This window comes from Holdemania massiliensis AP2 (genome assembly GCF_000327285.1).
Lineage (GTDB): Bacteria > Bacillota_I > Bacilli_A > Erysipelotrichales > Erysipelotrichaceae > Holdemania > Holdemania massiliensis.
On record NZ_HE998567.1, the window covers coordinates 451,662 to 503,756 of the forward strand.

A 52,095-nucleotide genomic window follows, 5' to 3' on the forward strand; every position below is an offset into this window, starting at 1 on the left:
GAGGTAAGCAGGGGAACTTCACTGGTGCTGCGCAGAGCCGCCAGCACGCTGAGGTTGAGGATCACGATGCCGCACAGCTGCCAGAACCCTTGGACGGCGTATTGACAGGCTACGGTGACCGTGATGGCTCCGCTGATCAGCAGGCGCAGATAAACAAAGGCTTCCACAGCAAAGAACAAAATGTAAATCAAACACAGCACGCTGAGGACTAAGGCTGTTGTGAAGGCAGGCAAAACCTGGATTCGAGCCATGCTTGTTTTCCATTGAGACTGAGAAAACAAGGGTTTCGTTGAGGCTAAACATCCTCCGGCTAAGCCGAATAACCATGCGCCAACCGGCAGGGAGAGGATCAGCGTAAGCATGATCTGAGGTGAAACTCCGCTGAACAGAATAGTACCTGCCGCTGCTGCAACTTCCGCGAAAAACGGATCGGCGCCGCTTAACAAGCTCCAAGCCAGCATTCCAATTCCGCCGGCTAGAAACAGTGAGAGTCCAATCAATCCAGGACTCAGCTTCTGACCGCTGCGATGAGCCAGATAATCCCGTACAGCTGTACTTAAGACATGAATTCGAAGCAACATCCGCCGCATCGGTCCAACCAGACCACCCCAGACGAATTCCAGAAGAAAGCTGCCGCTGGTCTGATTGTGGATCAAACACTGCGTTCGGCAAAGCGTCCAGTAGACAGCTTCCAGATGCAGCGCAAGGATTTGCCACAGCGCTAAGAAGCTGACGGGCTGATAGAAGCATAAAGGAAGCAGCGGTGAGCAGCAGGCAGCCTGCCCAGACCCGGCTTTCCGGACTAGCTTTGCGCTCTGACCGCTCAGCTCCCTGACTGACGAGCAGGATATAAAGCAAGGTGAAAAGGATTACGGCTGGATTGCGATAAGTCATCAATCGAAAATCCGCAAACCCCATCACATAGCCGACATACAGGAAAGCCATGGGGAAGCTGAGAAGGGCGGCCATTGTCCATGAAAACTGAACCGTGGGTTTACCGCTTTGTACTGTCTTTGCATTTGCCTCGCTCATGCTCAGTCCTCACGCTTAAATTCCAGCAGATCGCCGGGCTGACAGTCCAGAACATCGCAGATCTTGCATAAAGTATCAAACTTAATGCCTTTGGCTTTGCCATTTTTCAAGATGGATACATTAGCCATGGTGATGCCGATGCGCTGCGACAATTCAGTGACGCTCATTTTGCGTTTGGCAAGCATGACATCTAAAGTAACATTGATTTCCATAACACTACACCATCAATTCATTCTCGGTCTGAATCTGTTCGGCAATCGTGACCAGATAGGCCAGGGTATAGGCGGCTACAGCGATCAGCCCGCCCATCGTCATTAATCCCAATCCGCCTAACATCAGTGCCGGATGCAGGATATTGATCGCCAGAGCATACAGACATCCGAGCAGACACAGCGCGGTGTCAAACAGAGCCAGGCGGCAGATCCAACGTAAGCCATCCGCGTTTTCCGTACAGAAGGAACGATTTCTTCCAATTCGCGTACAGATTTGCCAAAACAGGAACAGCGCGATATAGAGAATGAGCGCGGCTGAAGCGGAGAGCAGCTGCAGCGGCAGTTCTTCATTGAAGGTTCGGCCGTAAAACTCAATTAAGCTGTGCAGCAGTTCTGGAATGGCAAGTGCAAAAACGACAAGTCCCATTGCAGCTAAAATGAAAACAAACAGTTTCAGCAGAAAAGCCAATTTACGATTATTCATCTTATCAACCTCATTTCTGCTTTGATTATAACAGAAGAAACATAAAAATCAATAAATATTTATTGTTTTACGATAAATATTTTCTGTGATTCGCTTTTTTTGTAAAAAACAGCGGATAAAAAAATCCGAAGCGATCCTTCGGATTTCAAGATTTTCTATAATCACTTTAACAGCTGCGCAAAAGCTCAGCTACCGCATGTTTATCTTCGTTGGTTAAAATTTCAATCATTGTTTCATAAGAAATATCCTGATTATCAGGGCAGCTCAGATAACCAAGATAGCCTTGGGAATAACAGACCAATACATCTTTCTTTAAATCGAGATTCTGCATGTACCCTGAGAACAGCTCAAACGGATTAAAGATCAGCCGGAAAGGGCCGAAATTAACGCGGGTAAAGCGAACCTCATCAGGCAGCATACTCAGCATGCCGCGGTATTGTTCAACCATTTTCGCACCGGTATGCAGCTCGCGGATTTCTTTGTCGCTTAATCCTGAGGTATCCATCTGATCCAGATCAATTTTTTTCAGGGTCTTATGAATCGGCAGTCTCTGTTCCTTCCACTCTAGCTTCAGCGGCTGCATCCGCGGTGTCAGCTTCATCATCTTTTCCCAAGCGGAAGCGATTTCGTTCGCCAGCCGGATCACCTCGTCATAATTCTTAGCCTGACGGGTGAAGCGTGTTGAAACATCACCGCAGGGACCCTGTAAGAAGAGGAAGAACTCCTTCGGATACCGCTGTTTCAGAATGTCCAGAGCTGCGCCTGGATAATCGGATGACAGATAATCAGCATCCTCGGCTGAAATCGTTGGATGACAGTTATAAATTAAGAAGTTGCCGATCCGCAGTCCTTCTTTAAAGAAGCTTAAGACGCCGGCGGTAACATATTGATCACTGCCGCCGGATAACCGGCAGCGGCCGACACCAGTAAAGTTGCGTACCTGGTAGGACACGGTCAGGGGAGCATCTTCACTCATCCGACAGTTTCTCACAAGATTAAGCAGCTTGATATCCAGACTTTCAAGATAAGGGGTATTTTCTTCAATAAAACCCAGCGCATTGCATAAGGAAGGGGCATAATGCGTATGCGAACAGCTGAAGATGATCAGCGCGTCTTCGCCGATCGACTGCCGCAGCGATTCCTCCATCCGTTCCTGAACATCCTGCGAAATTCCCAGTGAATCAAATGTAATCAAAATCACTTCCCGATTTTCGTCTTCCATGCGCAGACATCGGGCGTATAAGTCGCCGCGTACTTTGTTCAGCGGTTCGGTCTGCGTCAGAAATCCGACCGGCAGACAACTGAAGGTAGGATTGATGCAGACTTGATTGTAACCAATTTTCACGTGATATCCCTCATTTCAAAATTAATTATAAAACGACTGGTTTGAAAGCGCAATCTTTTGTCCTGTTTTCCGGGCATTTGCGTGAAATCTGATGTTGGATTTCATGCATGCCGTATTCGGAATGAACCTTTTCCTGGAATCTGTCTTCTGGAATGGAAGGAAGCAGAAAGAAAAGTTGAATCTTCTTGAAATAGAAATTAAATGCTGCAGAGCGATGGAGACGTTAGTTTTTTGAACAGAAAAACGGCGCATTGAGTTTAGCGCCGTTGGCTGAAAATATCGTTACAATTCAATCGACTGAATCGCGATGCACCGCGGTCCACCCTGAGTGATGAACGCGCAGGATAAGTCATACAGAACACATTCAGCTTCAGGAAAACGATCTTTGACCTTCGCCAGAATTTTCTCTGCCTGTTCTTTGTTGAAAGCATGAGATACGCTGATCTGAACACGGGCTTTTTGAACATGTTCTTCCAGATGACCCAGAACGGATTTGATTGCAGCATCAAAGCTGCGGCCAACACCGAACTTTTCTAACCGTCTTCCTTCCTCCGCCTGAATCATGATCGGCTGCAGTTTTAACAGTCCGCCCATCGCGGCTGCCATCGGCGTGCACCGACCGCCGCGCTTGAGATAACTGAAATCCTGCGGCAATAAAAACGAAAGGCTCGTTGCGATCTTCGTTTGCAGCGTATCCAGAATTTCTTCGATCTGCGTGCCTTCGTGAATCAGCCGTGCGGCTAAATCGACAAGATAACGATGCGGTCCGCACAGGGTCTGAGAGTTCACGACATGAATCCGTTCAGGATGTTCGGTATGCAGCCGTGCAGCCTCAGCTGTCTGGTAGGTGCCGGATAAACCATCGGCCATAGAAATGACAAGAATTTCATCCTCCGGATATTTTTCAAACAGCTCGACCAGTTCGCCCATCGAAGGCTGCGAAGAGGAAGGAATGTAGCCAGCTTTGATCAGATTCAGAAAAGCTTCGGCATCGATGTCTTCATATTCACGGTAAGTTTTGCCGTTGATGGTGACGCACAGCGGGGTGATGTCGCAGGGCAGCGCCTTGCCTTCTTCAATGGAATACAATGTGGAAGAATCAGAAATTAAACGAATCATAGTTGAACTCTCTTTCTTTACTTTTTTAGATTGTACAAGGATTTCAAACGCTAAAGGAGAATAAAGACCAGGACAGCGATGAAGTGGAAGAAGGAACCCAGCAGAATGAACAGATGAAACAGTTCATGAAACCCCCAGGCCTTCGACAGATCCGGCTTTTTGATCATGTAGATGACGGCACCGATGGTATAGGCGACCCCGCCCAGTGCGATCAGCATCAGACATCCTGAAGGCATTTTGGAGAATCCGCTCCAGTCAAACAGCACTGCCCAGCCCATTGCCAGATACAGCAGCGTATACAAGATCCGCGGGGCATTCAGCCAGCAGATCTTGGCAATGATGCCGGCAAGGGCAATCGCCCAGATCACAACGGCAAACGTAATTCCTTCCTGACCTGGCAGATACGTCAGACACAGCGGCGTATAAGTGCCGGCAATCAGCACATAGATCATCGAGTGATCCAGCTTGCGGAACAACGTATGATGCGGATGATCCCAACTTAATGTGTGATAATAGCTGGAAGCGCTGTACAGGGCAATCATCGAAGCACTGAATACGCAGCAGGCCAGAATGGTTTTCAGCGATCGTTGGTTCGCGATCCCGGCTCCAATAAACACCGCGGTAGCGATGACGCCGAAGCAGGCGCCGAGAAAGTGGGTGTAGCTGCTGATCGGATCCTGAACATCCTTAAACCAACGAAACATAAGATCAACTCCTTCAATAATCTAGTTTTGAAAACTAGATCATATAAATATCATATCATATTGATGAGGAAGTTCAACTACAAATCTTGGTTTTTGTCTAAGCGTGTGCTTATTTCCTTGTTCATTTTCTTATTGTAGCGGTTTTGGTATCAATTGAAAAGCCTTTCGGGAATATTTTTACCTCGAATAAATAAGAAAAAAAGCTGTCTGAAGAAAACCTTTCACAGAAAAGAAAAAATGAATGAAAACCCTTTGATTTCGGCAAGATTTAATTGACTTAAAATGCGAATTTTGCTATCCTTAAATAAGCGATGAAAAGGAATAGTAATTCTTGAATCTGACCTTGAGAGAGCCGGTGGCAGGTGAAAACTGGCGGCAGATCAGAATGAACTGGCCTTGGAGCTGAATCTGAAAAGAAGGATTCCGTGATTCCTGCGTTAAAGGAAAAAGAGGGCATAGGAAGATTCTTTCTGTGAACTAAGGTGGTACCGCGCGCTGACGTCCTTAGATTGAGGGCGTTTTTTGTTGCTTGAGAAAGGATGAAATCAATGAGTTACGATCACAAAAGTATTGAATCAAAATGGCAAAAGACCTGGGAAGACCGCAAGACCTTTGCGACGGATGCCTGGGATTTTTCCAAGCCGAAGTTTTACGCGTTGGATATGTTTCCTTATCCATCCGGAGTCGGCCTGCATGCCGGACATCCGGAAGGGTATACCGCAACCGATATCGTCAGCCGAATGAAGCGAATGCAGGGCTACAACGTCCTTCATCCGATGGGCTTTGACAGTTTTGGCTTGCCGGCGGAACAATACGCCATTCAAACCGGCAATAACCCGAATGGATTTACATTAAAGAATATAGAAACCTTTAAGCAGCAGCTGAAAATGCTCGGTTTCAGCTATGATTGGGATCGGGAAGTCTCGACCTGCGATCCGTCGTTCTACAAGTGGACGCAGTGGATTTTCAAGCAGCTGTTTGAAAGCGGTCTGGCCAAATGTGTTGAAATGCCGGTGAACTGGTGCGAGGAATTAGGGACGGTGCTGGCTAACGATGAGGTCATTGACGGCAAGAGTGAACGCGGCGGTTATCCGGTTGTGCGCAAGAACATGCGCCAATGGGTCATCGACATCGTGCAGTACGCTGAACGTTTGTTAGAAGGCTTAGAGGAAATTGACTGGCCGGAATCAACCAAGGAAATGCAGCGCAACTGGATCGGCAAGTCGATTGGGGCACTGGTCGATTTTAAGGTGCAGGGACATGATGAACAGTTCACAGTCTTCACCACTCGCTGCGACACGTTGTTTGGCGCTACGTACTGTGTTTTGGCGCCGGAGCATACGCTGGTCGATCAGATTACAACGCCGCAGCAGAAGGCCGCGGTGGATGAATACAAACGTCAGTGCGCGACAAAATCCGATCTTGAACGGACGGAGCTGAATAAGGAGAAGACCGGGGTGTTCACCGGCGCTTACGCCATCAATCCAGTCAATGGCAAGCCTGTTCCAATCTGGATCTCTGACTATGTTTTAGCCACCTATGGCACCGGTGCAATTATGGCAGTCCCAGCCCATGATGACCGCGACTATGCGTTTGCCAAGAAATTTGGTCTGGAAATTATTCCGGTGTTGGAAGGCGGCAACGTCGCTGAAGAAGCCTGGACACAGGATGGTGTGCATATCAATTCAGGCTTCTTGGATGGATTAAACAAGCATGATGCGATTGAGACAATGATCAGCTGGCTGAGTGAACATCACTGCGGTGAGCGAAAAGTCAATTACCGGCTGCGGGAATGGATTTTTGCCCGGCAGCGTTATTGGGGCGAACCGATTCCGATCGTTCATCTGGACAACGGTGATACCGTAGCTTTAAGCGACGATCAGCTGCCGCTGATCCTGCCGGATCTGACGGATTACAGTCCGTCGAAAAGCGGAGCTTCACCGTTGGAAAAAGCTCAGGATTGGGTTCAGGTTGAAATCGATGGTGTAAAGGGCCATCGTGAAACAAGCACGATGCCCGGCAGCGCTGGCAGCAGCTGGTATTTCTTACGCTACATTGATCCGCACAACGAAAAGGAACTGGCCGATCCTGAACTGCTGAAGCACTGGCTGCCGGTGGATCTGTATATCGGCGGACCGGAGCATGCGGTCGGACATCTGCTTTACAGCCGGATGTGGAACAATTTCCTGTATGACAAAGGGGTTGTCCCTGTGAAGGAACCATTCCAGAAGCTCGTTCATCAGGGAATGATCTTGGGATCCAACGGCATTAAAATGGGCAAGCGCTTTCCGGAATACGTCGTTGATCCGAATGTGATTGTTGAAAAGTACGGCGCGGATACGCTGCGTCTTTATGAAATGTTCATGGGGCCGTTAGAGGCCAGCAAGCCATGGAGTGAAAAGGGTGTCGACGCTGCGCGTAAGTGGCTGGAGCGCGTCTGGCGTTTAGTCATGGAACAGCCGGAGAAAATTACGGATGAGCTGACGCCGCAGCTGGATTACATTTACAACTTCACGGTAAAGAAAGTCACGGAAGATATTGAAACGCTGAATTTCAATACGGCGATTTCCCAAATGATGATTTTTGTCAACGACTGCTACCGCGTGGAAAAGATCAACCGCGATATGCTTTTAGGCTTTGTCAAACTGCTGAGTCCATTTGCCCCGCATATTGGAGAGGAAATGTATCAGCAGCTGACCGGCGCCGAATCCATCGCTTACGAAAGCTGGCCAACTTATGATGAAAGCAAGCTGGTCAAAAACGAAACGGAAGTCGTCGTTCAGGTCAATGGCAAACTGCGCGGAAAGTTCATGGCTTCCGTGGATGCCAGCGAAGAACAGCTGAAAGAAAAAGCATTGGCGGTCGAGAATGTCCGTCCGTTTATCGAAGGAAAGACGATCCGCAAGATCATTGTCATTAAAGGCAAGGTTGTCAATATCGTCGCCAATTAATCTTGATTAAGCAGCCAGGCTTGCCTTTCCAGCCTGGCTTTCTTCTTAATTCATAGATCAGCGCAGCATAAGAAAAGAACGAAAGTAAAGGAAGTGAATAATGAAAATCACAATGATTGCCGCATTGGATGAGCATTGCGGAATCGGAAAAGCCGGTCAGATGCCATGGCTCTGTCCGGCGGATCTGCATCAGTTTCAGGCTTATACGATGGGGAAAGTGTTGTTGATGGGGCGTAAGACAGCACAGCCGCTGTGGCATCGGCTGCCGGGCCGTCAGCTGTTAATTCAAAGCCGGACCCTGCAAACTGCGGATTTTCCAGTTGTCCGATCCATCGCTGAAGCTTTAACCTGGATGCAGAATCATCCCCGATATCCGGAACTGGTCATCGGCGGAGGCGGAGAAATTTATGCGCAATGGCTGCCCTATGCCGACTCTCTCAGGCTCAGTCTGATCCCTGGATGTTATGACTGCGATACATTCTTTCCTGCTTGGAATCAGAGTGAATGGACTTGTCAGAAGCAGACAAAGGAAAAGGGATTTATTTTACAGGAATGGGAACGAAAGATAAATTCAATACTCATTTAAAAGTTTTTAGGATTTAAAGCGAATCAAGACATCACAGGTCAGCTTTTTTAAATAGCTGGCTTTTTCTTTTTTCAAAATTTCCATGTCGCAGTGGGTCAATAACTGCATCAGATAAATTTCTGAGACCCTCAGCTTCAATAAAGATGAAAAATCCAAAGCACAGAAAATGACGGTTGAAATCTTATTGCCTTTATGCGTGAATTTGCCGTTAGACAGAAAGACATCAATGCCTTCTTTCCCATAATCTTTTTTATTTCCTATCAACAAAAGCGTTTCGTTAATAATCTTGAAATCAATGGTTTTTTCAATCTTTTGAAATTCATCAATTAATTTCTGAAACTTTGTGGAAGTCCGGCAGTTTTTATAGACTACAAATTGATAGATCTGCAATAGACTTGAAAATTCAATGTTTTCATAAAAACAGATATTATCATCTTTGATAAAATATTCATCAATCAGAAAGACGTCAGAAAAAGCTTGAGTTAAATGCAGCTTGGTTTCAATATTTCGCTCTTCAAAGCTGACTGTAAAATAAGGCAGATCATAGGAGTAAAATTGGGGAAGCGTACTGAAATCGTAATTGGTAATGATCATATCAAATTCAGAATAGTTTAAATGACGGATCTCATACAACTCACAGAGTCGAACTTTTTCAATATAAGCGTCAAATTCACGGGCTATTTGACGAGCGATAAAAGCCGAATAGGCTAATCCGGCGCCGGAGGTCACCAAAATCCGTTTTTTCCGGATTGGGATAGGAATTTGCAGCAGAAACGTCATAAAAAAATTGATGAAACGAAAATAATCATCACTGGACAGAGAAAAATGCCACTTGTTTTCCAAATGTTCAGCCATTTCAAAACCCAGATAACTGGCTAACGGGGAAACATGTGAAAACTTATTGATAATAACCCCGCCAAAGGTGATCTTCGCTTCAAAATGAAAATAGTGTTTGATCATTATTTGGGCCAAGTGTGTGGTAAACCCATCCATGAAAGAAGGATAATCACAAAATTGAAGATTGTAACGCTGATTTAAAAAATTAAAACATTCTTTGCGGATGCGCTGACAAGAATCCGCAATCGGTGAACATTCTATAGATTGATTAAATTCACATGCATTTTCGACGTCCGCGCCGCCCATCATTAATGCCGCAAATTGATAAACTTCATTTTGATCAGAATGAAAATAATCCGGAAAGCATTGATGAAGATGACTAAAAAGCGCGGCGCTGGGCTTGAGAAAAGGTGTTTTATCCAAGAAGGAAAAAGTCGGACTTTCAGTTATCCAATATCCATATCTGCGCCGATTCATCATGATCATCAGATAGAAAGACAGCCAGATAAACATCGCGTCAGTAAAATGGAGCCCGCTGCCGGAAATAAAGATTTTAAATTCCCTGCGGATTGCCAGAAATAAATCCCGATCACAGTAAATATAAAGGTTATACGTTGTATCATCCTGCTTGATAATTGTCTGATGATGAAGCGGTCCAATGAGCTGAATGATGGCCATCCGGAAATTGATTTCCAATCCGGCCAGCTTAATGCCTTTGCCTTTTTTATGCAGAATCGTCAGCTGATGATTTTTAAAATAAGTTGTGATATCTGAAATAACGGGGCTTAATGCACTGCGGGAAAAGTTGAGCTCTTCGGCTAAATCATCTATTTTTACCCAGTCATCAATCGAGACCAGTTTGCGGGCAATGTAAAGGAAGCTTTCATTTTCATTGTACTTGATCTGATTGAGAACGGTGCAGGTCACATTGATCTGATCCGCAAAAGCCTGATAGAGAGCTTCATCTTCCACCTGAATCTCAAATCCGTAGTTTCTTCGCGAAAAGATTGAAAATCCATTTTCCATACAGGCTGGCTGCATTTCCTTGATTGTATCGCGGATCGTTCGCGAACTTAATTTCAGCTGCTTTGCGATATCGCCGGATTTGCAGGGAGCGGGGTTGCTGAAAAAATAATAAAGAATTCTTAACTGACGATTATTCATAATCCTGCTCCTTTAATTCGATTGACTGGGGTTGTTGGAAATCGGGTATTGAGTTCCATTTCATTATAACGAACATAACGGAGCCTTTTCCGTGTAAATATTTTCCAGTATTGATAACGGAAAAAATGAAATTTCCATTAACTATGTGAAAAAAAACGGATGGAATCTTGAGTAATGGAAAAGTAAAATGAATTTAAGAAATGTTAAGCGCTTACATTTTGAAGGAGAGGAGTCGATAGATTGCGATTATTATTAGGTTCACACGGTCATCTGGCTAGCGGTATGGCAACCGCAATTGAAATTTTAGCTGGTCCTCAGCCGCATCTGACGATTTTGGATGCCTATGTAGATCAGAGGAACATCGACGAAGAATTAAAAGCTTATTTTGCTTCTGTTCCATCCGAAGAAACCGTTGTCATGCTTTCCGATCTCTATGGCGGAAGCGTGAATCAGAAAATGTATTTGTATTTGGAACGGCCTCATACGTATTTAATTGCGGGCGTCAATCTGGCCTTAGTTTTGGAACTTTGCATGCAGTCGGAGGTGTCGCTGACAACTTTGCATCAGCTGACGGAACAATCCCGTCAATTACAGCGGATTGTACTCTATGATGAAGCTCCGGAATTGGAAGATGGGGAATTTTTTTAAAGAAAAGAGGAAAAACAATGATTAAGTTATGCCGTCTTGATGATCGCATGATCCATGGACAGATCGTTACAAAATGGTCGCGGGTGATTTCTGTTGACCGGATTATCGTTGCCAACGATCAGGCTGGAAGCAATCCGATCATTGCCAAGTCACTGTTAATGGCTGCCCCCGGCAACATGAAAGTTGCAGTAAAAACGGTGAAGGAAGCGATTGAACTGCTCCATAATCCCAAAGCAGCTGCGCATGATATTCTGCTGATTGTTGCCAATCCGCAAGACTTACTGACGGTTGTGGAACAGGTTGAGGGAATTCATCGGGTGAATATTGGAAACTGGGGACTGCTGGAAGCCAGCGATGGGAAAGTGCGGGAAACGGTCTCCCAGTTTGTAGCCTTATCTGATGATGAAAAAGCGATTCTCGCCAAGGTCAATGAAAAGGTCGATGACTTTGTTTTACAGGTTACACCGGATGTTTCAGCCATCAAGGTATCATCCATCTTAAAGAAATAGAAAAGGGGAATTACGATGTTAATCGCTGCATTGAAACTCAGTGTTCTTTACTGGCTCTTAGGAATTTTGGATACGGCTGCCCTGGGCTGGCAGGCGCTGACCCGTCCAATCGTTATCTGTCCTTTGGTAGGCATTCTGTTAGGGGATGTAACGACGGGCTGCATTCTGGGCGCTTCATTGGAATCTTTGTTTATGGGGATTTCAGCGATCGGCGGCTCGATTCCGGCCGATGCCACAACGACCAGCTATGTTGCAACAGCCTTTGTTATTCTGACCGGGGCTGACATTGAATCGGCGGTGGCCATTGCGATGCCAATCGGCACGGTTCTGGCTTCAGTCACGATGCTTCCGTATGGCTTATTCTCACCAGTTCAGGGCTTTTTTACAAAACTATTGCAGGAAGATAAAGTGAGGCAGTATGAAATTGCCGTCTGGATCTTTACGTTTATTTCGCCGCTGCTCAACACCGTCATTCTGTTTGGCTGCATTTACTTCGGCGTTGACGCACTGCAGCTGGCGATCGCATCCTTGCCAGCCTGGGTTATGACCGGTCTGGGTGCGGTCAGTTCCATGGCGCTGGCTGTTGGCTTTGCAATTCTGACATCGCAGATTATGAACAAGGAAACTGTAATTTGGTTCTTTGTAGGGTTTGTTTTAGTAAAATATGTCAGTCTGGATACTGTCGCGGTTGCGGTCATCGGCGCTGCTGTTGCGATTACGATCTTCTTGCTGGAAAAGAAAATCATTGAAAACAAAGGCAAACCAGAAAGCAAAGAGGAGGAATTTTTCTGATGAAAAATACATTGATCAGTGAAAATGATAAAAAGCTGCTTCGCAAAGTTGAAATTCGTTCACACACGTGCTTTTTGGCGGCTACGATGGTCAACATGGAAGGCAACGGATTCACCTTCTCCTTAATTCCTGCGATAGAAGAGATCTATAAAGATGATCCGGAAGGGAAGAAAGAAGCCTATACCCGGCATCAGCAGTTTTTTAACACCCATGCCGTTCCGTTTTCGTTTATTGTCGGTCTGGCCTGGGCGATGGAAAAGGAAAAGAAAGAAAAGGGATCGGTCGATGCGGAAACCATTTCCAGTGTAAAATCAGCGCTGATGGGCCCGACGGCCGGCATGTTTGACAACTTATTCTTCAACTGCCTGCGCATCATTGCCGCCGGTATTGGCATCGGATTAGCCCAGCAGGGAAATATCTTAGGCATGATCATGTTTATTCTGATCTATGGCGTGCCGCAGTCGATCATTAAAATGTGGTTCTGCCGATTAGGCTACACGTACGGCACAGCGTTTATTGACATGATGTTCAGTACCGGATTAATGGCCAGTTTTACCAAAGCAGCATCCATTTTGGGCATTATGATGGTTGGCGCAATGACTGCCCAGATGGTCTATGTTCCGTTGAATCTGATTCTGCATATCGGTCCTGCAACCTTGGAGGTAGCGCCGGTGCTGGATGCCATCTTCCCAGGATTTATGAGCATCGCTTTGTTATTCGGATATGTGGCATTGATTAAAAAGGGCTGGAAGCCGATCAATCTGATCCTGTTAACGATGGTGATTGGCCTATTGGGCGCTTTAATTCATATCTTCTAATCAGATAGAACAGAGAGCGCAAGCGAAGGGATTGCAGTTTCTTCGATTCCAATGCGCTCTCTGTTTGTTCATTTGACATTAAACGGACAAAGAAATCTTAGAAAAACAAATCTTTCAACTGGATCGTATTCGTTTCAACAACTTATAAAAAGGAAAAAAGGAGGAAAAAGAGAATGAAATTACTCGTTCAGGGAGATGATTACGGCTTCACCAAAGGTGTCATGTGGGGCATGCTGGAAGGAATTGATCATGGTGTTTTGACCTGCAGCGGCTTGTTTGCGAATGTCCCGAATGCAGAATTAGCGGCGGCTCAAATGCGGCTGCGGCCGGATTTTTGCTGGGGTATTGATTTCAATTTGGTTGCGGGGCCCTGCTGTGCCGATCCGAAAAAAATTCCGCATTTCGTCGATGCTTCCGGCAACTTTATCCGCTCCAACATTACGGTCAAAGATCCACGCTGGCAAAGTGAAGCCGGAAGGCGGGAAATGTTCCCTTATGAGGAATGTTATTTGGAAGTCCGTGCGCAGTTTGATCGGTATGTTCAGCTGGTAGGGAAAAAGCCAGGTTATCTGAACGGTCATTCCATCAACCATGAAAGCCTGACTGAGGCAATCCGACAGCTGTCCAAAGAGGAGAAGATTCCTTATACCAATGACATACTTCAGGAATTCAATTTTGTATGGGCTGTTGATATCAGCGGCAACGAAGCGACAACCGCAAAAGTTTTTGATCCGATGAATCAGGTCAAGCGTAATCCGCTGAAATTTTTTATGGAGCACGCCGAGGAATATCTGCAGCATGAGTATGTGTTTGCGGCCGGACATCCGGGATATGTCGATGCGGAGCTGTTCGCGCAGACATCCTTGTCGATTGAACGCTGCCGGGATTTGGAAATGGTGCTTTCACCAGTGCTGAAAAAGTGGATTGATGAGAATCCGGTTGAGCTGATCAGCTATCGGGATTTAATTGAGAAAGAGGGAGAAAAATGAAACTTTTAGTTCAAGGCGATGATTACGGCTTCACCAAAGGTGTCACATACGGCATGATTGATGCGATTGACAATGGAATCCTGACCTGTACAGGAATGTTTGCAAATATGGAAATCGCACCCTGGGCGGCAGAGTTTATTAAAGCAAGACCGAACTTTTGTTTTGGGATTGATTTCAACCTGGTCGCCGGACCTTCCTGCGCAGCAGCTGAGAAAATTCCGCATCTGGTAGATGAAAACGGCCGCTTGATTCGCTCGTCAGTACGCATTCATGATCCACGCTGGCAAAGTGAAGAAGGTCGGGCCGAACTGTTTCCTTATGAGGAAGTCTATACCGAGATCAAAGCTCAGTATGACCGGTTTGTTGAACTGACAGGCCGCAGACCGGGCTATCTGAATGGTCATTCGATCGTGGCGGAAACCATGCTTAAAGCCATCCGGAAAATTGCCGATGAAGAAGATCTGCCGTTTGCCTTTGATTTTATGCAGTTCGCTTTTACAACGTTTTCACTGCCTGAGGATGAAGACGAGAAAAACAACGCATCGGTATCGAAGGTTTTTGATGCCAAAGCCCAGCTGAAAAAAGACCCGCTGGGAAAATTTCTAAGATATAAAGAAGAGATCTTAAATCATGAATATGTCATGGCCGGCGGACATCCAGGCTATGTCGATGCGGATCTGTTCGCTTTAACATCCTTGTCGATTGAACGCTGCAAAGATTTGGAATTTGTCACTTCGCCGTTGATGAAGGCGTTTGTTGGCGAGAATCAGGTGGAGCTGATTGATTATTATGATGTAGCAAAAGCGATGAAGCAGGGCTTAATCTAATAAATTCAAAGCGTGATCTAAGAAAGACTCAGAAAGGAGAAGAATATGTATATTCGTTCAACAAGAATTACTTTGCCGCAAGGCTGCATTAGCGGGATTCTACATTGGGAAGCAGGAAAGATTGTTGAAATACTGGATTATCATCAGCCCGTTCCGATTGATCTCGACGTTGGGGATCATCGCATTCTGCCCGGGATTATTGATACGCACAATCACGGTACATTAGGTTATGGTGCGATGGGCTTTGAAGGCGATGTTGAGAAAGAACTTCGCGGTTATCTGAAGGGGCTGGCTTCACAGGGCGTGACTGGAGTTTTGCCGACAACGGATATTCATGGATTTGAAACAGCGGCGAAACTAGCAGATGAAGTCGTCGATGGGGCGAAAGTGCTGGGAATTCATTCAGAGGGTCCGTATCTGAATCGAGTCGGTGAGAAAGGCATAGATACCGGGCATCCGGATATCTGTTTGGATGACTTGAAGCAGATGGTCAAAAAAGCCCAAGGCAAATTAAAATTAGTAGCCTTGGCGCCGGAATTGCCTGATGCCCGGCAAGCCATTGAATATTTAACCAGCGTGAATGTGCGGACAGCCTTTGCCCACAGCAATATGATGTTTGAGGAAGCTAATGAAGCTTTCAGATGGGGCATTACAGTATCAACCCATACCGCCAACGTCATGAGCGGAATCCATCATCGAAATATGGGTGGGCTTGGCGCCTGTCTGTTAAACGATGATTTAGTTAATGAAGTGATCTGCGATGGGAAACATATCTGCAATGCAATGCTGGAGCTGATGTTTCGGATGAAACGGGATCCGTATAATCATTTTCTGCTGGTTTCGGATTGCTCCAATTTATCAGGCGCGCCAGTCGGTAAGTACAGAATGATGGAAGGCTTTCCTGAGGTCAATATTACAGCGGACGGGTATTGTTTATCGGATACCGGACGGCTGTGCGGATCAACGATGCCGGTGCTGAAAGGTATTCAGAATCTTGTTGAAAATGTCGGCATTGCGATGAAATATGCAACTCGGATGGCCAGTCGGAATCCGGCGATTGTATATGGATATCCCAATAAAGGTGTGCTGGAAGTCGGGAAGGATGCGGATCTGATCGTCATTGATGATCAATATCGCTGTCTGTTTACGTTTGTTGAAGGCCGATGTGTTTACGATCGGCAGCGTGAAGGTGATGTTTTCAATCAGGAATTTTTATTAACTCATCGAATCGTCTAGCTTTAGCGGAGATGAAAAGGCCATGAAAGCGGATACTTATGTATTAGAACAGGAAAAGATTGGGACGGCGATGATCCGGCTTGCCGCTCCTTCTGTCATGGTTTCCGTAATCTCACTGATCTATGAACTGATCAATTCCTTTTATATCGGACAACTAAACAACACTGCGATGCTGGCATCGATTTCGCTCTCTGCAACGCTAACCCTGTTGATTACGAAAATTGGGGAAGCGGTTGGGATTGGCGCGGCCAGTTATCTGGGCCGGCAGCTGGGCGCAAAGCAGGAACATGTGACTTATGAGATTGTCCGGACGACACTTTCTTTTGTTGCTTTGTTCTCAATTTTGTTTACCTTGGCGGCGCTGCTGATCTTAAATCCATACATTACCTGGCAGACGATGGATCCAGCGGTGATTCATTATGGCCGCTTGTATGGAGGAATCATGATCCTTTTTGCAGGTTGTACCTCGTTGTATACGGCCTGCATTCAGCTGTTTCGAGCTGTCGGAGATGTAAAATATCCCATGATCGTGATGGGAGTCAGCGTAATTTTGAATATCATTTTGGACCCGCTGCTGATGTTTGATTTCGGTTTGGGTTTAGGCGTTGTCGGCGCTGCGATTGCCAGTGCCGCGGCGCAGCTGTCGGCTTTGTTTCTCTGTCTGTATCGCTTAGCCGCGAAGAAGACCGCGCTCAGTTGGAAATTGTTTGATTTTCATATTGAATGGACCATGATTCGTGAGATTTTCTCCGTTGGCTTTGCGGTCTATATGCGGAATTTAATGTCCAGCCTGGCGATCCTGGTTTTCACCAAAGTTGTATTTATCTATGGCGTTGACTTTGCAGCGGGCTGTAATGTTGGAAAGTTTACGATGTATTTTGTCAATTTCTTTATACAGGGCGTAGCCAATGGTTATCTGCCGCTAGCTTCGTTTACTTATGGAGCAAGAAATTATCAGCGGCTGTGGGATGCGGTTGTATGGAATATCCGAATTCTGAGCGGTTACAGCTTCGCTGCAATCATCCTGGTTGGAATGTTCGCGGAACCCTTTGTCGGTCTTTTTACAGGCGGAAAAATGGCCGGAATCTACGGCGCTCAGTATTTAAAAGCATACAACGGGTCACTGCCGGTTTATTCCCTTTATTACATGATTACGATCACGCTGCAGGCTGCGGGAAAAGGCAGGGAATCAATGATTCTGTCGCTGTTTCGGCAGGGAATTATTTATGTTCCGCTGTTAATTCTGCTTTCGCAGACGTTGGGGCAGACCGGGGTGTTTTATGCTCAGCCCTGCGCCGACTGGATTACGGTTTTGACAGCGTTGTTTCTTTCACGGTCTTTAATTCATGAAATCATTGTGGGAAAGGAGAAGCAGAAGCTGAAAGCTTTTGTCAAAGAACGTCATGTTTAAACTGATCATTATTTCTATTATTCTTGGTTTGTTTGTTCTGTCCATCGTGATTCCCAAACGCATGCGCAGCCAGCTTGCTGAACAACTGTCCAGCGCCCTGCTGAAACGAGATTTTATTCAGTTTGATCAGCTGATTGAAAAGCGGGTTGTCCGTTTTGTCTTCGATCCTTTCAATGTGGACTTCATGAAATTAAATGCCGCACTGGTTAAAGGAGACCCGATTGAAATTGATCAGCGGTTTGCAGGCTTTGACCAATGCCGGCTCAGCGATAAACAGAAGGAAGCCGTTTATTACAATGCCTTTTATTATTATGTTTCCCGTAAGGATAAAGCAAGAGTAAAGCAGTATGGAAATCAACTGCTGAATTTGTCAATCTGTACAGAAAAACTGAAAGCCGAGATTAAGAAATACTATGCGGTGATGATCGATCATGCTTATGCAGATCTAAAACAGGATTTAGATCTGTTGGATCAGCTGACAGGGGAAGAAAAAGCCAAAGCGGAATTCTTAATTTCGAAGATGTATGAAAATCAAGGCAATGAGAGAAAAGCAAAAGAATATCTGAATCGTTCATTGACGCATCTGCATCCGAACAATTCGCAATCCTAAGTTTTTCTTCAATCCTTTAATCCAAGTCTGCACAGAAGATCAAAAATAATGGACTTAAATTATATCTCAGGTTTTATATTCCTAGATAAAGTCGACATAAAAAACGAATGGAACCGTATACGACAAAGCAGCTTGCTTGATCGTGCGGTTCTTTTGTTATGAAGCAGTAAGCTAAACTGAAATGGATACGGCTGGGAAGAACTGAGGGGTTTGCCTGAGAAGTCAAAAAAAGAGGACATCAAAGAAAAAATATAATGTAACAAAATGAAAAGAGTTGAAAGTAAATGAAGAAAAAATGAAAACCAGCGGAAAATCAGAAACAAACATGCTATACTAATACCATATTTTGGGGGTAATAAAATGCAGAAAATCCGCTTAGATCAATTCACTGAATATCGTTTCTGTTCCAATCTACAAGCCAGTCCGCAAGCTGAAACCGCAGCATTTGTCATGACGCAGGCCAATGCGAATAACGGCTATGACAACCATCTGTGGCTGCTGGAAAATCAAACCGTTCGGCAGCTGACCTCGTTTAATGAATCCAATTATATCTGGGAGGATGAACAGACGCTGCTGTTCGTTTCCCTGCGCGATTCAAAAGATAAGGAAGCATTGGCTGCGGGCGAGGAACGCACAGCCTTTTACCGTCTGAATATTCATCAGGGTGAAGCACAAAAGGCGTTTACGATGCCGTATACCGTTACCAATTTTAAGAAGATGCGTGATGGGAAACTGCTTTTGACTATTCGCTATCATCAGGTGTATTCCCGGCTGGCTGAATTGGCTGAGGAAGAAAAGAAAGCCCTGTTAAAAAAGAAAAAAGAAGAACAAGATTATCAGATCGTCAGCGAGTCGCCGTATTATTTTGACGGGGCAGGATTTACGAACGGCCTGCGCAATCGACTGGCTGTTTATGATCCGATAAAGAATACTGTTGATTTTCTGACAGCGCCCACCTTTGCGGTGTCCGGTCTCGATCTTGACGCAGACACAAACTGCGTTGTTTTCTGGGGGGCAGAGTTTGCGGCGGTGAAGGAAGTCAAAGACGGTCTGTATGTTTACAATCTCAATGACAAAAAAATGAGCTGCCTGATCGAACCGGGGAAGATGCAGATCAGTTTTGCGCATTGGCGCAAAAATGGGATTCTGTGCGCGATGAGCGACGGCGTTCGCTATGGCGCGGGGGAAACGCCGAAGCTGTTTTTGATCGATCCGCAGACGAAAGCGCAGACGCTGCTGAATGGCAATGACGCCACCTTCGGCAATGCTGTCGGAACAGACTGCGCATTCGGCGCCAGTTCCACAAGAAAGGTGGCCGGCGAGGATTTCTACGCCGTGATGACCGATGCCGATCATACGCCGCTGGTTCAATTTGACAAGCAGGGGAAGCGCCGGGTTGTTCTGCCGTTTGACGGCGCGATCTTCGGTTTTGATCTGCATGGGGATACCGCCTATTTGATTGCGATGAAGGACATGCAGCTGCAGGAGATTTACCAGGCGGATCTGAAGACCGGGGAGCTCGTGCAGTGTTCGCATTTCAATCAGGCGGCGCTGCAGGATCATTATGTGGCCTTGCCGGAGCGTTTGGATTATGCCGAAACTCCGGATCGGTTATGGGGCTGGGTACTGAAACCGAAGGATTATGATCCGTCGAAGATCTATCCGGCAATTCTGGATATTCACGGCGGTCCGCGCGCTGCCTATGGCCCCATTTTCTATCATGAAATGCAGCTGTGGGCCAATGAAGGTTATTTCGTCTTTTTCTGCAACGTGCATGGTTCGGATGGCCGCGGCGATGCCTTTGCTGATCTGCGCGGCCAATTCGGCACGATTGACTTTGACGATTTCATGCAGTTTACCGATGCGGTGCTTAAGGCTTATCCGCAGATTGATCCGAACCGGATCGGCGTCACCGGCGGCAGTTACGGCGGCTACATGACCAACTGGATCATCGGTCATACCGACCGGTTTGTCTGCGCAGCGTCGCAGCGTTCGATTTCCAACTGGGTTTCTGAGAACATGGTGTCGGATATCGGTTTCTCCTTCGGCAATGATCAGATGGATGCAACGCCGTGGAGCGATGTGAATAAGATCTGGGATCAATCCCCATTAAAAGCGGCGAATCAATGCGTCACACCGACGCTGTTTATCCATTCCTTTGAAGATTACCGCTGTCCGATTCAGGAAGGCATGCAGATGTATAACGCGCTTGTCCATCATGGCGTTCAAGCGCGGATGTGCCTGTTTAAAGGAGAGAGTCACGGCCTGAGCCGCGGCGGCAAGCCCTTGCATCGGATCCGCCGGCTGCAGGAGATAACCGATTGGATGAATCAGTTCTGTAAGAAAGAGGAGAATTAAATGATGAAGAAAGTAACGATTGATTTTTTTGATCAGGCGCATTTTTTATCCAATTTGAAAGCCGCTCCGGATGGATCGTGTGCGGCCTATCTGGAATGCCAGTGCCGTGATGAAGGCTATGCGAAAAGTTTGTTTCTTCATGATGGGAAAAAGAATCGGCGTTTGAGCAGTGAAGGCGTGATCGATTATGTCTGGGAGGACAGCCAAACGTTGTTGTTCTCGGCTCATCATCGCCCCGGTCAGAAAGAAGCTTCCCCTTATGGCGAACAGACCGACCTGTATCGGATAAAAACAAACGGTGGGGAAGCGCAGTTTGTAATCCGTTTGCCGCTGGCGATTGAACAGATGGTAAAGCTTCAGGATGATCAGCTTCTTGTGACTGCGCAGATCCGCAAGGATTGTCCGGATTTCGCTCTGCTCAGTGAAAAGGAACGGGAATCGGTCATGGCGCAGCGCAAAGCGGAGGAAGACTATCAGGTCGTCACAGAATCGCCGTTTGTGCTGGATGGCAGCGGTTTTATTGAGGGTACGCGCAGCCGGCTGTTTTTGGTTCATTTATCCGAGGGAAAGATTGAAGCTCTGAGCGAACCGCTCGAATCGGTCAGTCAGTTTGCCTGCGCTGCGGGTCAGGTTTTGATGAGTGTCAAGCAGTTTGACGTTGTGCGCGGAGAACAGGATGGCCTGGTTTGTCTGGATCTTGAAAGCCGCCAGCGCCGCTGTCTGATTCCGCAGGGACAGCTGCGAATCCGTCAGATTGGCTGGCATCAGGGAAAGGCTGTCTTCTTCGCTTCTGAAAATAAAACGTTTGGCACAACGGAAAATCCGAAGCTTTATCAGCTTGATTTGCAGACCGGCCAACGTTCTTGCCTGCTCGATACCCAAGAGCATATCGGATCCAGCGTGGTGATGACGGATGTCATATACGGCTCAGGCCGGCAGGTCTTGTTTACGGAAGAGTCAATTCTGGCGGTGCATACCGATCGGTATGCGGATGAAATTCTAAGCATCAGTGAAGCCGGCTGTGCTGAGGTTCTGCGCTGGCCGGGAGCGGTGCAGGCAATTGAAAAGGTGGGCGATCAGCTATGGCTGATCGGTTTAAAAGACCAGAATCTGCAGGAGCTGTATCGTTGGGATGCGCCATCGAATTCCTTTCATCCGCTGACGCATTTTCATGATGCGTTAATGGCGGAAACCGAAGTGGCCAAACCGGAACATTTTGTGCTGGACCGCAATGGCTATACGCTGGACGGCTGGATTTTAAAGCCGGTTGATTTTGATGAAACACGCCGTTATCCGGCAATTCTGGACATCCATGGCGGACCGAAAACAGCCTATGGCGAAGTATTCTTCCATGAGATGCAATATTGGGCTGCCCGCGGATATCTCGTCTTCTTCTGCAATCCGACCGGATCGGACGGCAAAGGCGATACTTTTGCCGATCTGCGCGGACGGTATGGTCAGATCGATTATGAGGATCTGATGGCCTTCACCGATGCGGTGTTGGAACGAGTGCCGCAGATCGACTGCCATCGGATCGGGGTGACCGGCGGCAGTTACGGCGGCTACATGACCAACTGGATTATCGGTCATACCGACCGCTTTGCCGCGGCGGCCAGTCAGCGCAGCATTGCCAACTGGGTATCGATGATCGGAACCGATGATTGTGGCTTTACCTTTGACACGGATCAAATGGACGCCGATCCATGGAAGGATATGTTAAAAATCTGGGATCAGTCGCCGCTGCAGTTTGCCGACAAAGTCAAAACCCCGACGGTCTTCATTCATTCGTTTGAAGATTACAGCTGCCCGATTCAGGAAGGCATGCAGATGTATAACGCGATTGTTCATCACGGCGTACCAGCGCGGATGTGTTTGTTCAAAGGGGAAAGCCATGGCTTAAGCCGGATCGGCAAACGCCATCATCGAATTCGCCGGATTCAGGAGATGACGGATTGGTTCGATCATTATCTCAAGGAGAACGCCGATGCATAAAATTACAATAGATCATTTTCAGCGCGTGCAGTTTCTTTCTGCCATCGCGCTTTCATCCGCAGGTCAGCCGGCCTGGGTTGGGACGAAGATCCAGGATGATGCTTATGTAAGCCAGCTGTATATTCTGGATCAGGATCAGCCGAAATGCTTAACCCAGGGTCATGAAAGTCTGTTTATTTGGGATGATGACCAGACCTTGCTGTTTGCTTCCAGCCGTGGAGAGAAACCTCAGCCGGAAGCGGAGACGACAACCTTTTACCGCATCCGCACCGATGGCGGGGAAGCGGTTTCGGCATTTACGCTGCCGCTTCGTGTACGAGAGATTCAGATCGTGAAGCCGGGGGTATATGTGCTGACGGCTCAGATTGATTTAGCCGCCCCAGATTATTGGAGAATGAATGAGGAACAGCGGGAAGCTGTGCATGCAAAGCGAAAAGCCAAAGCGGATTATCAGATCGTCAGCGAGCAGCCATATTATCAAGACGGTTCCGGTTATACTAACGGTCTGCGCCGCCGGCTCTTTCTGTATCAGGAAGATGAAGATCGTTTAATTCCGCTGTGCGATCCGCAGTTTCAGACTTCCCGCGCCGTACTCAGTCCGAATCGCAAAGAGCTGCTGGTTTCCGGAGCGCCGTTTGTTACTGTTCGTCAGGTAAAGGAAGGGCTGTATCGAATTGATTTGGACAGTCAAAAAATGCAGTGTCTGCTTTCGCCGGGACAGTTTGCCATCGCGGAGATGCAATGGCTCTCAGACGATCAGATGCTTGTGGCGATGAGTGATCAGAAACGCTACGGTGCTGTTGAAAATCCTTATTTTTATCGGCTTGACCGGCAGACCGGACAGCTTGAGCTGATCTGTGAAAATGAAGAAAGTCTGGGCAGCGCGGTCGGCAGCGATTGTCAATATGGTTCAGGAAAGCAGTCGCAGCAGCACTCCTTGGGCTTTCTCAGCGTGCATACATTAGGCCATACAGATGAAATCCGATGTCTGAAAGCAGACGGAACTTGGCAGTCCCTCATTCAGATAGCCGGTTCGATTCAGGCGCTGGCAGCGGATGAGGACAAGCTGTGGATGATTGCCATGGAACATCAGAATCTGCCGGAAGTCTTTTGCTTTGATTTGAAAACAAAACAAAATCGCCAGGTTACAGCCTTCAATTCGTCTGTGCTGAAGGATTGTTATGTAGCCCAACCGGAAGCCCTGCGGATTCCGGCAGGGGATTTTCAGGTGGACGGCTGGGTTCTGAAGCCGATGGATTACGATCCAAATCAGAAGTATCCGGCTATTCTCAATATCCATGGTGGTCCGAAAGCTGCCTATGGCACGGTGTTCTTTCACGAAATGCAGTATTGGGCCAGTCAGGGCTATTTTGTCCTGTTCTGCAACCCGCGCGGCTCCAACGGCAAGGGCAACGCTTTCGCGGAACTGCGCGGACTGTACGGTACGATTGACTACGACGATCTGATGAACTTCGCGGATGCCGTTTTGGCAAAGTTTCCGGCGATTGACGCGAAGCGGATCGGCGTCACCGGCGGCAGTTACGGCGGCTACATGACCAACTGGATGATCGGTCATACCGATCGTTTCGCCGCCGCGGCCAGCCAGCGCAGCATCGCCAACTGGGTATCCTTAATCTGTTACGCGGATATCGGATTTACCTTTGACAACGATCAGATGGGAGCGGATCCTTGGAGCGACGTGCAGAAGGTGTGGAATCAATCTCCGCTGCAGTACGCCGATAAGGCGAAAACGCCAACGCTGTTCATCCATTCGTTTGAGGACTACCGCTGTCTTCTGCAGGAAGGCATGCAGATGTATAACGCCTTGGTTCACCATGGCGTCGAAGTCCGCATGTGTCTGTTCAAAGGCGAAAGCCATGGCCTGAGCCGGATTGGCAAGCCATCGCACCGGGTGCGGCGGATTCAGGAAATCACGGCTTGGATGGACCGCTGGTGCAAAACCGAAGCTGAAAATTAAATTTTTGAGAATCAGGCAGAAAAAACAATCTGCCTTTTTTCATATTTTGGTTTGTTCTCCATACACTGTTAATGAGGTGTCGATATGAAAAAACTTGCCAGCATCGTGATTGCACTGTCCTTATTTCTTGTTTCCGTCCACGCGACGACCTCGCAGGGCGTCGATCTTACGCCGTCGGCGAAAGCGGCGATCCTGATCGATTATGAAACGGGACAAATTTTGTATGAAAAGAATTCCTCTGCTAAGCTGTATCCGGCTTCAATGACCAAGATGATGAGTCTTCTGCTGGTCGTGGAGGCGATTCACAGCGGGAAACTAAGCTGGGATACCGAAGTCACGGCCTCAGCTCATGCTTCTTCGATGGGCGGCTCGCAGATCTTTCTGGAAACCGGCGAGGTGATGACGGTCGAAGACCTGTATAAAGCATCCACCGTCGCCAGCGCCAATGATGCGATTGTGGCTTTAGCGGAAAAAGTCGGCGGCAGTGAAGAAAATTTCGCCGCGATGATGAATGAAAAAGCCGAGCAGCTGGGACTGGAACAGACCCATTTTGTCAATGCGACGGGACTGCATGATGACAATCATTACTCCTGCGCAAAGGATATGGCAGCGATCGGACGGGCTCTGATTCAGGAAGGACAGGATGATATTCTGCGTTTTACTTCAACCTATGACGACTATATCCGGGCGGATACAGAGAATAAATTCTGGCTTGTCAATACGAACAAGCTGATCCGCACCTATCAGGGGATGGACGGCTTGAAAACCGGCTATACGACCCAATCCATGTACTGCATCACCGTGACCGCTCAGCGCGAGGGCCTGCGCTTAATCGGCGTTGCGATGGGAGAGCCGACCCGCGATGTCCGAAACAGCGAAGCGTCGGCACTGTTGGATTATGGCTTCAGTACGTATGGCTATCAGATCGAAATGGAAAAAGGCACGCCGGTCACGACGATGAAAGTTGATAACGGCAAACCGGATGAGGTTCAGTTAGTCACCAAGGAGGCCATCGGACACATTGTGGCCAAAGGATCTCAATCCGCTTTGGTCAATACCGAGATTGTGCTGGATAAGAAAAAAGCTCCGATTCAGGCGGGAGAAACCGTTGGCCGCATCATCCTGCACTTTGAGGATGGGTCGCAGATCGGCCAGGATTTAGTGGCGGAAGAAGCCATTCTGCCGCTGGATTTCATTGATATACTCTTAAAAACCTGGAAAAAGGTGCTGTTCTGACAATTTTTGACAACCGAAGAAATTCGGGATTACCCTTAAAAAAAGCGAAATAACAGGAAGAAAACCGCAGCTTTTCACTGCGGTTTTTGTTGTGAAAAAAGCTTAACCCGAAGTCTGTTCAGAATGAAAAGAATGTCGGATAAACACTTGTTTTAGCGGATATTTCCACAACCGAAAGGGCTTCCTTTACAATAAATGTGAAAGGAGGATGCAGTATGAAGTGCATTCATCAGGACAAGGCTTTGATCTTTGCTTTCAGCGGAGAGCTGGACAATTTATCAATTCTTAAGATCAAGGCTGACGTAATCCGTGAAATAGATCGGGTCCAGGCACCCGTAGTGAAATTTGATTTCAAGGACGTGACCTTTATCGACAGCACCGGTATTGGTTTTTATTAGCCCGCTACAATCAGGTCCAAGGCTATCGGGGCGAGCTGATCTTAAAGAATATTTCCCCCGCTATCCGCAGGCTGTTTGCTTTGTCAGGAATTTTCCAGATCATGCGGGTGGAAAAGGAGAACGATAGAAAAGAGGTACATGTATGAACCGGATGACATTGAGCTTTGACGCCAAGCTGGAAAATGAGGCGTTTGCCCGAACCAGCGCTGTCGCTTTTTTGATGCCGCTGAATCCCACCGTCGACGAGATTATGGAGATCAAGACCATTTTGGCGGAAGCGGTGGTGAACTGCATGATCCATGGATATCAGGGCTGCGAGGAGGGGCAGGTTCGCATCAGCGTAGCGTATGATGAAACCCATCGGGTTACCATTGAAGTCCAGGATACGGGGATTGGCATCGAGGACATCACGCTGGCCCGCCAGCCATTATACACAACGCGGGCAGATCTGGAACGGTCGGGAATGGGCATGACGATCATGGAAAGTTTTTCCGATGAATTTGAGATTCAGTCCCATCCTAACCAGGGAACAACCGTCCGGCTTGTCAAGCAGCTCCAGTTTCATGAATGATCAGCAGGAATTCTTCGATCTTCTGCATCTAGCCCAGCAGGGCGACGAACAGGCTAGAGAACAGTGTGTGCTGCGCAACGTCGGACTGGTCTGGTCGATCGTCAATCGCTTCAAAACACATTCCTCAGCTCAGGATTTGTTTCAGATCGGATGTCTGGGGTTAATGAAGGCGATCAACAATTTTGATACGAGCTACAATGTCATGTTTTCAACCTATGCCGTACCGATTATTCTCGGTGAAATCAAACGCTATTTTCGTGATGAAGGGCAGATGAAGATATCCCGCTCCCTGAAAGAACGTTATCTGCAGGTTCAGAAAAGCCGCGAACATCTGGCTCAAAAACTGCAGCGGGAACCAACCTATCGGGAAATTGGCGAGGATTTAGGGGTAGAGGAAAATGACGTCATGCTGGCGATGGAAGCCAATCAGTTTCTGGCTTCGATGGACGAGGCGTTTTATCAAAAAGACGGCTCGACGATCAAACTGGAAGATAAGGTGGAAGATCGTCACGGCGAAGATGTACCCATGAAGCTGGCGTTAAAAAAGGAGATCGGACATCTGGAGCAGCGTGAACAGTATCTGATTTATCTGCGCTATGAATTGGAATACAATCAGGAAGCGATTGCGAAGAAGATGGGCATATCCCAGGTCCAGGTGTCGCGGCTGGAGAAGAAAATCCTGAACAAACTGAAAATCAAGCTGACCGAAACCTGACTCATGGTTAGTGGGATGAAGCATGAAAAAAGTTAAAAATCCGGCATGGAATTTTAACTTTTTATTTTTTTAGGAATCGGAAGGGATCAGTTCCTTTTCTATTAAAAACTCACGGGCGATCTCGTAAGGCTCGCGGCCGTTCTGCGCGCCGTCATAATTCATCGCCTGCATTTCAGCGTCGGTGATCGCCAGCTCCAGCCGGTTCAGAATTTCGACGACCTCTGGAAATTCATCGCGAATCCGCTGGTTATAAATTCCAAAAATGACATACGGCGGGAAGAAATGTTTATCGTCTTCTAAGAAGACAAGATCGTATTTTTTCAATAAGCCATCAGTCGCAAACGTGACGATGACGTCAACCTCGTCGTTTTCCAGCGCGATATACATCGGCGCCGCGCCGAAGGTCAGCGTGTTCTTGAATTTCAATCCGTATTCGCGGCTGACGCCCGGCAGCCCATCCAGATCGCGGGCAAAGAAGTCCTGAGAACAGCCGACGGTCAGATCGATGGAAATTCCCGCTAAATCGCTGACTTTCTTCAGGTTGTATTTTTGCGCCAGTTCCGGCTTCACCGCAAATACATAGGTGTTGTTCGGTCCCAGCTGCGCCAGCGCGTTCAGATCATAGATGGCCAGCGCCTCCGCTACATCCTGGTAGGTCTGCTGCTTCTCCATGCCGGGATAGGGCGTCATGCCTAACACTGTCGCGTAATAGGTCCCCGTATAATCCGGCGCGATATCCAGTTCGCCGTTGTTCAGCGCTTCCCATACGATCATCGTGCTGCCCAGCGACGGCTTGCGCTCCACAATCAGATCGTCAGTATGCGCTTCAATCATCTGCGCGTAAATTTCATCAATAATCCGCACCTCGATGTATTCCTTGCTGCCGACGACAATCCGCCGCTTGCCGGAAAAATCCAGCGAGTCCAGAACGATGCTGCCCAGAAACAGCGCGACGACCAGACCTGTGAGTTCCAATACCCGGCGGCGGTGTTTTTTCATCTGCCGCACCGTATCCGCGGCGATGTTGGCGGAGGCGAGGCGCAGGCTGACCGGAACGATTGCTTTCTCGATAATGCCGAACAAGAAATCGATCAATAACGCCAGTAAGCATGCCGGAACCGCGCCGGAGAGAATCATCGGCGTATTGATAATCTGAATTCCAGCATAGATCTGCTTGCCCAGACCGCCGCCGCCAATAAAGGCCGCGATCGTACACATGCCGATGGAATTGACCGCAGCGATCCGGATACCCGCCATGATGACCGGCAAAGCCAGCGGGATCTGAACTTTGAACAGAATCTGCGTTTCTGTCATGCCGATGCCGCGGGCGGCTTCGATCATCGTTTTATCAATGTTGGTGAGTCCCGTAAACGTATTTTTTAAAATGGGCAGCAGGGCGTACAGCGCGATGATGACAATCGCCGTTTTATCGCCGATCCCGATAAACGGAATAAAGAAGCCCATCAATGCCAGGCTTGGGATGGCCTGCATGACGTTGGCAAAGCCGATTACCGGTTTGGAAAATTTTTGAATTCGGCCGATCAGGATGCCTAACGGAACGCCGACGACGATCGCCGCCAGTACCGCAAGCATGCCGATCCGCAGATGCTGGAACGTATATTGAATCAGCAGTTCCTTCTGACTAATCAAATATTGTAAGAATTCCATCATGATAAACCCGCCTCCTCAAAGTTGATGTATTGCTGCGAAAGCGTGGTGATCAGCGAACTGGAAGTGATCAGTCCCGCCAGCTGCTGCTGATCATCGATGACCGGGATCAGCGCGGCCTGGGTCTGTTTGACCTTGGCCAATAGCGAGAGGATGTTTTCGTCAGGTGTCGCCCAAACCGCCGGCATGACGGCCAGGGAACCGACCGGCTGATTTAAATCGGTCTGCCGGCGAATATCCTGAGCGCGGACAATCCCGGCAAAATGGTGCCGCGCATCGACGACGAGCACGCTGTTGACGCTGCAGCCGCGCATTAAATCCATGGTTTTATACAAGGAGAGTTCTTTGGGCGCAGTCAGCGGATCCTGAAGCATAATGTCGCGCGCGCGGATGAACTCCGGACGGCTCCAGATTCGGTTGCGGCCAACGAACTGACGAACGTAATCATCTGCCGGATTTTTCATAATTGCCTCCGGAGTTCCGCTTTGAACGAGGACGCCGCGGTTCAGGATGCAGATTTGATCGGCAATTTTGATGGCTTCGTCCATATCGTGAGTGACGAAGACGATGGTTTTGTTCAGCTGATGCTGCAGAGATATCAATTCGTCCTGCAGCTGAGTGCGGGTAATCGGATCGAGCGCGGAAAACGGTTCGTCCATCAGGATGATTTCCGGATCGGTCGCGAAGGCCCGCGCTACCCCTACACGCTGGAGCTGGCCGCCGGAAAGCTGGGTTGGATACCGGTCTAGGAAGGCTTCGTCAAGTCCGACCATTTCCATCAGCTCGCTTGTCCGGCGGGTAATCGCCGTTTTTTCCTGGCGCTGCAGCTGCGGAATAATCTCAATGTTTTCCCGGATCGTCATATGCGGAAACAAGCCGGTCTGTTGTATGACATAACCCATATTGCGCCGCAGATCAATCGGATCCCGGCTTAGGATATCGTCGCCGTCGATTGTGATCGTTCCCGAGCTGATTTTGATCAGCCGGTTAATCATTTTTAAACAAGTCGTTTTCCCGCAGCCGGAAGGTCCGATCAGAACGGTGATTTGACCGCTGGGCAGCGTCATGCAGACATCTTTAATGACAGCTTCCTCGCTGTTGCGGTACGTTTTAAAAACGTGGTCGAATTGGATCATCGTGCATCGCTCCTTTCTTTCCAGAGCCTTTTTGTAAAAAAGAAAAGGCGTCTGAATCCGAAACAGACGGCCGAAAGAAAAAACGATCAAGATTCAATCATTCATGAATTTCAAGATGAGATTCATTGATGTTCCTGGATTCTGTCTTCCTCCTTCAGTACCGGGTCCGGCGTAAACCGGCCATTCTGTTAATTTAATTGTAAGGGCTTACAGTTGATCTGTCAATGTTGTGAAAAATCCCGAATAATTTTTACATTGCTTACATTGAGGAGTTCCGCCGTCTGTTTCAAGCATGAAGTACAGCGTCAGCGGGTTTGCCGCCGTGATTTCTGTCCATACTAGCGGATAGACAGGAGGAATCTTGATGAGTACACAAGGCTATAAAGAAACGTCCAAGCGGATCGCACCCAAAAAGGGATCGTTAAGCAAGGCGCTGTGGGCGTTTGTCAGCGGCGGGGTGATGGGAATCATCGGCCAGGGCCTGCTGACGATGTATCAACAGCTGCTGGGCTTAGACGCCAAGGCGGCTGCGGGTCCGATGGTCATCACGGTCGTGTTTGTCACGGCGCTTTTGACCGGTCTGGGCATTTACGATAAGCTCGCGCAGAAATGCGGAGCCGGACTGTTCATTCCCATTTCCGGCTTCGCCAACTCCCTGACGTCCTGCGCGATGGAAGGCCGCAGTGAAGGACCGATTTACGGCATCGGCAGTACCATGTTCAAGCTGGCAGGTTCAGTTTTAACGTACGGCATTGCCGCGGCGTATACGCTGGGCTTGCTGCGGTGGGTGGTGTCGTTGTTATGAAGACGCTGCATTTTCAATCCGTCTTTGTCGGCGGCTGCGCAACAGCCGCGGGTCCGATGGAGGCACAAGGGCCGCTGAAGGATAAGATCGACAAATTGTTTGACGATATTTACTGTGAAGAGAAAACCTATGAACAGGCGGAACGGCGATTGATGTCTGAAGCTTGCGATCACGCGCTGCGCGCGCAGGGATTGAAAACCAGTGATCTCGATCTGATCCTGGGCGGGGATCTGCTGAATCAGCTGGGGACCAGCCATTATTTCGCCCGTGACCTCGACATTCCGTTTATCGGTTTGTACGGTGCCTGCTCCAATTCCACGCTGATCGCCGCCAACGCCGCGATGTGGCTGGACAGCGGTCATGCTGAGCGGGTTCTGGGCTTAACGAGTTCGCATAACGCTACGGCTGAGCGTCAGTTCCGCTATCCGAATGAATACGGCGTCCAAAAACCGGAAACGACGACCTACACCGTGACTGGAGCAGGGGCGATGATCTTCCAGAAGGAGAAAACACCGATCCGTCTGACGCAGGCGACACTGGGCCGGATTCTCGATTGGCAGTTCACCAACCCCAACGATATGGGCAGCGCGATGGCGCCGGCGGCCTTCGATACAATCTGCCGGCATTTTGAGAACACCGGGACAGGCTTTGACGACTACGATCTGATCGTGACCGGCGATTTATCCAAAATCGGCCGAAGCATGCTGATTGATTTGTTTAAGCAAAAGGGCATGGATCCGCATGACAAGCTGATTGACTGCGGTTTATTGATCTATGACCGCGAGCATCAGGAAGTCTTCGCCGGCGGCAGCGGCTGCGCCTGCAGCGCGGTGGTGACGATTGCGTATCTGTTCGATCTGTTAAGAACCAAGGCGCTGCATAAGATCATGGTTGTCGCGACCGGCGCGCTGTTATCAACAGTCATCGTACAACAGAAGGAATCGATTCCGTGCATTGCGCACGCGGTGGTATATGAAGGGACGGTCGGTGAATGATGGAATATTTCGGCGCGTTTGTCGTGTGCGGCTTGATTTGCCTGGCCGGACAGCTGATTTACGACAATACCAATTTGACGCCGGGGCACATTACAAGCTTGTTTGTGGTGCTCGGCGCGTTTCTTGACTTTTTTAATCTCTATGACAAATTGGTTGAATTCGGCCATGCCGGCGCGTTATTGCCGATTACCAGCTTCGGACATTCCTTAATGCATTCCGTGATGGACGGCGTAGCCCAGCAAGGACTGCTGGGAATTCCGCTAGGCATGCTGGATTTAACCGCAGCCGGAATTACCAGTGCCATTTATTTTGCGTTTTTGGCCGCCTTGATCTTTAAACCGAAGCTATGAGTGATAAAACCCCGTTTTCAGCGGAAGCTTGGAAAAATGTTGATTGGTTAAGGCAGAAAACAGATTGCTTTGATCTGACCATCCGATCGGTCAATGTCAACAACCGGCAGTGTCTGTTGGTGTTTGTCGGCGGGGTCACCGGTACGACTTCAATTGAACCGATCGTTGAGAGCTTGGTTTTTGATAAAGGCAATCTGGCTTTTTTTCCAGCGACGGTGACCCAGGCAGGCAGTCTGGAGGAAGCGCTCGATAAAATTCTGCAAGGTCAGACCTTAGTCATTCTGGAAGGCAGTGCGTATGCGTTTATTGTGGATACGCGTGCTTATCCCACCCGCGGGCCAAGTGAGCCAACAGTAGAAAAGAGCATCCGCGGGGCGCGCGACGGCTTTATCGAACACATCATGCTGGATTTGGGCATGGTGCGGCGCCGGATCCGCGATCCGAAGCTGGTGACCCAAGCCTATCAGAAGGGCAGCCGGACGAAAACCGATATTTTCGTCTTGTATATCAGCGATCTGATTCACCCCTCGATTCTGCAGGATTTTAAATTCCGCATCGATCATCTGCCGCTCAATGCCGAGGTGACCAGCGAACGCCAGCTGTGCGAGCTGATGTATGGTCAGACATGGAATCCCTATCCCCATGTCCGCTATACCGAACGGCCGGACATTGCCGCGATACATCTGCTTCAAGGCTCGCTCATCGTTCTGGTCGATAACTGTCCGTCCGCGGTGATTCTGCCGACAACCTTCTTTGAACAGACCAAGCAGATTGAAGAATACACCCAGACTCCGGTCATTTCCTTGGTCATGCGGGCAATCCGGCTGGCCGGCGTTTTCTGTTCAATCTACCTTTTACCGCTGTGGATGGTTTTGGTGATGCAGCAGAATCCGACCCGTCTGAATCTGCCGCTGCCGGAAATTCCCGGACCGATCACCTTTGGCGTGCAGGTTCTGATCGCCGACCTTCTGATCGAATGGATTCGTCTGTCGCTGATTCATTCGCCGCTGATGTTGTCAAGTCTGTTGGGGATTGTGGCGGTCTTTGTGCTCGGAGATGCGCCGATTGCCTATGGCGCCTATACTCAGGAAATTCTGATTATGACCGCGATTGTCAACATCGGCAATTTTGTAACGGCCGGCTATGAGCTGTCGATGGCCAATAAGATTGTCCGGCTGGCGCTGATCGTGCTGGTGGTGATCGGCGGATATCATGGCTTTTTGATCGGAATCCTGGCCCATCTGATTTTGCTTTTACAAACACAGGTCGGCCCCTTTCCCTATCTCTATCCGCTTATTCCTTTTAACTGGAAAGAATTCAAGCGCCTGTTTCTCGGCAACTTTACGATGGATAAGAAATAAAATCTAGTGCTGAAAGCCACTTTTTGTTATAATGAAAAACAAGAGGTGGTTTTTTGTGTCGTTTACAGTCGCTGTCGATCAGTTTGAGGGACCGCTTGATCTGATGCTGCATCTGATCAAGGAGAAGGAACTGGATTTGTTTGATTTGGATATTCATGTTTTGACGGAACAGTATTTGCTGTATCTGAATAAGATGGAAGAAATGCATTTGGAAGTATGCAGCGAATATCTGGTCGAACTGGCGACGCTGATTGAATACAAAAGCAAAAAGCTGCTGCGGAAACAGGAAGCGGAACTCAACGATGCTTATGAAGAAGATCCGAAGGACCGCCTGGTTCGCCGTTTATTAGAGTATCAGCAATTTAAGGAAATCAGCGAGCAGCTCAAGCAGCTCTATCTGGATCGACAGCGGCAGCTGAGCAAGCCGATCTCGATGGAGTCGGAGGAATGGATCAAGTCCAATGAGAATCAGCCGGTTGAGGGCAGCCCGTATGAGCTGGCTAAAGCGATGACTAAATGTCTGCGCCGGATGCAGCTGCTGCGCCCGATTGAAACAAAATATACCGCCAAGGAAATCTCGGTGGAAGACCGAATCCTGCAGATCACTGCGCGGCTGGCGGATTTGCCGGAAACGTTCAGCTTTGAACGGTTATTGGAGGATTGTCGCGAAATTCATGAAACGATCGTCACATTCTTGGCGATTTTGGATATGGCGCATACCCATCAGTTGTTTTTTACCGTGGATGATGCGGAAACGATCTGGTTTAGAAAGGGGTCTTAACGATGGAAAATCAAGCGTTGACAATCGTTGAGGGATTGTTGTTTATTGTCGGCGATGAGGGACTGACCCTGACGCAGTGTGCGGCGGTGTTGGATGTCAGCGAGAGTGAAGCGCAGCTGATTCTGGAAGATCTGCAGCGGCTGTATGCGGATGATCAGCGGGGGATTGAGGTTGTCGATTACGGCGGCGTGTTTAAGTTTGTGTCCAAAGCGGCAATTCATCCCTATGCCCAAAAACTATTTGCCAATGCGAAAAATACCGCATTGTCCCAATCCGCGTTGGAAACGCTGGCGATCATTGCCTATAAGCAGCCGATCACGCGGGTGGAAATTGAAGAAATCCGCGGCGTTGGCTGCGATATGATGCTGCGCAAGCTGCAGGCGCGGGGTCTGATCAAAGAAGCGGGACGTTCCGAGGCGCCGGGCCGGCCGATCTTGTTTGAAGTCACAGAAGAATTCATGGACAGCTTTAAGCTGGTCAGTCTGAACGAGCTGCCGGAGCTGCCGGATTATACGGAAAGTGAAAGCGAGGATCTGTTTGAATAGATCCTTTTTTTCACTCTTGAAAAAACATGGAAAATATTTCCGGAAAGGAGTCGAGCAAATTCATCACGCTTTCATCATTCGACAATTGCACTTCGCTTAAAAGGTTGTAAAATAGAAGAGGCAGGTGAGTATATGAAAAAGCGTTTAGGTTTGCTCCTGTCGTTCTGTTTAGCTGGCTGTGCAATGCAGCCAACGGATTCAGCCGTCATTACTAAGGAAAACACGATGCCCTCCGGGTGTCTTTGTTATAGAACCATTCCAGATTTTAATTTCCGTGAGCCTCTGGCGGAAACGGCGCCGGTTGCGGATGCCTTTTTTGCTCAGACCGCGTTTCTGGGGGATTCCCGGGCTGTCGGAGTTTATGACTACGAAGTTTTTCCACAGGCCGAGGTTCTGGCTTCGATCGGTTTGTCGATCAACCAATGGCAGATCAAAAAAGTAATCGGTGACGGGAAAGAAAAACAGACCGTATGGGAAGCCTTGGAAGCCAAGCCGTTTCAGCGGCTGGTGCTGATTGTGGGGTACAATGAATTAGGATGGGAGTACAGCTCGGTGTTTAAGCAGAAATTAAGCGATCTGATCGATCATCTGCGCCAGCTGCAGCCGGAGGCGGTGCTGTTGTTACAGAAGATTTATCCCTGCAGCGCCAAGGGATATGCCGCTGAGAAAGACGTGACGCCGCAGAAGATTGACGAATACAACGTTATCTTTGAGGAGCTGGCTGAGGAAAAACAGATCTATCTGCTCGACCCGTCCCCGCTGTTGATCGACGAAAACAACGAGCTGCGGGCGGAGCTGACGGATGACGGCGTGCATTTGAATACGGCAGGCTTTGCGATTTATAAAGAGTATATGAAAACACATGTGGAGGATAGGGAAAATCATGAAAAAATGGAGTGTCCTGATCGCAGCAGCGCTCATGATGACGGGCTGTCAGAGCCCGGCCGCGGACAACCGCAGCCGCAGCGTGGCGGAAGTTATGAATCAGCTGAGTCAGAAAGCGGATCCTGAGCAGACACTGGTTGATGTGGAAGCGGATCAGATTGACGCATTTTATTTCTTTGAACAGGGTGAGGTGCTGGAGCAGCAGCTGAAAATGGCGTCGGATACCCGCGCGGACCAGATTGCTGTGTTTGAAGTCGCTCATCCTGATCAGGCCCGAAAGGTAATTGAATCGAGTTTGGAAGCGATGCAGCAGCAGAATGCCAATTATTTTCCGGAAGAAGCAGCAAAGCTGAAGCAGGCCTGTATTATGAATAAAGGCGCGATCTTTGCGGTGGTTGTCGGTGAAGCGGCGGATGCGGTATGCAGCGCTGGTTTGGAATAAAGAGGGGAGGCGGAGCGATTGATCTGTTCGGCAGAGAATTTAGTGAAAAATTATGGCGCGGATCCGGTTTTGGATCATGTCAGCTTGGTGATCAATGAAAAGGAAAAATGGGGAATCGTCGGCGTTAACGGAGCTGGAAAATCAACGCTGCTGCGGCTGATTGCCGGTTTGGAAACTGCGGATGAGGGATCGGTGACGCTCGTGCCGGGGAAAAGAATTTCCTGTCTTGTGCAGCAGCCGCAGCTGGATCCGCATAAAACAATCCTGGAAACGGTGTTGGAAAGCGCTGAGAAAAAGGATGAGGTGCAGGAATATGAAGCCAAGTCCATTTTGACGCAGTTAAAGATGTCCGACTTTACGCAGACGGTTGGAACGTGTTCCGGCGGACAGCGCCGCCGCGTAGCGTTGGCCTGCGCTCTGATCCGTCCCTGCGATCTGTTAATTTTAGACGAACCGACCAATCATTTGGATCAACAGATGATTCTATGGTTGGAAAAACGGCTGATGAAATCGAATAAAGCGATGCTCATGGTGACGCATGACCGCTACTTCCTCGACCGTGTTACCAATGCGATTTTAGAGGTCGAACAGGGACAGGTTTACGCCTATCATACGCATTATTCGGGGTTTCTGCAGTTAAAGGCACAGCGTGAGGAAATGGCCCGCGCCAGCGAGCGCAAACGGCTGGCGTATCTGCGCAAAGAAGCGCAATGGATCCAGCGTGGGGCGATGGCCCGGTCAACGAAAAGCCGCGAACGTATCGAACGCTTTGAGAAGCTCAGCGCGATCGAGCGGATTCAGGATGCGGATTCGCTAAAGCTGGGATCGCTCAGCTCCCGCCTAGGCAACACAACGATTGAAATTCGTAATTTAAGCAAAGCGATCCACGGTCAGCCGCTGATTCATGATTTCAGCTACATCGTGCGCCGGCATGAACGGCTGGGCATTATCGGGCCTAACGGCTGCGGCAAAAGCACGCTGATGAAGCTGTTAGTCGGGCAGCTGCAGCCGGATGCCGGAGAAATCGTGATTGGCGAAACCGTGCGGATCGGCTATTTTTCACAGGAGTTGGAAGAAATGGATCCGGATCAGCGGATCATCGACTATGTTCGTTCTATCGGCGAGGTGATTGAAACACCGGATGGGGAAGTGACAGCCGCCCAGATGCTGCAGCGGTTTTTATTCAGTTCCAAGCAGCAATGGCAGCCGATCGGCAAATGTTCCGGCGGCCAAAAGCGCCGGTTAGGTCTGCTGGGAATTTTGATGAAGGCCCCGAATGTTCTGCTTTTGGATGAGCCGACCAATGATCTGGATATTCCGACGTTGATGCTGCTGGAAGAATATCTCGACGATTTTGCCGGAGCGGTACTTTCGGTCAGTCATGACCGCTATTTTCTGGACCGCACCTGCGATCGGTTGTTAATCTATGAAGGCGAAGGTCGTCTGAGCTTCAGCAACCTCAGCTATACCGATTATTTAGAGCAGCAGGCAGCCGCAGAACCGACGAAGCCGCGGGAGACAACGGTGCGGAACAAGCCGAAGGTCAACCGTTTAACTTACATGGAAAAGAAAGAGCTGGAAGCCATTGAAGTCCAACTGCCACAGCTGGAAGACCAGCTTCAGATATTGGATGACAAGCTCAGCCAGACTACGGATTACGCTCTGCTGAAACAGTTAGGCCAACAGCGCGACGCCCTTGTAAATGAGCTGGAAGACAAGACAGAGCGCTGGATGGAGCTCAGCGAAAAACAAAGCTGAGTGAGAAAATTTCTGTATTCGTGTTCCTGAAACTAAAGCTATATTTCCATTTGGATTTACGATGAATTCGATAACGATGGAGCATCGATTATCCTCGTTTACACTTTGTTCAGGATTATTGCAATTTTCTTTCACTACATCTATTTGATATTGACAAATTCTAAAGCGTATCGAATATAATTTACGGAAGTTTAAAATATTCATTTTTATCAAGTATAGCTGATAAAAATGAATTTTCGAGCTTGAAAATCAGTTATGCCTATGATATCGTATAGTTGGATTTAGAAGGGAGGTTGGTTTTTATGATTAAACGAGAAAGTTATATGAGCCGTATCCGTCCTTTCATTGGAAATGAGCTGATTAAGGTTCTAACAGGGATTCGGCGTAGTGGAAAGTCTGTCATGTTGAATCTTATTCAAGAAGAACTTATTGATCGCGGCATTGATCCCAGACAATTTGTTTCTCTGAATTTTGAGAATATGAGTAATGCACATCTATGTACAGCAACTGCTTTACATGATGAGATTCTTCAGCTCGCAAAGGAAATCGGAGGCAAGGTGTATCTGTTTTTTGATGAAATACAAGAGGTCGCTGATTGGGAGAAATGTATCAACTCTTTCCGCGTAGAGTTGGATTGTGATCTATACATTACAGGTTCTAATGCAAAATTACTTTCTGGTGAGCTTGCCACTTATCTTGCTGGGCGTTATGTAGAATTTGTGATATATCCATTTTCCTTCGGCGAGTTCATGGAACTGTACCGCACTGTTTATCCTGGAACAGCAGACCGGCAATGCTTTAATCAATACCTGACATTGGGAGGAATGCCCTATCTGAGCAACCTCCGCTATGACGAGGTGGCTAGCAGTCAGTACTTGCGTGATCTGTTCAATTCGGTAGAGTTGAAAGATATTGTTAAGCGAAACAATATTCGTGATGTGGATATGCTGGAGCGAATCATTGCTTATATTACTACCAACATTGGAACTACCTTTTCTTCTACGGCAATATCCAAGTACCTGAAAAGCGAAGGTCGTTCTGTTTCACCTGAAACCGTGCTCAACTACATCAAGGGTTGTGTCGATGCGTTCCTGTTCTACCCGGTGAAGCGTCAGGACCTCCAAGGTAAAAAGATATTGACTGTCAATGAGAAATACTATGTCGCTGATCATGGCATTCGGGAAGCTGTTTTTGGTGGCAATATGAAGGATATTAACCTTGTTCTTGAAAACATTGTTTATATGGAGCTGATACGCCGCGGCTATTCTGTCACAGTTGGAAAAGTATCTGAAAAGGAGATTGACTTTGTTTGTGAAGTTCGGGGAAGAAAGTTATATGTTCAGGTTTCTTATCTGCTTGCCTCACAAGAAACAATTCAGCGGGAATTTGGTGTTTTTTCCAGTATCCGAGATAACTTTCCAAAGTATGTTGTCACCATGGATGAGTTGGATATGAGTCGGGATGGAATCAAGCACTGCAATATTCGTGACTTCCTGCTGGCAGAAGAATGGAACTAAAAAAGAGGTGAAAAATGCCTCAGGTTTGTTTTTGCAACGCTTCTCTGGTCAGTCCTAACTATGTTATGGAGTCCTTGTTAAATATGGCTGCAATATCATTTGTTGGATCAGTGTATAGCTTTGATTCTAGTCTTTTCTTCTTTGTTTCCCGTCAACGTTTTTCTTTGCTTCGACTGCAGTCAGGCCTTGATTCCCGGATCTGCGATTTAAAATTGGCGAGTGAGCAGGCATGACTGACGTATGAAATCCAGACATGACGCGCATTTTGCAGCATGTCGGTCGTCGGTTTTGAAAAGCGAATAGAAACGCAGGCAAAAAAGGGATGAAAAAGCTAAAAAAATCATTGTCAAGCAGGGGGAAGAAGTGTATTATATACCTGTAAATCTGATAGCAGTCAGATTTGCATTACTTGTATAGGTGTCAAATTTCGGCTGACACGTATCTACCCACTGGCCTATGTGTGGACTACAAGTAACCTTTTCCCCCATTTTTATAAATGAGCAGTCAAGGTTGAATGCCGAGGTTGTACCTAAAGGAGGAACTCTTTATGAAGAAAGGACCGAATCAGGCGCAGACTTCATTCTAGGAGTTTTTCAGTGCATATTGTGGATACAATATGTTTTTTATTTTACAGAGGTCAATTGAGAGAAAAGGAAGGATATTGCATGGAAAAGCAGGAAATGATGTACGAGGGCAAAGCCAAGCAGGTTTATGCCTCAGAAGATCCCAACCTGGTCATTATTCACTACAAAGATGATGCGACAGCGTTTAACGGATTGAAAAAAGCCAGTATCAGCAACAAAGGGGTACTCAACAACAAGATCACAACGATTTTGTTTCAGCAGCTGAATCAGCGCGGAATCCGAACACATTGGGTAGAAACTTTGAATGACCGGGATCAGCTGTGCAGAAAAGTCAGCATCGTTCCGCTGGAGGTCATCGTCCGCAACGTCGTTGCCGGCAGCATGGCCAAGAAATTTGGTATCGAAGAAGGGACTGTGCTGAAAGAGCCAGTCTTTGAAATCTGTTATAAAAATGATGAGCTGGGTGATCCGATGATCAACGATACGCATGCCGTCGGTTTGGGTTTTGCAACCCGTGATGAACTCGATCAGATCTATGCGATCACCTCCCAGGTCAATGAAGCGCTCAAGGAAATCTTCGATCAGATTAACATTCGCCTGATCGACTTCAAACTGGAATTCGGCAAGGACAGCGAGGGACAAATTCTGCTTGCCGATGAAATCTCACCGGATACCTGCCGCTTCTGGGAAAAGGGAACGGATAAGAAATTAGACAAAGATCGCTTCAGAAGAGAGCTGGGCGATGTAATCGGAGCATATGAAGAAATTTATGGCCGTCTGAGCCAGTGGGTGAATGCAAAATGAAAATGGAAAACGAATATTTTTTAACTGGAAAGATTCATGAAGAATGCGGCGTATTTGGCGTATATCATGTCAGTTCTGCCGCTTCCCTGTCTTACTTTGGTCTGCATGCGCTGCAGCACCGCGGTCAGGAAGCCGCCGGGATCGCAACCAGCGACGGCAAGCAGATCACATGCATCAAGGGCAAGGGTCTGATCACGGAAGTGTTCAACAATGAAACGATCAATAAGATGGACGGTATTCATGCGATTGGGCATGTCCGCTATTCGACGGACGGCGGCAATGAAATTGAAAACGTTCAGCCGATTATGGTGCGGGCACATACCGGTCATTTCGGCGCGGTGCATAACGGCCAGATCGTCAATGCCAGCGAACTAAAAGAAGATCTGGAAAATCAGGGCAGCATTTTCCAGGGCAGCAGCGACAGTGAGATCATGCTGCACTTGATTCAGCGGGAAGCCGGCACCTTCGTTGAGAAGATCATGGGAGCCTGCCGCAAGATGGAAGGCGCCTTTGCGTTTATCATCATGACGAAGGACTGCATGTATGCCGTACGCGACAAGAATGGGCTGCGGCCGCTGTCTTTAGCTTTTTTGGAAGATGGTTACTGCATCAGTTCGGAAACCTGTGCGTTTGATATTGTCGGCGCGAAGTTTATCCGCGATATTGAGCCGGGTGAAGTCGTGCGGATTGCCAGCGATGGTGTTAAGAGCTTTCATTATACCCAAGAGGTGCAGCATAAAATGTGCGCCATGGAATATATCTACTTTGCCCGTCCGGACAGCAGCATTGAAGGCATCAACGTGCATACAAGCCGCCGGCATGCTGGGATGCTGTTAGCTCAAAGCGATGATGTTGAAGCGGATATCGTTATCGGTGTTCCGGATTCCAGCTTGTCAGCGGCGATCGGCTACAGTGAAGCCAGCGGGCTGCCGTATGAAATTGGATTGATCAAAAACCGGTATGTCGGCCGGACCTTTATCCAGCCGACGCAGCAGCAGCGCGAACGCGGCGTGCGGATGAAACTGAGTGCGATCAGCAGTATTGTTTCCGGCAAGCGCGTCGTGATGGTTGACGACTCCATTGTGCGCGGCACGACCTCACGGCGGATTGTTCAGCTGTTAAAGGACGCCGGCGCCACCGAGGTGCATGTGCGGATCGCCTCGGCGCCGTTCAGCAGTCCATGTTTCTACGGCGTTGACACTTCGACATATGAAGAACTGATCAGCGCCCGGATGGGAGTTGACGAGCTGTGTACTTACATCAATGCCGATACGCTGAAATTTATGACGATTGAACAGATGCGCGAAGCGATTCCAACCCGCGATCTGTGCGTGTCGTGTTTCAGCGGTCAGTATCCGACAGCCCTGTTCAGTTTTCAAAAAGTAATCAAAAAGAAATAAATCAAGGAGGAAAGCTATGTTAGACCGTTATTCCCGTCCTGAAATGCGCGAGATCTGGAGTGAGGAAAGCAAGTTCAACGCCTGGCTGAAAGTAGAACTGCTGGCGTGTGAAGCCTGGAGCCAGCTGGGTGAAATTCCGGCTGAGGATGTGGCGAAGCTGTGGCAGAATGCTTCATTCAATATTGATCGGATTTATGAAATTGAAAGTGAAACCAGACATGATGTCGTCGCCTTTACCCGCGCGGTTTCTGAATCGCTAGGGGAAGAGCGGAAGTGGGTACATTACGGCCTGACCTCGACCGATGTCGTGGATACGGCGTATGGTTATCTGTATAAACAGGCCAATGCCATTCTGCGTCGGGATCTGCATCGTTTTCAGGATGTGCTGAAAGAAAAGGCCCTGAAATATAAAGATACGGTAATGATGGGACGGACGCATGGCGTCCATGCGGAAATCACAACATTTGGTCTGAAATTTGCGCTTTGGTTTGAAGAAATGAACCGGAATCTGCAGCGTTTTGAGGAAGCCGCGGCGATGGTCGAAACGGGTAAGATTTCCGGAGCTGTCGGTACGTTTGCCAATACGCCGCCGTTTGTTCAGGATTATGTATGTGAAAAGCTGGGAATTCACTCAGCTAAAATCTCAACCCAGGTTCTGCAGCGCGACCGGCATGCGCAGTATTTTGCCACACTGGCTCTGATCGCGACTTCGATTGAGAAGATGGCGACCGAAATCCGTCACTTACAGCGCACAGAAGTCCGGGAAGTCGAAGAATACTTCAATAAGGGACAGAAGGGTTCCAGCGCGATGCCGCATAAGCACAATCCGATTGGATCGGAAAACATGTGCGGCTGTGCCCGAATCCTGCGCGGCTATATGCTCAGCAGTTATGAGGACGTTGCACTGTGGCATGAACGGGATATTTCCCATTCCAGTGCTGAACGGATTATCGCACCGGATGCGACTGAACTGCTGGATTACATGCTGAACCGCTTCACGCGGATTATCGACACGCTGACCGTCTTTGAAGACAACATGCGTGCCAATATTGATAAAACCTATGGTGTTATCTTTTCCCAGCGTTTCATGCTGACATTGATTGAAAAAGGCATGTCGCGTGAGGAGGCCTATGATCTGGTGCAGCCGAATGCCAATAAGTCATGGAATGAAAAAATCAGTTTCCGTTCCTTGATGGAAGCCCAGCCGAAGGTCACGGCCTTGCTGAGTGAAGCTGAAATTGACGATTGTTTCAATCCTGCTTATCACCTGAAACATGTTGATGATATTTATCAGCGTGTCGGCTTGCTTTAATTTTAAAAATAAACTAAATTTCAAGAAGATGAGTTAGAAAATAACTCATTTTTTTGTTTAGTCAGAAAATCTCTGGCAAAGATCAAGAACCTCTTATCCAACTTTGTAGAATTTGAGCTCTGATCATCCCAAAATAGGAAGGTCAAGCAGACCATAAGAAAACGGAGGAATAGCCTCCGTTGTTTCCTGATTTTCAGCATCAGACTGGGAATGTGATTATTAATTTGAGTCGCCTGTCTGAGTGCGGACATAGCGGAAAAACAAAATGAAGCACAGCAGCGTAAAGATCAGTCCCAGCGGATAACCCCATGCCAGAGGAAGATGAAAGCCTTCGCTGGCAACCAAGATATAGGTGCTGCTGACCGCTGTCATAAACAAAGCGGGAACAGCCGTGACCAGGCACGCAAAATCTTTTCGTTCCCGATAGAGATAGACCGTCGCTGCCCATAAAGCAATCATTGCCAACGTTTGATTCGCCCAGGAAAAATAGCGCCAGATGACATCAAAATTCAGCTGTGTCAGGACGGCTCCAACCGCAAGCAGCGGGATTGTCAGCAGCACTCGTTTGCGAATCGTGCTTTGATCAAGGTTAAACCAATCGGCTAACGTCAGCCGCGCACTGCGGAAAGCCGTATCGCCAGAGGTGATGGGACAGGCAACCACGCCGACAATCGCTAAAGCTCCGCCAAGAGTTCCCAACAAGGATGTAGAAATTTCATAAACAACTCCGGATTGCCCTAATGTGCTGAGTGCGCTCTGCAGGACGTCGGTCGTTCCATAAAAAGCAACACCGGCTGCGGCCCAGATCAATGCGATCACACCTTCGGCAATCATCGCGCCGTAGAATACTTTGCGGCCATCCTGTTCACTGCGCATACAGCGCGCCATCATAGGCGACTGCGTCGCATGAAAACCTGAAACAGCGCCGCAGGCCACAGTGACAAACAGATACGGCCAAACCGGCTTTCCAGCTGGATGAAGATTTTGCAGCGTCAACTCCGGAAGCGGGTATCCTTGGATGATCAGTCCGCCCGCAATGCCCATGACCATAACCAGCAAAACAATTCCGAAAATCGGATATAATTTTCCAATCAGCTTATCAATCGGCAGCAGGGTGGCAAGCAGATAGTAGCACAGGATCAGAGCTACCCAAAAAGCAACACTCAGCTTATCCGGTGTAAGCAGCGCAAGCAAAGTTGCCGGACTGGTCACAAATACTGTTCCCACTAAAACCAAAAGCAAAACCGAAAAAATGCGCATAACCTGTTTCATGCCGCGGCCCAGGACTTGACCGACGATCTCGGAAATACTTGCGCCATTGTACCGGACTGAGATCATGCCGGTGAAATAATCATGCACAGCTCCGCCTAAGATACAGCCAAATACGATCCACAGGAAAACGACAGGACCGAAAACAGCACCCATCAAAGCCCCGAAGATGGGGCCGGTACCGGCGATGTTGAGCAGCTGGATAAGAAATACCTTCCAGGTTGGCATAGCGACGTAATCCACACCATCTGCCGATTGAATGGCAGGGGTCGGACGCGTATCCGGCTGGAAGATCCGTTCAACGAATCGGCCATACACAAAATAGCCGCTGATCAGAAGAAATAATGAAACAAGAAATGTAATCAAAAGAATTAAGCTCCTTATCATAATATTAGGTCAGACTTTGTCAGGGACGCCGCAGGATCAGAAATAGCAGAAGGTTCTGGAAGAAAGCAAAGTCCTAAGACCGACTTTCAGCCGATTGTTATAAGACGGCGTTATATTCTCGGATTCAATCTAACACGACGCTTTCATTATAAATCAAGAATAAGCTTTTGCCCAGCCGAAGAAAATCGAGTTTCATGCGAAGGCAATCTGAGAAAACAAACAAAGACAAGCAATCATCAGGAAGCAGGAAGGGCAAAAAACGGAACTCTGAGGTAAAAAAACGGGGAAATAATCATAGTTTTGATTGTATCTGATCATATGCTTGATTGTTTTAATAAAATGATCAAAAAGTGTTGATTATAATGAACGATCTTTTTATAATGAAATCAGTTAAGCGCTTACACTGATTGGAGGAATGTGAATTCATGATTGTTACACACACATCCAATCCTTCGATCGACTACTATCTGGAACTTTCCAACAGCCTGGTCAGCGGCGTTCAGCGAGCGGATTCAGCTTATTGCTTAGCCGGAGGCAAGGGGCTCAACGTTTCCATGATTCTTAATCAAATGAGTATTGCTTCAGTGGCGACGACCTTTTTAGGCGGCTTTTCAGGGAACTTTATTAGCGAACAGATGCGTCAATATCCCTGGATTCGCTTGGACGCTGTAGAAATTGAGACGATGAACCGAATTAATGTCAAGCTGCGCAATCATCAGGAAACGGATATCAACACACCTGGTCCGATCGTAAACAAAGACCATCAGCGTGCGTTATTAGCCAAACTGAGGCAGTTAAAGCCGGGAGATTGGCTGTTGATCTGCGGCAGTCTGGCTCAGGCTGTGGATACAGAATTCTTAGAGGCAGCCGCGTCGCTGGTTCATCAGCAGCAGGCTTATTTGGGTCTGGATATTCCGGGCATCAAAGTTGAAACCTTAGCCCGCTGCCGGCCGCATTTGATCAAACCCAATGTTGAAGAACTGTATGCTATGTTTGATCTGCCGCCCACTTCTCCGATATCCTCTCAATCGCTGATCGATCGGCTTTTGGCGATGAAAGTTGGCGGAATCCTGCTTTCCAACGGAGCTGACGGGGCACAGTATCATACAGCTCAAGCGCGTTGGACGATCGCTCACCCGCCGTTGGATGCCGTGAATACCGTAGGCTGCGGTGACAGCATGCTGGCAGCCTTTGTCGGACGTTTAGATCAGGGCTGTACGATTGAGGAAGCTCTTTTATGGGCAGGAGCAGCGGGGGAGGCAACGGCCGTTTCAGTAGGACTGGCGGATTATGCCCGGATCGAACAGTTGAAGGACAGCGTGAAAGTATACCAGAATTAAGCGAAGGAGAACCTTTATGAAAATTACAATGGCCCGCATCGACAACCGGCTTCTGCACGGCATCGTGATCGCCCAGTATCTGCCGCAGGCTGACTGCCAGCGCATCATGGTCATCGACGATGAAGTCGCCAACAATCCGAAGAAAAAAGAAATGATGATGTTTGCCAAACCCGACGGATATGCTGCCAGCATCATTCCGCTGGCGAAAGCTCTGGAAAATTTCAAAAACAGCAAATATGAAGGTCAGCGGATCTTCATTCTGGCGAAGACGCCTCAGGTTTTCGCGGCGCTTTTGGAAATCGGTGTCCCGATTCCGGAGCTGATCATCGGCGCGACGGACCGTCTTAACGAAGGCATCAAGCTCAGCAACCGTGCCTATATCAGCGAAGAAGAAGCGGATGTCTGCCGCCATATTCAGCAGCTGGGCACGCGCATCATCGTTCAGCATGCACCGTCGGTCACGCCGGTGGATTTGTCTAAGATTATTCATTAATCAGGAGGAAGAATACTATGTTTGGTTTAACAATTCTGCAGTTAATCCTCATTCTTATCATTACCGAAATCATCGCTCTGGACAGCGGCGGTCCGCAGACCCAGCTGATTTCCAAACCGGTTGTTGCCGGGACGCTGATCGGCGCCATTCTCGGCGATATGACCCAAGGCATGTTTATCGGCGCAACGCTACAGCTGATGTCGATGGGCGTCGTCGGCTTAGGCGGGGCGAGTGTTCCCAATTATCTGATCACAACGATCATCACAACAATTGTGGCGATTCAATCCGGTCAGGGCTATGAAATCGGCCTGGCAATCGGATTGCCGGTAGGCATGCTGTATGTCAACCTGGATATCCTGCATAAAATTCTCAACGGTTATGTCATGCGCTGGTCGCAGAAACTGGTCAACGAGAAGAAATTCAGTCAGAGCTTAAACGTTCTGTATCTGCATCTGGTACTGATGTCATTAAAGTTCCTGCTGCCGGTTTTGATCGTGCTGTTAGCAGGTCAAACCGTTACTGAAGCGATCGTCGGGGCCATGCCGGCCTGGCTCTTTAACGGAATGACCGTCGCCGGAAAGATCTTGCCGGTTACCGGTATGGCGATGCTGCTCAACTACATGCCAGTAAAAAAGAATTTCCTGTATCTGTGCATCGGCTTTGTGATGTATGCCTATATGGGTGTCGGAACCTTAGGCGTCGCGATCATTGGTTTCGGCTTGGCGTTTAAGTATTATTATGATCGAACTCAGAATGCGCCGGCAGTCGCCGCGGCAGGAGGATTGGAAGATGAATAAAATTTTAACCAAAAAAGATGTCAACAAGGCTGGTTTCCGCTGGATGGTCATGCCGATGTCCTCATTCTGTTATGAAGTCCAATTCGGACAGGCCGTCGTCTATGCTTTGGCGCCGGCTCTGCGCAAATTGTATCCGGATGATGACGATTACGTGGCGGCGATCAATAACCACTTCAAGTATTTTAATACGCAGCCTTATATGTGTCAGATCGTACTCGGCGCGGCCTTAGGCATGGAGGAGCAGCTCGGGCGGGCCGGTGCGGAAACGATTCAGGATTTCAAAACCGGTGTTATGGGACCGCTGGCCGGAATCGGCGATACCTTGTTCTGGGTTGTAATTCCGACGATTTGGGCTTCCATTGCTTCGCCGATGGCTTTGGAAGGCAATGCGACCGGAATCATTTTATGGACGCTGTTTGCGGTAGCCCTGACGCTGTTCCGCCTGAAATTCTTCGAATGGGGCTATACCTTAGGCACTCGTTTGATCACGGAACTGAAATCAACGCTGCAGGTTCTGACTGACGCTTGTTCCATTCTGGGCTTAACCGTTGTCGGCGCTTTGATTCCTTCGGTTATTTCTGTCAAGGTTCCGATGGTCATCAATTTTGCGACCGGCACTTCGCTTTCCATTCAGGAACAGTTTGATAAGATTATGCCGTGTATGATTCCCGTGCTGCTGACCTTTATCTGCTATAAACTGTTGGGCAAGAAAAAAGTCAGCATGACGACACTGGTCTTTGCGGTTCTGATTGTCAGCATCGCAGGATCTGCTTTGGGTATTTTAGGCTGATCCAGCCGATGAATTTACAGGAAAACGAAAGGGGTCAGGCTTGTGAACAAACAAATTATTTTATGCAGTCATGGGCGGCTGTGCGAGGGGATGCTGGATACGCTTAAGGTCTTTTCCCTCGATCAGGCGATGCCGATCAGAGCGATTCCATTTTATACCGAAGGCGTAGACAGCGAAGCACAATTATCTCAGCTTGCTGACTCAATCACCGCAGATCAGCAGGTGCTGATCTTTACGGATATTGCCTACGGCAGCGTTCATCAGCAGGTCATGCTTCAATTCGGGGATTGGGATAACGTGACCGTCATTACCGGAATGAATCTGCCGCTGGTGCTCGAATTGGCTGCCATTGGGCAAGGCTGGACAAAAGCGCTGATCGATGCAAAAATCAAAGCTGCTCAAAAGGCTATCGTTTGTGCGGACTCCCTTTCGTTTAACTTGTCTGAAGAGGATGAATAGGAGGCTATCATGAAAATAGCAGTACGTCAATGTGATATTACTCCGCTGCGGCCATGCTGGCAAGGCGGATATGTTCAGCGCAGTCAAGTTTATGAACACGTTCATGATCCAATTACAGCGACAGTTCTGGCTTTGACGCTGAATGATAAAAAAATGATTTGGGTAAGTTTGGATGTCAGCGGCGTTCAGGCGGATTTAGCCCGGCAGATTCTTGATAAAACAGCGGCCAAAGGTGTGACTTTAGAACCGGAAGAGATTATATTGGGGGCCACTCATACGCACAGCGGACCCTTGGTGGGCAGTTACTATGATCGTCCTGCGGATCCGGAATATTGTGATCTGCTGGTGGATCGCGTTTCCTCAGCGATTGCCGAGGCTTATCGTGATCCCGGCATCGAGGTGGAGGCACGTTACAGCAAGGTCATGATCGACGGATTGTATTCCAACCGCAATGACCGCAATAAACAATCGGATAAAATGGTACATCTTTTAGGCTTTTTTGAACAGGGACAATTAAGCGCTCTGTATTGTACCCTGGCGCATCACTGTACGGTTCTCGGGCCCAATTTCATGGATCTCAGCGCTGATCTGTTCGGCGAAATCCGCAGACTGCTGCAAAAACAGTTCGATGTTCCAGTGCTGATGGCCCAGGGCAATGCTGGTGATATGGGCAACAAGCAATATCGTCAAAGCAATCTCTTTGATGAAGTTGAACGTCAAGCCGCCGCGATTGTTGATCAGATCCGCAAGAAACAGACGCCTTGGGAAACGCTGCAGCTCAGAGAAATCCAATGCCGCACAGTTGTTTATCATGCTGTCTATGATATTGATGCTGAGAGCTTTGCGCAGAAGAAGGCTGATTTTGAAAAGCAGCTGGAAACCGAAACTGATTTTGATACCGTCAAGCTGCTGGTGACTGGAATTCAAAGCTTTGAGCGAAAGATTGCGGCCGGAAGCCGGCATGTTGAGCGGAAGATGCCGGCCTGGATTTATACCTTTGGCGATCTTCAGATCGTTGCGGTCCCAGGCGAGCTGGGCTCAATTCTGGGCATGCGGATTAAGGCGGCTTCATCTGCCAAGGTTTGCCTTGTCTGGGGATACGTTGATCCGTGTGATTTGGGCTATATGATTGAGAAAGAGGCCTATGAAGGATTTTCTCAGGAAAGCAACGTCACCGATTATCCGGCGGGCATACCGGATGCCTATGCCGCTGCGATTATCGAGGCCTTGCAGTGAGATCAGAAATTTAAGAACGCGAGGAAATCAGAATGAAGGATAAACGCTGGAGCCGAATTTTAGAGCTGTGTGAAAAACAGAATATTGTAACGGTAGAGGAATTGGTTCAAGCTCTTCATGTTTCTGAAGCGACCATTCGCCGGGATCTTTGTTACATGGAGGATAATGGGCTGATCGCCCGATTTCACGGCGGCGCGCGGATGATCGACGCTCAGCGCACAGAGAAATCTATGAATATGAAATCCTTACTGAATGTCAAAGAAAAAGAGAAAATTTCACGCTATGGGGCTTCCTTGATTCAGGATGGACAGATTGTTTTTCTGGATGCCGGAACAACCACATACAATCTGATCGATTACATCAAAGCGAAGGAAATTACGGTTGTGACGACAGGGATTCCGCATTTGACCAAGCTGTCGCAGCGCAACATCAAGACATTTGTTTTAAGTGGTTTTATCAAGCCCAATACCGTCGCGGTTACAGGCAAGGAAACAGTGAGTCAGATCAGCAATATGAACTTTGATATCGCTCTGCTGGGAACCAACGGTGTGCATCCTATAGCGGGATTTACAACTCCGGAAGAATATGAAGGAGAAGCCAAATCCATGGTGATTCAACGGGCAAAAAAGACATATATTCTCGCAGATAAAAGCAAATTCAATAAGTTATGTTTTGTCCACTTTGCGGATTTGGATGAAGTTACTGTCATCGTGGATGAAAAAATTGAGGATTTTGATTATCGGCTGCTCGATTGCATTGTAGCGTCCTGATTTGAGCGGAATTCATATGAAAAAGCTGTTGCTGCAGAAGCGGCAGCTTTTTTGACATAGCACAGAGATCGGTTTTGTAACAATGATACGAAATACAGAACTCTGAATCCTCAGGCAGAAAAGGATTTGACTGTTAGATAGGCCGTCGTCAAAGTGCTGGAAGAAAATCATCATAGTATGGACTGAATGAAAATCTCATTCAGAAAGCAGGTGAATATGATGAACGATGAAAGACGACATGCCTGCCAACCAATTGACTGGCAGGAAGAAGAAGATTCCTGTTCTTGTTGTCCGCCGCGACCGAAGCCTTGCTGTACTGGTGCAACCGGTCCTACGGGTCCTCAAGGCCCGCGTGGATGTCAGGGGGAACAGGGACCGACCGGGCCAAGGGGATGTCCAGGCAAGCCTGGACCGCAGGGACCACGCGGCTGCCGCGGAGAACAAGGTCCAACCGGTCCTCGAGGCTGCCGTGGTTATGAGGGGCCTCAAGGCGAGATCGGTCCAACTGGGCCGCAAGGTGCAACGGGTGCGCGTGGTCCTATTGGCCCACGCGGATATCCTGGTCCGCAGGGAGTATCCGGTCCGACGGGCTCACGTGGCCCGACTGGAGCTCAGGGGCCTATCGGTCCGCAGGGACCGCAGGGAATACCGGGCGACATCGGCTTAACGGGCCCGACCGGTCCGACCGG

At 48.3% G+C, this 52,095-nt stretch carries 48 protein-coding genes, 1 pseudogene, 1 riboswitch and 1 other annotated feature (1 of these 51 cut by a window edge); of the genes and pseudogenes, 39 read left to right on the forward strand and 10 right to left on the reverse strand.

Annotation, left to right across the window (positions count from 1 at the left end):
- The 6 genes from BN162_RS02150 to trhA all read right to left on the reverse strand — a co-directional run.
- Positions 1-851, reverse strand: partial view of a DUF4153 domain-containing protein gene (locus BN162_RS02150; RefSeq protein ID WP_315969563.1) — the 5' portion only. 280 nt of this gene lie to the left of the window's left edge; only the first 851 of its 1,131 coding nucleotides appear in the window; its start codon is at positions 849-851; its stop codon lies beyond the left edge, outside the window.
- Positions 852-1,034: 183 nt separating this feature from the next.
- Positions 1,035-1,244, reverse strand: a complete 210-nt coding sequence (locus BN162_RS02155; RefSeq protein WP_020223417.1) for a helix-turn-helix domain-containing protein — start codon at positions 1,242-1,244, stop codon at positions 1,035-1,037.
- Between the two features lie 4 nt (positions 1,245-1,248).
- Positions 1,249-1,728, reverse strand: coding sequence for a DUF2975 domain-containing protein (locus BN162_RS02160; protein WP_020223418.1), 480 nt, complete (start codon positions 1,726-1,728; stop codon positions 1,249-1,251).
- Between the two features lie 166 nt (positions 1,729-1,894).
- Positions 1,895-3,073: a hypothetical protein gene (locus BN162_RS02165; RefSeq protein ID WP_020223419.1), complete on the reverse strand. Its 1,179-nt coding sequence runs from the start codon at positions 3,071-3,073 to the stop codon at positions 1,895-1,897.
- A gap of 282 nt (positions 3,074-3,355) precedes the next feature.
- Positions 3,356-4,192: a DegV family protein gene (locus tag BN162_RS02170; RefSeq protein ID WP_020223420.1), complete on the reverse strand. Its 837-nt coding sequence runs from the start codon at positions 4,190-4,192 to the stop codon at positions 3,356-3,358.
- Between the two features lie 50 nt (positions 4,193-4,242).
- A complete protein-coding gene (trhA, locus tag BN162_RS02175; protein ID WP_020223421.1) occupies positions 4,243-4,896 on the reverse strand; it encodes a PAQR family membrane homeostasis protein TrhA in 654 nt (217 codons plus the stop codon).
- Positions 4,897-5,198: 302 nt separating this feature from the next.
- Positions 5,199-5,405 (forward strand) — a binding site (T-box leader).
- A gap of 39 nt (positions 5,406-5,444) precedes the next feature.
- On the opposite strand from trhA, the gene leuS reads away from it, so the two are divergent.
- On the forward strand, positions 5,445-7,847 hold the full coding sequence (gene leuS, locus BN162_RS02180) for a leucine--tRNA ligase (RefSeq protein WP_020223422.1): 2,403 nt from the start codon (positions 5,445-5,447) through the stop codon (positions 7,845-7,847).
- A 100-nt stretch (positions 7,848-7,947) separates the two neighbouring features.
- On the forward strand, positions 7,948-8,433 hold the full coding sequence (locus BN162_RS02185; protein ID WP_020223423.1) for a dihydrofolate reductase: 486 nt from the start codon (positions 7,948-7,950) through the stop codon (positions 8,431-8,433).
- 6 nt (positions 8,434-8,439) lie between these two features.
- On the opposite strand, the gene BN162_RS02190 is transcribed toward BN162_RS02185, so the two are convergent.
- Positions 8,440-10,434 (reverse strand): BglG family transcription antiterminator, encoded by a 1,995-nt coding sequence (locus BN162_RS02190; protein ID WP_020223424.1) that lies wholly within the window; start codon positions 10,432-10,434, stop codon positions 8,440-8,442.
- 240 nt (positions 10,435-10,674) lie between these two features.
- On the opposite strand from BN162_RS02190, the gene BN162_RS02195 reads away from it, so the two are divergent.
- The 16 genes from BN162_RS02195 (at position 10,675) to BN162_RS02270 (ending at position 27,522) form a co-directional block, all read left to right on the forward strand.
- Positions 10,675-11,082: a PTS sugar transporter subunit IIA gene (locus BN162_RS02195; protein ID WP_020223425.1), complete on the forward strand. Its 408-nt coding sequence runs from the start codon at positions 10,675-10,677 to the stop codon at positions 11,080-11,082.
- Positions 11,083-11,099: 17 nt separating this feature from the next.
- Positions 11,100-11,591, forward strand: coding sequence for a PTS sugar transporter subunit IIB (locus BN162_RS02200; protein WP_020223426.1), 492 nt, complete (start codon positions 11,100-11,102; stop codon positions 11,589-11,591).
- A gap of 15 nt (positions 11,592-11,606) precedes the next feature.
- A complete protein-coding gene (locus tag BN162_RS02205; protein ID WP_020223427.1) occupies positions 11,607-12,383 on the forward strand; it encodes a PTS mannose/fructose/sorbose/N-acetylgalactosamine transporter subunit IIC in 777 nt (258 codons plus the stop codon).
- Positions 12,383-13,201, forward strand: coding sequence for a PTS system mannose/fructose/sorbose family transporter subunit IID (locus BN162_RS02210; RefSeq protein WP_020223428.1), 819 nt, complete (start codon positions 12,383-12,385; stop codon positions 13,199-13,201). Before BN162_RS02205 ends, BN162_RS02210 begins: the two co-directional genes overlap by 1 nt.
- Before the next feature lie 173 nt (positions 13,202-13,374).
- Complete coding sequence (locus BN162_RS02215; RefSeq protein WP_020223429.1) at positions 13,375-14,190, forward strand: ChbG/HpnK family deacetylase; 816 nt, start codon at positions 13,375-13,377, stop codon at positions 14,188-14,190.
- Complete coding sequence (locus BN162_RS02220; protein ID WP_020223430.1) at positions 14,187-15,017, forward strand: ChbG/HpnK family deacetylase; 831 nt, start codon at positions 14,187-14,189, stop codon at positions 15,015-15,017. Before BN162_RS02215 ends, BN162_RS02220 begins: the two co-directional genes overlap by 4 nt.
- 45 nt (positions 15,018-15,062) lie before the next feature.
- The gene (locus tag BN162_RS02225) at positions 15,063-16,253 is read left to right on the forward strand and encodes an N-acetylglucosamine-6-phosphate deacetylase (protein WP_020223431.1); all 1,191 of its coding nucleotides are present in this window, start codon (positions 15,063-15,065) and stop codon (positions 16,251-16,253) included.
- 22 nt (positions 16,254-16,275) lie between these two features.
- Positions 16,276-17,664 (forward strand): MATE family efflux transporter, encoded by a 1,389-nt coding sequence (locus BN162_RS02230; protein ID WP_020223432.1) that lies wholly within the window; start codon positions 16,276-16,278, stop codon positions 17,662-17,664.
- Positions 17,657-18,274, forward strand: coding sequence for a hypothetical protein (locus tag BN162_RS02235; protein ID WP_020223433.1), 618 nt, complete (start codon positions 17,657-17,659; stop codon positions 18,272-18,274). Before BN162_RS02230 ends, BN162_RS02235 begins: the two co-directional genes overlap by 8 nt.
- A gap of 360 nt (positions 18,275-18,634) precedes the next feature.
- Positions 18,635-20,632, forward strand: a complete 1,998-nt coding sequence (locus BN162_RS02240; RefSeq protein ID WP_020223434.1) for an alpha/beta hydrolase family protein — start codon at positions 18,635-18,637, stop codon at positions 20,630-20,632.
- Positions 20,633-22,624 (forward strand): alpha/beta hydrolase family protein, encoded by a 1,992-nt coding sequence (locus tag BN162_RS02245; protein ID WP_020223435.1) that lies wholly within the window; start codon positions 20,633-20,635, stop codon positions 22,622-22,624.
- Positions 22,617-24,602, forward strand: coding sequence for an alpha/beta hydrolase family protein (locus BN162_RS02250; protein ID WP_020223436.1), 1,986 nt, complete (start codon positions 22,617-22,619; stop codon positions 24,600-24,602). The genes BN162_RS02245 and BN162_RS02250 overlap by 8 nt, the downstream gene beginning before the upstream one ends.
- Before the next feature lie 84 nt (positions 24,603-24,686).
- Positions 24,687-25,838 (forward strand): D-alanyl-D-alanine carboxypeptidase family protein, encoded by a 1,152-nt coding sequence (locus BN162_RS02255; RefSeq protein ID WP_020223437.1) that lies wholly within the window; start codon positions 24,687-24,689, stop codon positions 25,836-25,838.
- Between the two features lie 215 nt (positions 25,839-26,053).
- Positions 26,054-26,236 (forward strand): STAS domain-containing protein, encoded by a 183-nt coding sequence (locus BN162_RS19010; protein WP_020223438.1) that lies wholly within the window; start codon positions 26,054-26,056, stop codon positions 26,234-26,236.
- 142 nt (positions 26,237-26,378) lie between these two features.
- Positions 26,379-26,807, forward strand: coding sequence for an anti-sigma F factor (gene spoIIAB, locus BN162_RS02265; protein WP_020223439.1), 429 nt, complete (start codon positions 26,379-26,381; stop codon positions 26,805-26,807).
- Positions 26,800-27,522 (forward strand): SigB/SigF/SigG family RNA polymerase sigma factor, encoded by a 723-nt coding sequence (locus tag BN162_RS02270; RefSeq protein WP_020223440.1) that lies wholly within the window; start codon positions 26,800-26,802, stop codon positions 27,520-27,522. Before spoIIAB ends, BN162_RS02270 begins: the two co-directional genes overlap by 8 nt.
- A gap of 69 nt (positions 27,523-27,591) precedes the next feature.
- Here the strand turns inward: BN162_RS02270 and BN162_RS02275 are convergent, their stop codons facing one another.
- Positions 27,592-29,193, reverse strand: a complete 1,602-nt coding sequence (locus BN162_RS02275; RefSeq protein ID WP_020223441.1) for an ABC transporter permease/substrate-binding protein — start codon at positions 29,191-29,193, stop codon at positions 27,592-27,594.
- A complete protein-coding gene (locus BN162_RS02280; RefSeq protein ID WP_040451352.1) occupies positions 29,190-30,326 on the reverse strand; it encodes a betaine/proline/choline family ABC transporter ATP-binding protein in 1,137 nt (378 codons plus the stop codon). The genes BN162_RS02275 and BN162_RS02280 overlap by 4 nt, the downstream gene beginning before the upstream one ends.
- 364 nt (positions 30,327-30,690) lie before the next feature.
- Here BN162_RS02280 and BN162_RS02285 point away from each other — a divergent pair, with 364 nt between their 5' ends.
- From BN162_RS02285 to purB, 13 genes are all read left to right on the forward strand, one after another.
- Positions 30,691-31,131 carry a SpoVA/SpoVAEb family sporulation membrane protein gene (locus BN162_RS02285; protein WP_020223443.1) on the forward strand — a complete coding sequence of 147 codons (441 nt, stop codon included), beginning with the start codon at positions 30,691-30,693 and terminating at the stop codon, positions 31,129-31,131.
- Positions 31,128-32,126, forward strand: coding sequence for a stage V sporulation protein AD (spoVAD, locus tag BN162_RS02290; protein ID WP_020223444.1), 999 nt, complete (start codon positions 31,128-31,130; stop codon positions 32,124-32,126). Before BN162_RS02285 ends, spoVAD begins: the two co-directional genes overlap by 4 nt.
- Positions 32,123-32,476, forward strand: coding sequence for a stage V sporulation protein AE (gene spoVAE / locus BN162_RS02295; RefSeq protein ID WP_020223445.1), 354 nt, complete (start codon positions 32,123-32,125; stop codon positions 32,474-32,476). The genes spoVAD and spoVAE overlap by 4 nt, the downstream gene beginning before the upstream one ends.
- Complete coding sequence (locus tag BN162_RS02300; protein WP_020223446.1) at positions 32,473-33,837, forward strand: spore germination protein; 1,365 nt, start codon at positions 32,473-32,475, stop codon at positions 33,835-33,837. The genes spoVAE and BN162_RS02300 overlap by 4 nt, the downstream gene beginning before the upstream one ends.
- A 55-nt stretch (positions 33,838-33,892) precedes the next feature.
- Positions 33,893-34,618, forward strand: a complete 726-nt coding sequence (locus BN162_RS02305; RefSeq protein ID WP_020223447.1) for a segregation and condensation protein A — start codon at positions 33,893-33,895, stop codon at positions 34,616-34,618.
- Between the two features lie 2 nt (positions 34,619-34,620).
- Positions 34,621-35,163, forward strand: a complete 543-nt coding sequence (scpB, locus tag BN162_RS02310) for an SMC-Scp complex subunit ScpB (RefSeq protein ID WP_020223448.1) — start codon at positions 34,621-34,623, stop codon at positions 35,161-35,163.
- 132 nt (positions 35,164-35,295) lie between these two features.
- On the forward strand, positions 35,296-36,174 hold the full coding sequence (locus BN162_RS02315; protein ID WP_020223449.1) for a GDSL-type esterase/lipase family protein: 879 nt from the start codon (positions 35,296-35,298) through the stop codon (positions 36,172-36,174).
- On the forward strand, positions 36,143-36,490 hold the full coding sequence (locus BN162_RS02320) for a DUF4358 domain-containing protein (protein ID WP_020223450.1): 348 nt from the start codon (positions 36,143-36,145) through the stop codon (positions 36,488-36,490). Before BN162_RS02315 ends, BN162_RS02320 begins: the two co-directional genes overlap by 32 nt.
- 18 nt (positions 36,491-36,508) lie before the next feature.
- Complete coding sequence (locus tag BN162_RS02325; RefSeq protein WP_020223451.1) at positions 36,509-38,248, forward strand: ABC-F family ATP-binding cassette domain-containing protein; 1,740 nt, start codon at positions 36,509-36,511, stop codon at positions 38,246-38,248.
- Between the two features lie 302 nt (positions 38,249-38,550).
- On the forward strand, positions 38,551-39,765 hold the full coding sequence (locus BN162_RS02330) for an ATP-binding protein (protein ID WP_020223452.1): 1,215 nt from the start codon (positions 38,551-38,553) through the stop codon (positions 39,763-39,765).
- A gap of 389 nt (positions 39,766-40,154) precedes the next feature.
- Positions 40,155-40,253, forward strand: a riboswitch (purine riboswitch).
- A gap of 177 nt (positions 40,254-40,430) precedes the next feature.
- The gene (gene purC, locus BN162_RS02335) at positions 40,431-41,153 is read left to right on the forward strand and encodes a phosphoribosylaminoimidazolesuccinocarboxamide synthase (RefSeq protein WP_020223453.1); all 723 of its coding nucleotides are present in this window, start codon (positions 40,431-40,433) and stop codon (positions 41,151-41,153) included.
- Positions 41,150-42,553 (forward strand): amidophosphoribosyltransferase, encoded by a 1,404-nt coding sequence (gene purF, locus BN162_RS02340; RefSeq protein WP_020223454.1) that lies wholly within the window; start codon positions 41,150-41,152, stop codon positions 42,551-42,553. Before purC ends, purF begins: the two co-directional genes overlap by 4 nt.
- A gap of 16 nt (positions 42,554-42,569) precedes the next feature.
- On the forward strand, positions 42,570-43,865 hold the full coding sequence (gene purB, locus BN162_RS02345) for an adenylosuccinate lyase (RefSeq protein WP_020223455.1): 1,296 nt from the start codon (positions 42,570-42,572) through the stop codon (positions 43,863-43,865).
- Positions 43,866-44,084: 219 nt separating this feature from the next.
- Here the strand turns inward: purB and BN162_RS02350 are convergent, their stop codons facing one another.
- Entirely contained in the window at positions 44,085-45,500 is a 1,416-nt protein-coding gene (locus BN162_RS02350; RefSeq protein WP_020223456.1) for a carbon starvation CstA family protein, read from the reverse strand.
- A 446-nt stretch (positions 45,501-45,946) separates the two neighbouring features.
- On the opposite strand from BN162_RS02350, the gene BN162_RS02355 reads away from it, so the two are divergent.
- The 8 genes and pseudogenes from BN162_RS02355 to BN162_RS02390 all read left to right on the forward strand — a co-directional run.
- Positions 45,947-46,861, forward strand: coding sequence for a 1-phosphofructokinase family hexose kinase (locus BN162_RS02355; RefSeq protein ID WP_020223457.1), 915 nt, complete (start codon positions 45,947-45,949; stop codon positions 46,859-46,861).
- A gap of 16 nt (positions 46,862-46,877) precedes the next feature.
- Positions 46,878-47,354 (forward strand): PTS sugar transporter subunit IIB, encoded by a 477-nt coding sequence (locus BN162_RS02360; RefSeq protein WP_020223458.1) that lies wholly within the window; start codon positions 46,878-46,880, stop codon positions 47,352-47,354.
- Positions 47,355-47,371: 17 nt separating this feature from the next.
- Entirely contained in the window at positions 47,372-48,151 is a 780-nt protein-coding gene (locus BN162_RS02365) for a PTS mannose/fructose/sorbose/N-acetylgalactosamine transporter subunit IIC (protein WP_020223459.1), read from the forward strand.
- Complete coding sequence (locus BN162_RS02370) at positions 48,144-48,941, forward strand: PTS system mannose/fructose/sorbose family transporter subunit IID (protein WP_020223460.1); 798 nt, start codon at positions 48,144-48,146, stop codon at positions 48,939-48,941. Before BN162_RS02365 ends, BN162_RS02370 begins: the two co-directional genes overlap by 8 nt.
- 42 nt (positions 48,942-48,983) lie before the next feature.
- Positions 48,984-49,400: a PTS sugar transporter subunit IIA gene (locus BN162_RS02375; protein ID WP_020223461.1), complete on the forward strand. Its 417-nt coding sequence runs from the start codon at positions 48,984-48,986 to the stop codon at positions 49,398-49,400.
- A gap of 9 nt (positions 49,401-49,409) precedes the next feature.
- The gene (locus BN162_RS02380) at positions 49,410-50,636 is read left to right on the forward strand and encodes a hypothetical protein (protein ID WP_020223462.1); all 1,227 of its coding nucleotides are present in this window, start codon (positions 49,410-49,412) and stop codon (positions 50,634-50,636) included.
- Positions 50,637-50,668: 32 nt separating this feature from the next.
- Complete coding sequence (locus tag BN162_RS02385; protein ID WP_020223463.1) at positions 50,669-51,406, forward strand: DeoR/GlpR family DNA-binding transcription regulator; 738 nt, start codon at positions 50,669-50,671, stop codon at positions 51,404-51,406.
- A 219-nt stretch (positions 51,407-51,625) separates the two neighbouring features.
- Positions 51,626-52,095, forward strand: a pseudogene (locus BN162_RS02390) (collagen-like protein); the annotation flags it as partial.

Bases quoted from the DNA above. Each gene is read 5' to 3' on its own strand.
- BN162_RS02155 (WP_020223417.1), bottom strand. From the start codon at position 1,244: ATGGAAATCAATGTTACTTTAGATGTCATGCTTGCCAAACGCAAAATG.
- BN162_RS02160 (WP_020223418.1), bottom strand. From the start codon at position 1,728: ATGAATAATCGTAAATTGGCTTTTCTGCTGAAACTGTTTGTTTTCATT.
- BN162_RS02170 (WP_020223420.1), bottom strand. From the start codon at position 4,192: ATGATTCGTTTAATTTCTGATTCTTCCACATTGTATTCCATTGAAGAA.
- trhA (WP_020223421.1), bottom strand. From the start codon at position 4,896: ATGTTTCGTTGGTTTAAGGATGTTCAGGATCCGATCAGCAGCTACACC.
- leuS (WP_020223422.1), top strand. From the start codon at position 5,445: ATGAGTTACGATCACAAAAGTATTGAATCAAAATGGCAAAAGACCTGG.
- BN162_RS02185 (WP_020223423.1), top strand. From the start codon at position 7,948: ATGAAAATCACAATGATTGCCGCATTGGATGAGCATTGCGGAATCGGA.
- BN162_RS02190 (WP_020223424.1), bottom strand. From the start codon at position 10,434: ATGAATAATCGTCAGTTAAGAATTCTTTATTATTTTTTCAGCAACCCC.
- BN162_RS02200 (WP_020223426.1), top strand. From the start codon at position 11,100: ATGATTAAGTTATGCCGTCTTGATGATCGCATGATCCATGGACAGATC.
- BN162_RS02205 (WP_020223427.1), top strand. From the start codon at position 11,607: ATGTTAATCGCTGCATTGAAACTCAGTGTTCTTTACTGGCTCTTAGGA.
- BN162_RS02210 (WP_020223428.1), top strand. From the start codon at position 12,383: ATGAAAAATACATTGATCAGTGAAAATGATAAAAAGCTGCTTCGCAAA.
- BN162_RS02215 (WP_020223429.1), top strand. From the start codon at position 13,375: ATGAAATTACTCGTTCAGGGAGATGATTACGGCTTCACCAAAGGTGTC.
- BN162_RS02220 (WP_020223430.1), top strand. From the start codon at position 14,187: ATGAAACTTTTAGTTCAAGGCGATGATTACGGCTTCACCAAAGGTGTC.
- BN162_RS02225 (WP_020223431.1), top strand. From the start codon at position 15,063: ATGTATATTCGTTCAACAAGAATTACTTTGCCGCAAGGCTGCATTAGC.
- BN162_RS02230 (WP_020223432.1), top strand. From the start codon at position 16,276: ATGAAAGCGGATACTTATGTATTAGAACAGGAAAAGATTGGGACGGCG.
- BN162_RS02235 (WP_020223433.1), top strand. From the start codon at position 17,657: ATGTTTAAACTGATCATTATTTCTATTATTCTTGGTTTGTTTGTTCTG.
- BN162_RS02240 (WP_020223434.1), top strand. From the start codon at position 18,635: ATGCAGAAAATCCGCTTAGATCAATTCACTGAATATCGTTTCTGTTCC.
- BN162_RS02245 (WP_020223435.1), top strand. From the start codon at position 20,633: ATGATGAAGAAAGTAACGATTGATTTTTTTGATCAGGCGCATTTTTTA.
- BN162_RS02250 (WP_020223436.1), top strand. From the start codon at position 22,617: ATGCATAAAATTACAATAGATCATTTTCAGCGCGTGCAGTTTCTTTCT.
- BN162_RS02255 (WP_020223437.1), top strand. From the start codon at position 24,687: ATGAAAAAACTTGCCAGCATCGTGATTGCACTGTCCTTATTTCTTGTT.
- BN162_RS19010 (WP_020223438.1), top strand. From the start codon at position 26,054: ATGAAGTGCATTCATCAGGACAAGGCTTTGATCTTTGCTTTCAGCGGA.
- spoIIAB (WP_020223439.1), top strand. From the start codon at position 26,379: ATGAACCGGATGACATTGAGCTTTGACGCCAAGCTGGAAAATGAGGCG.
- BN162_RS02270 (WP_020223440.1), top strand. From the start codon at position 26,800: ATGAATGATCAGCAGGAATTCTTCGATCTTCTGCATCTAGCCCAGCAG.
- BN162_RS02275 (WP_020223441.1), bottom strand. From the start codon at position 29,193: ATGATGGAATTCTTACAATATTTGATTAGTCAGAAGGAACTGCTGATT.
- BN162_RS02280 (WP_040451352.1), bottom strand. From the start codon at position 30,326: ATGATCCAATTCGACCACGTTTTTAAAACGTACCGCAACAGCGAGGAA.
- BN162_RS02285 (WP_020223443.1), top strand. From the start codon at position 30,691: ATGAGTACACAAGGCTATAAAGAAACGTCCAAGCGGATCGCACCCAAA.
- spoVAD (WP_020223444.1), top strand. From the start codon at position 31,128: ATGAAGACGCTGCATTTTCAATCCGTCTTTGTCGGCGGCTGCGCAACA.
- spoVAE (WP_020223445.1), top strand. From the start codon at position 32,123: ATGATGGAATATTTCGGCGCGTTTGTCGTGTGCGGCTTGATTTGCCTG.
- BN162_RS02300 (WP_020223446.1), top strand. From the start codon at position 32,473: ATGAGTGATAAAACCCCGTTTTCAGCGGAAGCTTGGAAAAATGTTGAT.
- scpB (WP_020223448.1), top strand. From the start codon at position 34,621: ATGGAAAATCAAGCGTTGACAATCGTTGAGGGATTGTTGTTTATTGTC.
- BN162_RS02315 (WP_020223449.1), top strand. From the start codon at position 35,296: ATGAAAAAGCGTTTAGGTTTGCTCCTGTCGTTCTGTTTAGCTGGCTGT.
- BN162_RS02320 (WP_020223450.1), top strand. From the start codon at position 36,143: ATGAATCAGCTGAGTCAGAAAGCGGATCCTGAGCAGACACTGGTTGAT.
- BN162_RS02330 (WP_020223452.1), top strand. From the start codon at position 38,551: ATGATTAAACGAGAAAGTTATATGAGCCGTATCCGTCCTTTCATTGGA.
- purC (WP_020223453.1), top strand. From the start codon at position 40,431: ATGGAAAAGCAGGAAATGATGTACGAGGGCAAAGCCAAGCAGGTTTAT.
- purF (WP_020223454.1), top strand. From the start codon at position 41,150: ATGAAAATGGAAAACGAATATTTTTTAACTGGAAAGATTCATGAAGAA.
- purB (WP_020223455.1), top strand. From the start codon at position 42,570: ATGTTAGACCGTTATTCCCGTCCTGAAATGCGCGAGATCTGGAGTGAG.
- BN162_RS02355 (WP_020223457.1), top strand. From the start codon at position 45,947: ATGATTGTTACACACACATCCAATCCTTCGATCGACTACTATCTGGAA.
- BN162_RS02360 (WP_020223458.1), top strand. From the start codon at position 46,878: ATGAAAATTACAATGGCCCGCATCGACAACCGGCTTCTGCACGGCATC.
- BN162_RS02365 (WP_020223459.1), top strand. From the start codon at position 47,372: ATGTTTGGTTTAACAATTCTGCAGTTAATCCTCATTCTTATCATTACC.
- BN162_RS02370 (WP_020223460.1), top strand. From the start codon at position 48,144: ATGAATAAAATTTTAACCAAAAAAGATGTCAACAAGGCTGGTTTCCGC.
- BN162_RS02380 (WP_020223462.1), top strand. From the start codon at position 49,410: ATGAAAATAGCAGTACGTCAATGTGATATTACTCCGCTGCGGCCATGC.
- BN162_RS02385 (WP_020223463.1), top strand. From the start codon at position 50,669: ATGAAGGATAAACGCTGGAGCCGAATTTTAGAGCTGTGTGAAAAACAG.